Source organism: Nostoc sp. LEGE 06077 (assembly GCF_015207705.1).
Lineage (GTDB): Bacteria > Cyanobacteriota > Cyanobacteriia > Cyanobacteriales > Nostocaceae > Nostoc_B.
Genome location: NZ_JADEWI010000014.1, coordinates 1 through 57,671, shown reverse-complemented (window position 1 = coordinate 57,671; position 57,671 = coordinate 1). Strand labels below are relative to the sequence as shown.

The 57,671-nt window shown below is 41.1% G+C and carries 49 protein-coding genes and 3 pseudogenes (1 of these 52 running past the window's edge); 24 read left to right on the top strand and 28 right to left on the bottom strand.

Annotated features, from left to right (window positions below):
- Both IQ244_RS12175 and IQ244_RS12170 read left to right on the top strand, forming a co-directional pair.
- Positions 1-341, top strand: the 3' portion of a protein-coding gene (locus IQ244_RS12175; RefSeq protein WP_193894209.1) for a hypothetical protein. It extends 40 nt beyond the left edge of the window; the window shows 341 of its 381 coding nt (coding positions 41-381); its start codon lies off the left edge, out of view; it ends in the stop codon at positions 339-341.
- Positions 338-1,726 carry a hypothetical protein gene (locus IQ244_RS12170; RefSeq protein WP_193894206.1) on the top strand — a complete coding sequence of 463 codons (1,389 nt, stop codon included), beginning with the start codon at positions 338-340 and terminating at the stop codon, positions 1,724-1,726. The genes IQ244_RS12175 and IQ244_RS12170 overlap by 4 nt, the downstream gene beginning before the upstream one ends.
- An 18-nt stretch (positions 1,727-1,744) precedes the next feature.
- Here the strand turns inward: IQ244_RS12170 and IQ244_RS12165 are convergent, their stop codons facing one another.
- A complete protein-coding gene (locus IQ244_RS12165; protein ID WP_193894202.1) occupies positions 1,745-1,924 on the bottom strand; it encodes a hypothetical protein in 180 nt (59 codons plus the stop codon).
- A 202-nt stretch (positions 1,925-2,126) separates the two neighbouring features.
- On the opposite strand from IQ244_RS12165, the gene IQ244_RS12160 reads away from it, so the two are divergent.
- Positions 2,127-2,888: an ABC transporter ATP-binding protein gene (locus IQ244_RS12160; RefSeq protein WP_228058875.1), complete on the top strand. Its 762-nt coding sequence runs from the start codon at positions 2,127-2,129 to the stop codon at positions 2,886-2,888.
- 70 nt (positions 2,889-2,958) lie between these two features.
- On the opposite strand, the gene IQ244_RS12155 is transcribed toward IQ244_RS12160, so the two are convergent.
- A complete protein-coding gene (locus tag IQ244_RS12155) occupies positions 2,959-3,489 on the bottom strand; it encodes an orange carotenoid protein N-terminal domain-containing protein (RefSeq protein ID WP_193894199.1) in 531 nt (176 codons plus the stop codon).
- 215 nt (positions 3,490-3,704) lie between these two features.
- Between IQ244_RS12155 and IQ244_RS12150 the strand changes: the two genes are divergently transcribed.
- Positions 3,705-4,079 (top strand): hypothetical protein, encoded by a 375-nt coding sequence (locus IQ244_RS12150; RefSeq protein ID WP_193894196.1) that lies wholly within the window; start codon positions 3,705-3,707, stop codon positions 4,077-4,079.
- Between the two features lie 68 nt (positions 4,080-4,147).
- Here IQ244_RS12150 and IQ244_RS12145 read toward each other — a convergent pair whose 3' ends face one another.
- Together IQ244_RS12145 and queG are read right to left on the bottom strand one after the other, a co-directional pair.
- Positions 4,148-4,783, bottom strand: coding sequence for an HAD-IA family hydrolase (locus tag IQ244_RS12145; protein WP_193894193.1), 636 nt, complete (start codon positions 4,781-4,783; stop codon positions 4,148-4,150).
- Positions 4,758-5,732: a tRNA epoxyqueuosine(34) reductase QueG gene (gene queG, locus IQ244_RS12140; RefSeq protein WP_193894190.1), complete on the bottom strand. Its 975-nt coding sequence runs from the start codon at positions 5,730-5,732 to the stop codon at positions 4,758-4,760. Before queG ends, IQ244_RS12145 begins: the two co-directional genes overlap by 26 nt.
- Positions 5,733-6,184: 452 nt before the next feature.
- On the opposite strand from queG, the gene IQ244_RS12135 reads away from it, so the two are divergent.
- A complete protein-coding gene (locus IQ244_RS12135; RefSeq protein WP_193894188.1) occupies positions 6,185-6,598 on the top strand; it encodes a ketosteroid isomerase family protein in 414 nt (137 codons plus the stop codon).
- A gap of 214 nt (positions 6,599-6,812) precedes the next feature.
- On the opposite strand, the pseudogene IQ244_RS12130 reads toward IQ244_RS12135, so the two are convergent.
- The 4 genes and pseudogenes from IQ244_RS12130 to IQ244_RS12115 form a co-directional block, all read right to left on the bottom strand.
- A pseudogene (locus IQ244_RS12130) lies at positions 6,813-7,169 on the bottom strand (hypothetical protein); the annotation flags it as partial.
- A 299-nt stretch (positions 7,170-7,468) separates the two neighbouring features.
- A complete protein-coding gene (locus IQ244_RS12125; RefSeq protein ID WP_193894184.1) occupies positions 7,469-7,894 on the bottom strand; it encodes an ATP-binding protein in 426 nt (141 codons plus the stop codon).
- A 3-nt stretch (positions 7,895-7,897) separates the two neighbouring features.
- Complete coding sequence (locus tag IQ244_RS12120; RefSeq protein ID WP_193894181.1) at positions 7,898-9,568, bottom strand: SpoIIE family protein phosphatase; 1,671 nt, start codon at positions 9,566-9,568, stop codon at positions 7,898-7,900.
- A gap of 186 nt (positions 9,569-9,754) precedes the next feature.
- The gene (locus tag IQ244_RS12115) at positions 9,755-10,471 is read right to left on the bottom strand and encodes a response regulator transcription factor (RefSeq protein ID WP_193894179.1); all 717 of its coding nucleotides are present in this window, start codon (positions 10,469-10,471) and stop codon (positions 9,755-9,757) included.
- Positions 10,472-11,129: 658 nt separating this feature from the next.
- Between IQ244_RS12115 and IQ244_RS12110 the strand changes: the two genes are divergently transcribed.
- Both IQ244_RS12110 and ftsE read left to right on the top strand, forming a co-directional pair.
- Positions 11,130-11,885: a WecB/TagA/CpsF family glycosyltransferase gene (locus tag IQ244_RS12110; RefSeq protein WP_193894177.1), complete on the top strand. Its 756-nt coding sequence runs from the start codon at positions 11,130-11,132 to the stop codon at positions 11,883-11,885.
- A gap of 388 nt (positions 11,886-12,273) precedes the next feature.
- Positions 12,274-13,023 (top strand): cell division ATP-binding protein FtsE, encoded by a 750-nt coding sequence (gene ftsE, locus IQ244_RS12105; RefSeq protein ID WP_193894174.1) that lies wholly within the window; start codon positions 12,274-12,276, stop codon positions 13,021-13,023.
- A 26-nt stretch (positions 13,024-13,049) separates the two neighbouring features.
- On the opposite strand, the gene IQ244_RS12100 is transcribed toward ftsE, so the two are convergent.
- Both IQ244_RS12100 and IQ244_RS12095 read right to left on the bottom strand, forming a co-directional pair.
- Positions 13,050-13,829 (bottom strand): hypothetical protein, encoded by a 780-nt coding sequence (locus tag IQ244_RS12100; RefSeq protein WP_193894171.1) that lies wholly within the window; start codon positions 13,827-13,829, stop codon positions 13,050-13,052.
- A gap of 148 nt (positions 13,830-13,977) precedes the next feature.
- Positions 13,978-14,553, bottom strand: a complete 576-nt coding sequence (locus tag IQ244_RS12095) for a hypothetical protein (RefSeq protein ID WP_416209771.1) — start codon at positions 14,551-14,553, stop codon at positions 13,978-13,980.
- A gap of 610 nt (positions 14,554-15,163) precedes the next feature.
- On the opposite strand from IQ244_RS12095, the gene IQ244_RS12090 reads away from it, so the two are divergent.
- Positions 15,164-16,057 carry an alpha/beta fold hydrolase gene (locus tag IQ244_RS12090; RefSeq protein WP_193894165.1) on the top strand — a complete coding sequence of 298 codons (894 nt, stop codon included), beginning with the start codon at positions 15,164-15,166 and terminating at the stop codon, positions 16,055-16,057.
- Between the two features lie 46 nt (positions 16,058-16,103).
- On the opposite strand, the gene IQ244_RS12085 is transcribed toward IQ244_RS12090, so the two are convergent.
- Complete coding sequence (locus tag IQ244_RS12085; RefSeq protein ID WP_193894162.1) at positions 16,104-16,637, bottom strand: DUF4330 domain-containing protein; 534 nt, start codon at positions 16,635-16,637, stop codon at positions 16,104-16,106.
- Between the two features lie 328 nt (positions 16,638-16,965).
- Between IQ244_RS12085 and IQ244_RS12080 the strand changes: the two genes are divergently transcribed.
- A complete protein-coding gene (locus IQ244_RS12080) occupies positions 16,966-17,817 on the top strand; it encodes a M48 family metallopeptidase (protein ID WP_193894159.1) in 852 nt (283 codons plus the stop codon).
- Between the two features lie 31 nt (positions 17,818-17,848).
- Here the strand turns inward: IQ244_RS12080 and IQ244_RS12075 are convergent, their stop codons facing one another.
- A complete protein-coding gene (locus IQ244_RS12075; protein ID WP_193894156.1) occupies positions 17,849-18,607 on the bottom strand; it encodes a metallophosphoesterase family protein in 759 nt (252 codons plus the stop codon).
- A gap of 217 nt (positions 18,608-18,824) precedes the next feature.
- On the opposite strand from IQ244_RS12075, the gene IQ244_RS12070 reads away from it, so the two are divergent.
- Positions 18,825-19,109: a DUF2470 domain-containing protein gene (locus IQ244_RS12070; protein ID WP_193894153.1), complete on the top strand. Its 285-nt coding sequence runs from the start codon at positions 18,825-18,827 to the stop codon at positions 19,107-19,109.
- Between the two features lie 27 nt (positions 19,110-19,136).
- Here IQ244_RS12070 and IQ244_RS12065 read toward each other — a convergent pair whose 3' ends face one another.
- From IQ244_RS12065 to IQ244_RS12050, 5 genes are all read right to left on the bottom strand, one after another.
- Positions 19,137-19,934: a Tab2/Atab2 family RNA-binding protein gene (locus tag IQ244_RS12065; protein WP_193894150.1), complete on the bottom strand. Its 798-nt coding sequence runs from the start codon at positions 19,932-19,934 to the stop codon at positions 19,137-19,139.
- A gap of 10 nt (positions 19,935-19,944) precedes the next feature.
- Positions 19,945-20,067, bottom strand: coding sequence for a hypothetical protein (locus IQ244_RS32985; RefSeq protein ID WP_265578931.1), 123 nt, complete (start codon positions 20,065-20,067; stop codon positions 19,945-19,947).
- A 165-nt stretch (positions 20,068-20,232) separates the two neighbouring features.
- Positions 20,233-22,446: an alpha-glucan family phosphorylase gene (glgP, locus tag IQ244_RS12060; protein WP_193894147.1), complete on the bottom strand. Its 2,214-nt coding sequence runs from the start codon at positions 22,444-22,446 to the stop codon at positions 20,233-20,235.
- A 286-nt stretch (positions 22,447-22,732) separates the two neighbouring features.
- Complete coding sequence (locus tag IQ244_RS12055; protein WP_193894143.1) at positions 22,733-26,605, bottom strand: ATP-binding protein; 3,873 nt, start codon at positions 26,603-26,605, stop codon at positions 22,733-22,735.
- Between the two features lie 180 nt (positions 26,606-26,785).
- Positions 26,786-29,167: a glycoside hydrolase family 31 protein gene (locus tag IQ244_RS12050; protein ID WP_193894140.1), complete on the bottom strand. Its 2,382-nt coding sequence runs from the start codon at positions 29,165-29,167 to the stop codon at positions 26,786-26,788.
- Positions 29,168-30,154: 987 nt separating this feature from the next.
- On the opposite strand from IQ244_RS12050, the gene IQ244_RS12045 reads away from it, so the two are divergent.
- Complete coding sequence (locus IQ244_RS12045) at positions 30,155-30,397, top strand: hypothetical protein (protein WP_193894387.1); 243 nt, start codon at positions 30,155-30,157, stop codon at positions 30,395-30,397.
- A 40-nt stretch (positions 30,398-30,437) separates the two neighbouring features.
- On the opposite strand, the gene IQ244_RS12040 is transcribed toward IQ244_RS12045, so the two are convergent.
- Complete coding sequence (locus IQ244_RS12040; protein ID WP_193894137.1) at positions 30,438-34,157, bottom strand: hydantoinase B/oxoprolinase family protein; 3,720 nt, start codon at positions 34,155-34,157, stop codon at positions 30,438-30,440.
- Between the two features lie 101 nt (positions 34,158-34,258).
- Between IQ244_RS12040 and IQ244_RS12035 the strand changes: the two genes are divergently transcribed.
- A complete protein-coding gene (locus IQ244_RS12035; RefSeq protein ID WP_193894134.1) occupies positions 34,259-35,170 on the top strand; it encodes a bestrophin family protein in 912 nt (303 codons plus the stop codon).
- Here the strand turns inward: IQ244_RS12035 and IQ244_RS12030 are convergent.
- A complete protein-coding gene (locus IQ244_RS12030; protein WP_193894385.1) occupies positions 35,167-36,018 on the bottom strand; it encodes a M28 family peptidase in 852 nt (283 codons plus the stop codon). The genes IQ244_RS12035 and IQ244_RS12030 overlap by 4 nt on opposite strands.
- A 324-nt stretch (positions 36,019-36,342) precedes the next feature.
- On the opposite strand from IQ244_RS12030, the gene dnaK reads away from it, so the two are divergent.
- Together dnaK and IQ244_RS12020 are read left to right on the top strand one after the other, a co-directional pair.
- The gene (gene dnaK, locus IQ244_RS12025) at positions 36,343-38,430 is read left to right on the top strand and encodes a molecular chaperone DnaK (RefSeq protein ID WP_193894131.1); all 2,088 of its coding nucleotides are present in this window, start codon (positions 36,343-36,345) and stop codon (positions 38,428-38,430) included.
- A gap of 265 nt (positions 38,431-38,695) precedes the next feature.
- The gene (locus IQ244_RS12020; RefSeq protein WP_193894116.1) at positions 38,696-39,691 is read left to right on the top strand and encodes a DnaJ C-terminal domain-containing protein; all 996 of its coding nucleotides are present in this window, start codon (positions 38,696-38,698) and stop codon (positions 39,689-39,691) included.
- On the opposite strand, the pseudogene IQ244_RS12015 reads toward IQ244_RS12020, so the two are convergent.
- Together IQ244_RS12015 and IQ244_RS12010 are read right to left on the bottom strand one after the other, a co-directional pair.
- A pseudogene (locus IQ244_RS12015) lies at positions 39,683-39,973 on the bottom strand (transposase); the annotation flags it as partial. The gene IQ244_RS12020 and the pseudogene IQ244_RS12015 sit on opposite strands and share 9 nt — an antisense overlap.
- 51 nt (positions 39,974-40,024) lie before the next feature.
- Positions 40,025-40,906: an Rpn family recombination-promoting nuclease/putative transposase gene (locus IQ244_RS12010; protein ID WP_193894113.1), complete on the bottom strand. Its 882-nt coding sequence runs from the start codon at positions 40,904-40,906 to the stop codon at positions 40,025-40,027.
- Between the two features lie 138 nt (positions 40,907-41,044).
- Between IQ244_RS12010 and IQ244_RS12005 the strand changes: the two genes are divergently transcribed.
- Positions 41,045-41,590 carry a J domain-containing protein gene (locus tag IQ244_RS12005; RefSeq protein ID WP_193894110.1) on the top strand — a complete coding sequence of 182 codons (546 nt, stop codon included), beginning with the start codon at positions 41,045-41,047 and terminating at the stop codon, positions 41,588-41,590.
- A gap of 31 nt (positions 41,591-41,621) precedes the next feature.
- On the top strand, positions 41,622-41,894 hold the full coding sequence (locus tag IQ244_RS12000; RefSeq protein ID WP_193894108.1) for a DUF3143 domain-containing protein: 273 nt from the start codon (positions 41,622-41,624) through the stop codon (positions 41,892-41,894).
- Positions 41,895-42,030: 136 nt separating this feature from the next.
- Here the strand turns inward: IQ244_RS12000 and uppS are convergent, their stop codons facing one another.
- The 3 genes from uppS to lysA all read right to left on the bottom strand — a co-directional run bounded on the left by uppS (position 42,031) and on the right by lysA (position 45,196).
- Entirely contained in the window at positions 42,031-42,780 is a 750-nt protein-coding gene (uppS, locus tag IQ244_RS11995) for a polyprenyl diphosphate synthase (RefSeq protein ID WP_193894105.1), read from the bottom strand.
- Positions 42,777-43,700, bottom strand: a complete 924-nt coding sequence (cdaA, locus tag IQ244_RS11990; protein WP_193894103.1) for a diadenylate cyclase CdaA — start codon at positions 43,698-43,700, stop codon at positions 42,777-42,779. The genes uppS and cdaA overlap by 4 nt, the downstream gene beginning before the upstream one ends.
- A gap of 92 nt (positions 43,701-43,792) precedes the next feature.
- Positions 43,793-45,196: a diaminopimelate decarboxylase gene (gene lysA / locus IQ244_RS11985; protein WP_193894099.1), complete on the bottom strand. Its 1,404-nt coding sequence runs from the start codon at positions 45,194-45,196 to the stop codon at positions 43,793-43,795.
- Between the two features lie 260 nt (positions 45,197-45,456).
- Between lysA and rimI the strand changes: the two genes are divergently transcribed.
- The 4 genes from rimI (at position 45,457) to IQ244_RS11965 (ending at position 49,846) form a co-directional block, all read left to right on the top strand.
- Entirely contained in the window at positions 45,457-46,005 is a 549-nt protein-coding gene (gene rimI, locus IQ244_RS11980; protein WP_193894096.1) for a ribosomal protein S18-alanine N-acetyltransferase, read from the top strand.
- Positions 46,006-46,554: 549 nt separating this feature from the next.
- Positions 46,555-49,026, top strand: a complete 2,472-nt coding sequence (locus IQ244_RS11975) for an ATP-dependent Clp protease ATP-binding subunit (protein WP_193894093.1) — start codon at positions 46,555-46,557, stop codon at positions 49,024-49,026.
- 122 nt (positions 49,027-49,148) lie between these two features.
- On the top strand, positions 49,149-49,550 hold the full coding sequence (locus IQ244_RS11970; RefSeq protein WP_228058873.1) for a DUF1308 domain-containing protein: 402 nt from the start codon (positions 49,149-49,151) through the stop codon (positions 49,548-49,550).
- 2 nt (positions 49,551-49,552) lie between these two features.
- On the top strand, positions 49,553-49,846 hold the full coding sequence (locus IQ244_RS11965) for a DUF3349 domain-containing protein (RefSeq protein ID WP_193894090.1): 294 nt from the start codon (positions 49,553-49,555) through the stop codon (positions 49,844-49,846).
- Between the two features lie 177 nt (positions 49,847-50,023).
- Here the strand turns inward: IQ244_RS11965 and IQ244_RS11960 are convergent, their stop codons facing one another.
- Both IQ244_RS11960 and IQ244_RS11955 read right to left on the bottom strand, forming a co-directional pair.
- Positions 50,024-50,902, bottom strand: coding sequence for a hypothetical protein (locus IQ244_RS11960; RefSeq protein WP_193894087.1), 879 nt, complete (start codon positions 50,900-50,902; stop codon positions 50,024-50,026).
- Between the two features lie 37 nt (positions 50,903-50,939).
- Positions 50,940-52,007, bottom strand: coding sequence for a reverse transcriptase domain-containing protein (locus tag IQ244_RS11955; RefSeq protein ID WP_193894084.1), 1,068 nt, complete (start codon positions 52,005-52,007; stop codon positions 50,940-50,942).
- Between the two features lie 764 nt (positions 52,008-52,771).
- Between IQ244_RS11955 and IQ244_RS11950 the strand changes: the two genes are divergently transcribed.
- The 4 genes from IQ244_RS11950 (at position 52,772) to IQ244_RS11935 (ending at position 56,682) form a co-directional block, all read left to right on the top strand.
- Positions 52,772-53,797, top strand: a complete 1,026-nt coding sequence (locus IQ244_RS11950) for a multicopper oxidase domain-containing protein (protein WP_193894081.1) — start codon at positions 52,772-52,774, stop codon at positions 53,795-53,797.
- Between the two features lie 192 nt (positions 53,798-53,989).
- The gene (locus tag IQ244_RS11945) at positions 53,990-55,030 is read left to right on the top strand and encodes a ComEA family DNA-binding protein (RefSeq protein WP_193894062.1); all 1,041 of its coding nucleotides are present in this window, start codon (positions 53,990-53,992) and stop codon (positions 55,028-55,030) included.
- 152 nt (positions 55,031-55,182) lie between these two features.
- Positions 55,183-55,617, top strand: a complete 435-nt coding sequence (locus IQ244_RS11940; RefSeq protein ID WP_193894059.1) for a ferritin-like domain-containing protein — start codon at positions 55,183-55,185, stop codon at positions 55,615-55,617.
- A gap of 117 nt (positions 55,618-55,734) precedes the next feature.
- Complete coding sequence (locus IQ244_RS11935) at positions 55,735-56,682, top strand: FTR1 family iron permease (protein ID WP_193894056.1); 948 nt, start codon at positions 55,735-55,737, stop codon at positions 56,680-56,682.
- A gap of 112 nt (positions 56,683-56,794) precedes the next feature.
- Here IQ244_RS11935 and IQ244_RS11930 read toward each other — a convergent pair whose 3' ends face one another.
- The gene (locus IQ244_RS11930) at positions 56,795-57,433 is read right to left on the bottom strand and encodes an SMI1/KNR4 family protein (RefSeq protein WP_193894053.1); all 639 of its coding nucleotides are present in this window, start codon (positions 57,431-57,433) and stop codon (positions 56,795-56,797) included.
- A gap of 71 nt (positions 57,434-57,504) precedes the next feature.
- Positions 57,505-57,671, bottom strand: a pseudogene (locus IQ244_RS11925) (IS701 family transposase); the annotation flags it as partial.

The window sequence follows — 57,671 nt, the reverse complement described above, 5'->3', positions numbered from 1 at the left end:
TACTTTACTCACATTCCAAGGTAATTTCTTTGCCAGACTGGGAAGAATTACACCAAATGTTTAACACATTACCAAAAGATGATGATGAAGAAATTTCAGAAAGATTAGAAAATTGGTTACAACCAGAATCGCGCAGTCAGCTACTAGAAATTTATAAGCAAAATCTCAAATCAATTAGTGCTACATCTGCAATTGATTTAGGGGTAAACATAGGTATAGGTAACAGTAAATCACAAACTCCTGCCAATCAACCTAGTCCATCATCAAAGGAGTTATTAGATAACGCTATTAAAGAAAACTCTCCTTTATCTGACAAGCAAAAATCTCAACCAACACCGTGAAGAATTTCAGCCTCAGTCTCTACGCTTTTCATCTGCGTCATACCCTAACTCAACTTCCCGGCGAAGTTGTGACAAATGCTCATCTCTTATGGGAAAACCTGGTAAAAGTGGGAGAGAATTCCCTTTTCTTTATTGGGTTGAAAGATTTGCGCTTAAATTTAGTTTGCTATGAAAATAATGTATACAAACCTCAGAAAGAAGCAAACAGAAAAACCGAATGGTTAAGTGTTTCTGGCAAAGAATTAGATTTAGGGAGTCTCGCCACACGAGGAGGCTTTAAGATTAATGCTAATCTTCAGCCATTTTTACTTAACGATACCTATGCAATTGATTTAACTTTAGTTCCAGAATCACAAAACACCTCTATAGACATAGCAAAACTGCAAGATTTCCAACCAATTAGTTTACTCCCATCTAATATTGAAGCATCATTAGGACAAACATTATGGATTTACGGAGAAGTAGATCCAAATCAAGATTGTGATAAACTAGCGCAAGAATTTGCCACAGCTTTAGTAGCAGGAACAAGCTTAGATCCTGTGCTGATAAATAAAGGAGAACTCTTAGATAGTCTGTTATTTGAATATCAAGCACTTGACCCTAATACACCAGATAACCCTGCTAAAGAATGTCAGATTTTAATAGTCATCAATAATAATCAGTCATCAACAGTAAACCTTGCAGGACAAGCTTATGACTGGCTATTAAGGTTATTTTGGAGCTATCATAAAATACGTTATATTTATCAACTAGCTCGTCAACGTTATCAAGAAGCGAGAGAAGTTTACAGCGATTTAGAAAATAAAATCCAAGATTTTAACAGTCTAGTATCTGCAACTCAAACACAATTATCTGATTTAAAAAGCTTAATGGCAGAAATACCCCAAAAAAGCTTTGACTACATCAGATGCTTACAAGATTTACAAACGCACTACACAGCAGTTACTACTAATATTACTAATTACGAAATTTGCTTAAATAAAATTCAAACTATTGGTGGGGGAAATAGCCCCCAATCTTGGCAAGATTTTTTAAACAAAGAATGTCAGAAATGGCAAAAACAAATCGAAACAGATATTAACTATCTAACCCCTGGACAAGAATTATTTGGGCAATTTGTTGATACTATCCGAGGTATAGTAGAAACACAACAAGCAGAACGCGATCGCTCTCTAGAAAACAAAATTCAAATTTTAGGTATTGGCTTCGGTAGTGGTGCAATTGTATCTGGTATCATTACCCAACACATCGATAAAATAAATCGACCTATACCCTTCATTTCTCCCAATAACCCACCAAATCCCTTTTACGCATCTTTGCTTTTAAGTTTTTTTACTACCTTATTTTGTATGGCCTTGGGTTGGTGGATAACTAAACGAAAATAAAGATGCCTTACTAATTCCTTACATTCTGTTTATCCCCTTGAGATAATGGGTTTCAAAGCCTCTCTCCGTTTCAGGGCTAAGGTGTACACACAAGTCAAAAATTTTCATGTTCAACCACATCCCGCCTAGAACTAAAGTTCCAGGCTCATAGCCAAAGTCCACAAAGCGCGGACTGGAAGACATTTTTAGTTCAGCCATCTTCAGATGACTTGCGCTATGAGACTCGGAATTCATTCCGAGGCGGGACAGATGCACTCAACGAACATTTGTGTGTACACCGTAGCCGTTTCGGGGAGAGGTTTTGAGAGGGGTTTTTAGTATAATTATCGACTTCCCAAACAACTCCTAAACGCAAAGACTATCCTAGAAATAGCAGGTAAAAAATAATAACTAAATATTTATGACAACTATTTCAATGACCGATTCTCTAGTTCCTAATCCTGGAGCAAAATCGGCAATCATTCGTTTAGAAGATATCTTTAAAGTCTACGGTAGTGGCGAAACCGAAGTCAAAGCACTGAATAATGTCAACTTGACTATCAACGAAGGCGAATATTGTTCAATTATGGGGCCTTCAGGTTCAGGTAAATCTACAGCCATGAATATTATCGGCTGTTTAGATCGTCCCACAGATGGACATTATTATTTAGATAACCTTGATGTTGCCCAAATGAATGATCAAGCCTTAGCACATATCCGCAACAAAAAGCTGGGGTTTGTCTTCCAACAATTTCACCTCTTAGCTCAACTCACAGCCTTAGAAAATGTGATGTTACCAATGGCTTATGCTAATGTTAACCCGACAGAAAGACGCGATCGCGCCATCGAAGCTTTAATACGAGTTGGTTTAGAAAAACGCCTCAACAACAAGCCAAATCAACTCTCAGGCGGTCAACAACAAAGAGTAGCGATCGCTCGTGCAATTGTCAACCGTCCTGTCGTCCTCCTAGCTGATGAACCCACAGGCGCACTTGACTCGCGCACCACCCAAGAAGTATTAGACATTTTCACCGAATTAAACGCCAGTGGTATCACCGTAGTCATGGTAACTCACGAACCAGAAGTAGCCCGTCAAACGCAGCGCATCGTTTGGTTCCGTGATGGTGAAGTTATTCACTCTAACCTCACACCAGCAGATTTAACTCAAGTAGCTACATCATAAAATGAGTGGTGCGTTCTCCAACAACGCACCCTACTAGCTTTTTATCACTAGTCCCTAACCTCTTTAATGATTAAAGGCTGGAAGTTTTACCAGTTTCGGCTTGTGTTTCTATCGGTTGGACATCACTGTAGCCCATTTCACCGGCGATCGTTCTAAAAACTGACATTTGCGCTTCAAAATCTAAGCCTTCAATTTGAGAAATCAAATCATTAATTCCCTTACTGGGTTCATAATCGTCAGGAAAATCAACTACAGATTTACCCATAGCTACAGCCCAAACATACCAAACTAACAATTGGTTATTTTCTTTTATTGCACCATAGGCGCGAGAATATTCTGTGTCTTTGCGGTTAACTATATCCCGCATCGCATTTAGTTGTTCTTCTTCAGAAAGTTGCAAATAATCATTTAATAAAAGTGGTGCTAATTCAGGTTCCGCAGCAGCCGGAGCCGCAGGAGTAATAGAATCACCCATGTTTTCATAAACAAGATAAAACCATGCTAATTTAGCATCAGTATCTAACTTATTAAAGGCTTGAACAACATTTTGGGTTTGATTACTTAAGGCTTGAGGAGCGTTTTTTTCGTAACTTGCAGTCATAATTTATCACCGGGAAATTAACATAGCAAACTAAGAGTTAACAATTTTCGATAAATATTATCTCCCTCCTAGAGAAAGACTTATTTTAATTTGTAATTAAAACTTATATCTATCTTTTAATAGAGGTCATGATCTCTCCCTAGGTGGCAGTAATTTAACAATTTGTTTTGCTACAATCGCCCTAGCATTTAATAAAATTACACAAGTGTTAAATTATGGCTGATACAATAAAACCCAATCCTAATGAAGCTACTACCCATGATGCACAATTAGCCGCAGAAAACATGGCTAGTGGTGAAGAAAAAGTACAAAAAGTAGATTTTGATGCAGATTACGCAGCCGCCCAGCAATTTAGCGTCAGTGAAATAGACCGCACTCCCGAAGGCGCATCTGCTGCTGAAACAGCAACCGCACCTAAATTTGAAGTTCCAGAAGCAGAAGATAAAACATCTGAAGCACAATCTACAGGTAATCCGAGTGATTATTTAGAGTTAGCAAAAGAAGTTGGTGGTTCTCAGAACGAAGGTGTTTCAAATGTTAGTGATGATTTAGTCAAACAAGCTATAGAAAAGGGTCAACCCAAAAAATAGTCAATTGAAGTATGAATTATGACAATTCATACTTCATGCTTCCTTTTATTTGAACTATTAGCTGATGCTCAACAATTTTGCACAACATCTAGTAGTTCGCTGGGATGGTTAATTAAAAAGTCAGGATTTTGCTTTGATAATACTTCTGGGGAATTAAATCCCCAAGTCACGGCAACTACTTTAATATTAGCCTTCCTGGAAGCTTCTATATCTCTGGTTTCATCACCAACATAAATAACTGCTTGAGTTGAAAGTTGTTTTTGCTTTAATACGTTATTTATGATGGTTGTTTTCCCAAAAATAGTTACTCCTGAATAAATAAAATCAAAGAGGTTATCTAAATCGTGATTTTCTAGGAAAGCTGTAACATTTTCCTTAGAGTTAGATGTGATAATTCCTAACTTATAACCTTGATTTTTCAGTTCTGTGAGTGCTTCTTGAATTCCAGGAATTGGTTGAAATTCGTGAATTTTATTTTTTAGTTCTGATTTGACTTTCTTGAGTAGAAAAGGAATTTTTAACAGAGAAACACCTGAGTATTTAATAATTTCTCTAGAAGTTAAATTCCTTAAGTAAGCGAGTTGTTCAGGAGTGATTTGTTTATAGCCAAACTCTGTAGCTAAACGATTGGCAATAACGATAAGAGCATCTACTGTATCTGCAATTGTGCCATCAAAATCAAAAACAATTACTTTCTGAGTCATTATTTTGCTGGGATGCGTCAAGATTAGCACGGGCATTCCGTCTTAACATTTCTGGCTTAATCCGCCGCAACGCTGATGCCGGAAATTGTCTGTCCCACTCCTCATCTGAGATTTTCGCTAATTCTATCAGCTTGGGCGCAATATTCCCAGGATAAGGTTGAAAATCTGCCACGTCAGTTGTGTGAGCAAATCGCTGATTCCAAGGACAGACATCTTGGCAAATATCGCAGCCTGCAACCCACCCTTGCAAGTGTGGTGCGATCGCCTCTGGTAATTTTTCGCCGCGATTTTCAATTGTATGATAAGCAATGCAGCGATTAGCATCCACTACAAACGGTTGGGTAATAGCTCCAGTTGGACAAGCTGTTAAACAACGAGTACAGCTACCGCAATGTTGTGTATGGGGGCGATCGCATTCTAATTCTAAATTTGTCACAACTTCGCCTAAAAATACCCAAGAGCCATACTCTCTAGTAATCACATTCCCATTTTTGGCAATCCAACCAATTCCCGCTTTTTGCGCCCAGACTTTATCTTGTACGGGGCCAGTGTCTGCGTAGTACTTAGCTTTCACGCCTTCACCCAGTGATTCTAACCAGATAGTCAGCTGCTTGAGTTTTTTGTGCATTACCTTGTGGTAATCTCTCCCCCAACCATAGCGGGAGATTTTGGCGTATTCTTCCCCTTCTGGACGCTGATGTGGGGTGTAATAATTCAGAGCCACACACACAAGCGATCGCGCCTCTGGCATCACTAAACGAATATCTTGCCGCTTGGGGTTATTCATCCATTCCATATCAGCGTGATAACCCAGCGCTATCCATGCTTGCATTCTCTGAACTTCGGTATTATCTACCTCTTCTACAGCAGCAATTCCCACTTTGTGAAAGCCTAACTCTAAAGCTTTTTCTTTTACTACCCTGCTACTGGTTCCAGAACTTTGATTCATTTTTTTGAGCTAAATTCTGCCCACATTTGGGAATTTTAATTATACATTAAAAAGTAAAGTCTGCCATAAAAAATTTACTTATCAACATATTTGTAAATTTTATTTGCGCTTTGTAAACAAATAATGCAACATTGAAGAGTAAGAGGCAAAGCAATAAAAAGTAATGCAAACCTCTCACTGAATCATCAGCATACTTAACTAATCAACTGTAGTGCCATCATTTTTCGTAAAGTAGCCACTGACATGGGTGTTAACCCTTTACCTGACTAAATCAGTATTACGATATCCTCCCAACCTCAATGAATTGTCAAAATTTGTTCCCAGACAAAAATCTGGGAACAAATTCCTTCTTAAGAAATAGTCTAAATTAATAATTTCCCTCAACAGCTACTTTTTTTATATTGACTTTTATATTCAAATTAATTTTCAGTAAGCTTAATAATGGTAATTTTATGAAAACTGCTGAATCTATAGGTGAAATTAAGATTGCAGGAATTTCCGAACCTTGCATCTTAGATTATTTTGCAACTTTAAATGCAGGTCAATTTCAACAAACAGCATCACTGTTTGCCGAAGATGGTGTGATGTATGCGCCTTTTGAATCTGGTATTGTGGGTACAGATGCGATCGCAAATTATTTACAACAAGAAGCCCAAGGCCTGACAGCCTATCCCCAGCAAGGAATAATTGAGCATTTAGAAAATAACCAAATTCAAGTTCAGGTCACAGGCAAAGCCCAAACATCTTGGTGTGGTGTAAATGTTATGTGGCTATTTATCTTGAACCAACATCGAAAAATTACATACACCAAAATCAAACTCTTGGCTTCTCCCCAAGAGTTATTAGCCTTGCGGACAGAAAAGTAACTAACCGCAAATCAATCTAAATATCTGCTCAAAAATATCGATGTTAACGAGTTTGCTCTGCTCCCAATTATGCAGTTGGTATTGACTTTGCTCAACCAACTGTAATGATAAATTTATGGCTAGAATTCACCTAACTCTTGTTAGCTACTGCTCACGGCAAAGAGCGCATTAATAATCTTCTACCCAACTCAACATCTGCTGGAGCGCATACTCACTCAGGGTGTGCTGTCATAAGTAGGCTATCTAAAGTTTCTTGATCAAACAAATGCGAGACAGGAGCTTGATGGATTGCAGTTTCTATTGCATAGCAATTGAGGCTAACACAGTGAATTTTACAAGAGTTAGCCATTCTTGCCAAAGTCATTTCTTCTCCTGGTTGTAAAGAGCGAAATGGGCGGATAACCTGCTTCAATTCACTGATTGAATCAACCGCTAACCCCGAAATAGCTATAGTTAAATTCTTGTCTCCGTTTACTGCAATCCAGTAATGGCGACTAGGGTCAATCCCCTCTAGCCAAGGCAACTCATCATCAAGACCGTAACGCGGAGACAAACAAAATAAAGCTTCCATCGGCGGAATCATGACTTTGTTTGTAATTTAGGGGTAATCAAGACTAATTGTTACTAATGGTTGTTTTGGTAACTCTTCCTTTACCGGATTTGATAACTAGCCCCTATAAATCAAATAATTTTATTAAAAGTTAGTATTTTACTTAACTTTTCGTAATATCACTAGTTGCTCTGAATTAGCCGTCTACAATCCCAAGTCCCAGATAAACACCAAAGACCGTTGAATAAATGCACTACATTTGCCTTCTTTGCCGTTCCCCGTTACCCTTTATCAAACCGAATTTCTAGAGTAACTTCGGGTTATTTCACCAGTTCAGGAATAGTAGCTTCTAACTTTAAACAATTAGCACCATTCACTTGTAATTGGTACTCTACCTTATCCATTAAACGATTCATAATTAGCCATCCATAACCCCCTTCTTGTTTGTCTACTGGGTTGGGTGCTAAATAGGTAGACATATCGTAGCCTTCACCATAGTCCCAGATTTCTAGAGAAATATCTCGGTCTTTGAGTTCCAAGCGCAGTAATACTGGTAAATTCGGCTGCTCTTTGTGGGCATGACGTACCACATTAGAGTAGGCTTCTACCAAAGCCAGTCGTAAACGACTAGATTGCCGAGACCAATCAACAGATTCTCCTAGCTTGACTTTCAAGCATCCCAGCAACCAGCCTTCGACAATATTTAAATAATTCAAATCACTTGGTACATGAAGCTCACTTTTCATTACTTATAAAACCTCTAGTGAAAGTATAGTTTGATCGTCTTCTTGAACTTGGTTATTTGCTTGGATGCGAGCTAGTAAATGGTTTAGAGAAAGTGGTTGTGGCTCTGTTTGGAGGAGTTGCCAAAGGCCTTCTTGATTTAGCATAGAGTGAGTACCCGTCAAAGAATTATCATCTATGTTTTCGCATTTTAGTAATTCATTTGATACGGTTGCTTCAGTAATCCCATCACTAGCTAATAATAAAGTATCTCCCGAAGAGAGGAGCGCCCGTCCTGATGGTGCTTGCCAAGTAGGTAAAATACCCAGAGGAATACCGCGTACTTTGAGATAATTGGGTTGTTGACTGGAGGTAGCTTGGTGTGACCACAGCAAAGGATAAATATGCCCAGCATTAGCGTAGACTAATTCGCCTGTAGTAGGGGTATAACAAGCTAACACAAGAGTAATAAAACAATTGTTGCTAATTAAGTCATTACACAGAGCATGATTGAGATTCTGGACAATTGTATGGGGTTCGGCTGGTGTTTCTTGAGATAATTCGCGGCGCAATACAGAAATGGCGCTGGCCATGAATAAAGCCGCTGGTACACCTTTTCCAGAAACATCGCCCACAGCCAACCATAAATCCCCTTTAGGATGGACAAAGACTTCAAAAAAATCGCCTCCCACTTCTCGCGCTGGATAGCAGCAGGCTTGTAACTTTGCGTCTTTGATCTCAGGTAAACTTTGCCGGAGGAGATTATTTTGAATTTGGCGTGCTACCTCCAACTCTGCTCTAATTTGCTCTTGCTTTTCTTGCAGGCGTTGGTAGAGTTTTGCTTGAAAAAGGGCTAAAGCTGCTTGGTCAGCTACACCTGTAATTAATTTAATGTCTTCATCTGGCCAAAGTGCATCCCGTCCCACCTGATAAAGAGCAAGTACCGCCAATAGTTGCTGTTGATAGGTAAGAGGTACTACCAGATAATTACAAGGGTTGCCTTCAAAGGTTTCTTGATTCAGTTGGTAATGACGAGTTTCGACAACTTTCTCAAACAGACTATGCTCAAAAGCAAAGTTTAATATAGAAGAATTTGCATCTTGATAAGAGAATTTATCATTAGTCAAGCGATCGCCTTCTACCGGAATCAGCAGACAACAAGTTGCATCAAATGTTTGCCCAATAGTGGCTACAATTTTTTGTAACATATTGCCATAATCGAGAGACTCTCGAATTGCCGTCGTCACCTCATTAAATAAAGATTCTCGTCGCAGAGAACGACGCAACTCTTGAGTACGTTGTTTGACTAAGCGATATGTCTCAGTAGCTTGTTCAACTAGTAACTTTAGCCGTTCAGGATTCCAAGGTTTTGTGATGTATTTGAATACTTGACCGGAGTTAATTGCATCCACCAAATCTTCAACATCTGTAAAACCAGTCAGGAGAATCCTAATCGTATCGGGAAACCGTTCTACCGTGCGACTGAGAAATTCTGTGCCATTCATTTCTGGCATTCGTTGATCGGAGATGATCACGGCCATCTCACCTTCTTTTTCCAATATGTCCAGCGCACTTAGGGCATGATTGGCTTTAAATACTTGAAAATCTCGCCTAAAAGTGCGGTAGAGTAAATCCAAATTATCTAGCTCATCATCGACAATCATGAGCTTGAGTTTTTCTACCTCTGTCTCAGTCATATTTGACTTTAATTTCCGATACTTGTGTGGCGAGATAATACAATTTTTATCCCACCCGATGACAACCTACAAACAAATAAAAAGCTAGGCTTAATCTATAGAAATTGCCCACTTTGAAATGAGAAATTTACTCAAAGTTGACTGCTTCCTCAATTTATTTCAGGGTTGCTACACCCTAAAATAACCTCATCCAACCAACCCAGAACGCAAAGCTCTAACTGCTGCTTGGGTACGGTCATCAGCGCATAGCTTATTTAAAATATTACGGACATGTGTTTTTACAGTCCCAACGGTAATATAAAGTCGTTCAGCTATAACTGCGTTGCTACAACCTTCGACAATTAACTGTAACACTTCCAACTCTCGTTCTGTCAGGGTATAAGGGTCAATTATTTCCTCACTTTCCCCAGTGCCTTGATTTTGGGGGATATTTTTGTTGTCTGTTAGAGCCGGTTCCTGTTTAGAGGAATTTTGTTGTGCCTGTTGTAACACAATTCTGGCGATCGCTGGATCAATCCAAGCGTTGCCATTGTACGTAACTCGAACTGCTTCTAGCAAATTATCAAACTTGATATCTTTCATACAGTAAGAGTCTGCCCCAGCGGCAAAAGCTGCCAGCACGGCTTCTTTATTATCTCGAAGTGTTAAAATTAACACTTTTGTGGCATCTTCTCCTGTGGCAAGAGCTTTAATTTCTTTGGTAAGTGCGATACCATCTTTATCGGGTAAGCCAATATCGACGATCGCAATATCTGGTTGTAAGATTTTTAACAATTTTAAGCCTTCCGCAGCATTGCCTGCTTCGCCTAGCACTTCAATCTCTTCTTTTTGCTGTAGTGCTGTCCGAATACCAACACGGGTGAGGTCATGATCTTCGATCAAAACAATCCGAATTTTACTCATTGTCAACTTCCGCCCGTTAAACTAACTGAACTGTCAAACCGAGTTAATGCAAAAATCTTAGTAGATTGTCATTGAAAAACATTCGTAAAAAATAAATATAGAAGTTTCGCCTAGGTAAGCCTAGTATTTAGTAGTTTTACTAACTGAGTGAGTAATTAATTCCCCAAGAGCATTTCCCTAGAATATTAAAATTGCTCTGGTTATACCAGAGATACAAGTACTGTCCCCAATGAGTTATATTTTGTTAAATATTTTGACTGGTAAGCAAACTTACTTAGGTTATGTAAAAGCTAACCTCCTTTTTTATGAGTATACTGGTTGACTTACGATAGATTCATACTTGTCTACCACTCATTATTGATGAGCAGAATGCGATCGTTAGTAAAAATCCCATTCTAATCAAGGTTAATTATGAAACATCGCAAATCAATAGGATACCAGAAGGTCTAAACATTAGAAATTTTTATCCCCAAAAAATCTGGGTATATATCACAACTTTCTCATGTACTATCCTCTCAGCAAAAGGGCTGAAAGACTTTTATCTGTGTAATTTTCTCACTCATATTTGCCCGAAATTGCCTAGGCGACTTATTAAAATATTTGATAAACTATCGTTCGAGACAATCTGGTGTGATGTGAGGCTAATCAAGAATAGGCTATGTCAAAACCGCCTAAAGTATTTTCGGTACTAGGAATACCAGTTCATGTCATGAGTAACTATCCAGGCTGGTTGCTAGAATGCCTGCAACACAGCAGAGGTACTCATGTAGTAACGCTGAATGCAGAAATGACTATGCAAGCAGAGCGAAACAACGCACTAGCTAAGGTAATTCACGATGCTGAGTTAGTCATACCCGATGGCGCTGGTGTTGTTTTGTATTTGCAGTGGCTTTTTTGGCAAAAAGTTCAACGTTGTCCAGGAATTGAACTAGCAGAGACATTACTGCGAGAAATTGGACAAAAACAAAAAGGGACAAAAGTATTTTTTTATGGCGGCGCACCTGGGGTAGCCACAAAAGCCGCAGATTTCTGGGAGCAGCAAGCCCCAGATTTAAATATAGTTGGTACTCATTCTGGCTATCATTCTCCAGAAGAAGAAGCCCAACTACACCAAACTCTTACCCAATTACAGCCGCAAGTCATTTTGGTAGGTTTGGGAGTACCGCGTCAAGAATTATGGATTGCCCAAAACCGTCATTTATGTCCCCAAGCAATTTGGATTGGTGTTGGCGGTAGTCTTGACATTTGGTCAGGAAGCAAAACCCGCGCTCCTGCTTGGTTGGGCAATAATAATTTGGAATGGCTATATCGGTTATATCAAGAACCTTGGCGTTGGCGACGGATGTTAGCTTTACCAGAGTTTGCACTCAAAGCGTTTGTTTACCGCTTGACTACCAAAAGTGCAATTTCCTAGAGAGTCGAGAGTAGGAAGGAAAAAATCAAAATAAAACTAGCACCGCTGTGAAGTCAAAAAGCTTATAAGGCAACTTTTTTGACTTTGGATTTGATTGATACCTACTCTCTGATTAAGTAAGTCGGTGGGAAAAAGCAAAACTAAGTTAAAAAAAGTAAGCAAAGCTATAATCCTCTTCCCTTATGCCTTTTGCCTTATCATAACGATAATTTTTAACGCCAACCTACTTACGGCTCTTGTGGTTAGTACGGAAAACTTCAAAGAAATTTAATTTTTGCTCTTGAACTTGAGATTCCTAGATGTGTCCTGGGAATCCTTATTTTTAAGAGAATCTTAAAATTTACATTTTTTAGATGTTTCGTTCTAACTAGGTGCATACATTCTGCAAATGAGAACCGTTACAAAAACTCCAGTCAAAACTGATCAAAATCTTCCCGCAAAAGATAGTACTTCTCCACCGCCAAGCAGTAGTGATGCTCCCATTGTGCAGTTACGCTCTGTGTCAAAAACTTATAACAATGGCTGTCATGGATTATTGGATGTGAGTTTAGAGGTGAAACAGAAAGAATTTTTGTTTATTACCGGGCCAAGTGGTTCTGGTAAGTCAACACTGTTGAAGCTGTTATATGGTGAAGAATTACCTACTCAAGGAGAAGTAATTGTCAATGACTGCAATCTCACAGATTTGCGGGGCGATCGCTTATCACTGTTACGACGACGGATTGGCATTGTCTTTCAAGATTACAAACTCATTCCCCAAAGGACTGTGGCAGAGAATGTAACATTTGTACTGCAAGCACAAGGTTACACTCGCAAGGAAATTCAACGGCGTTTAGAACCAACATTAAAGCTGGTAGGTTTACTTTCTAAAGCCAACTGTTTTCCTGATCAGCTTTCGGGGGGAGAGCAACAAAGAGTGAGTGTAGCACGGGCGATCGTCGGGACACCACCATTACTATTAGCTGATGAACCCACAGGAAACCTAGATCCAGATAATTCTTGGCAAGTGATCCAAATTCTGCAAAAGTTAAATTCTTTTGGGGCTACAGTTATTGTGACCACCCACGATGAACAACTGGTGCGCCGGTGTAATCATCCTGTGGTGCAAGTTCGTAATGGCAGATTGTCTCGGAAATGAAGTCGGAAAATTATCGCAGAAGTTGGCTAATAGTTCAAAACTTGAGACTTTTGGGTTTGGACTTTTAACTTGACTGGTTTTAGAGGCATAGCTGTGCTGGAGGAAAGATTATTTAAGCACTCCAAGGTTTGTAAACTTTCAAAGGCTGCCTCTCGAATGATGGTTTCTCCCTCTTTAGTCAAAAGAAGTTGTAAACATTGGGCAACTTCTTGCTGTAGCGCCGCATTAACTGGCTGACGAGCAATAAATTTAGTCAATCGACGTACAGCTATCAACCGTTTTAAGGGGTCTTGTTCTGTTAAGTTGAGTAACAACTGCTCAAAGATATCTTGTTCTTGATTGGTATAACGACTGAGAATTTGCCAAAGCAGCAGAACTAAAGTTAATAAAGTTCCCAAGCCTTGCAAAATCGCCCCAGTAGCCATCCAAGGGCTGTGAGAGTCAACCCAGATAGTAGCTGCCATATAAGTGCTAATAGTCGCCAGGCCTCCACTACCGACAGCTAAGACTAACCGGCGATTTGGCCCTTTGAGAAATTTCTGAATTTCTCCCCAATGCAGTTGCCAGTTCCATTGCTGGTTTGAGTAGGTGATTAACATCACTCCAACACCAACAATCAGAGCTAATAGCAATTTCCAGTTCCATAAAAGCATCGCAACGACTATTGTCAGGGAGCTAAGAACACTTCCTGGACTGGAAAAAGGCTTGAAATTTTGCTGCTTTGGACTTCCTGGCTGCAACGCTGGAAGCGACCAGTTGGGTATCTGGTTGATGAGTTGCTGCAAAGAAAACGAAGCCTTTGCCACAGTATTTACCTAATTTGTTTACGAGATTTTCTAATATATCTTTTACCAGGGATTAGGCGCATGATGAAGACAAAATTACTGATTATTGTCAGTCTTTAGTTAAATGGCGTACCTGTAACTCATACATCAAGTAGGAACAGGGAACCAATTAGAGACAAAAACGAAAGTCGTCAATGGTGAATTGACCATCAAACGCACAAAAGGTAACAAAGTGAATGCTACCCGCTGTAACAGATAATAATGTGTTTGGAGGTACAGATGAGTCAGAATTGGCGAGATTGCCGCCAGGAAGTACTGTTTGGCTGAGGAGTTGACGATCGCTATCATAAGCAGACATTACTAGCCGTTGCGAACTAGTAACATAAGCACTAACATAGTTGACTGGATGTACAAAACTCGCTTCGAGAAATCCGCTTTTCGGTGAACCCATCAATACTATTTGACCAGAATGGGTGGGAAATGCTGGATTAGAAGGTTGGATGGCGATGGAATTTCGGAAAATTACACCCCAACGCTCATACTGAGTCTCTACAGATTCAAAACATTTTAAATCTTCTAAGTTTAAACACACACAAATAGGGATACCTACTTTGGCTGTTTCGAGAGTTTCTGCCAACTGTCCCCGCCACGCTGAAGCTATATGCACATCGCAGTTGTCCAGTACATCTTTGAAATCTGCCAACGTTGGTGCTTTATCCGATTGAAGAGTAGCCTGCTTTACCACAACGCCCCGCCTTACCATTACCTAGAGAACGATTTAGATAAGTAATTATATCTAAAGCTGTTTTTGTTGAACGCAGAATCGTTGTTAATCTTAGGTATTTCAACTATTCTGGACGCTCAAAACTTACGTGAGTTTTCTGATAGATTACCATAAAAAACTGATAACCCTTATATAACTAAAGTAATACAGGCTACTTGAGCAAAGCCTTTTGTGTGGGTATTTCCGAGCAAATACACGGCAAATCAGAGACAAAAAAATCACTAAATCTTTACACGTAAGCCAGTAATTTTACATCTGCTTAATCTGGCGAAGGCTAGAGGTGAAGAAATTCAGGATTTGCTAATAATAGCAATGGGCTATTTTACGGAAATCCTATGAAAGTACTGTGTGTTTGGGGTGAAGCGAGTGTTAGCGGGATGCACTTGCATCAGATACAGGATTGACGGCAAAATCCATCCCAGAAAAGATCTTCAACCTGGTTCCCGGTTATTGCTGTATTGATAAATGAACGGCAAATGTAGCCGTTCCCAATTGTATAAGGTACAACCTAACTAGCCTCTAACCCCTAACCTCAACGAAATATACCTCACTCAAACAAGAAACTATATATATGCTTCAGGCACAAGGATTTGAGCAACGCTCGATCATGACATCTCTAGGACGAATGGTATATTACACTGCTACTGGCACACTTTGGCAGGACGAAGCGATCGCCAAACCAGAAACACTCGTATTTCTACATGGCTTTGGTGGTGGTTCTTCTGCTTATGAGTGGTCGAAGGTTTACCCAGCTTTTGCTAGTGAATATCGCATTCTCGCCCCAGACTTAATTGGGTGGGGTAAATCAGAACATCCAGTGCGGAATTACCAGATTGATGATTATTTAACGACGATTCGGGAATTTTTGCAGCAAACTTGTATCGAACCAGTAACGGTGATCGCTTCTTCTCTGACCGCTGCCTTGACAATTCGAGTAGCGATCGCTCATCCTGAATTATTCAAGTCTTTAATTCTCACCACACCTGCTGGACTATCTGATTTTGGCACAGACTACTCCCAGAGTTTTTTTGCTCAGTTGGTCAGCGTACCGATTATTGACCGTTTACTCTACAGTACGGGTATTGCTACAGAAGCAGGAATTCGCAATTTTTTAGAGCAAAGACAATTTGCTCAAGCTAGTCGAGTCTATCAAGAAATTGTCGAGGCTTATCTCCAATCTGCCCAGCAGCCGAATGCTGAATATGCGGCACTATCTTTTGTGCGCGGTGACTTATGCTTTGATTTATCCGTTGACATTGAAAAGCTGACCACTCCCACGGCGATGATTTGGGGGCAAAAATCCCAATTTACTGGCCCCGAAATTGGTCGCCGTTTGGCAGAAAAGAACCCCCAAGCAATTCGCGTATTTCAAGAATTAGAAGATGTAGGATTAACACCCCAGTTGGAACTACCAGCCGTCACCATTGGATTAATTCGCCAGTTTTTACCTTTAGTCAATGGTTAATAGTTAATCAGTGCTGAGTACTTTTTACTTGACTCAGCACTCAGCACTATTTATTTTGCACACGCACATCAATCACAGTGGCATTAAAGTTGTAGTTATAGCCTTCTAACTCAAAAGGCATACCGATTTTAACTTTGCTGTTACCTAAAACTGGGCCACTTTCGGTGACTTGAGCTTTACCTTCCAAGGTTAACAGCATATCTGTACTGAAATTGTTAGTTCTAGGATCTGGCAATTCTTTCACAGAACCATCTGGTTGAGTCGCGGTTATCGTTCTTGGTAGCAGTTGCACCGATTTAATGCCAATTTGACCGTAAGGTTGATTACGGATAATAACGTTGGTTTTTCCGCCTTTTTTAAATCCATTATCAAACAAGCGTTCAGGGTCGCGCACATTCAAGCCTCGTACTGCTAAATCTACCTCAATGGGTACTGTTTTCGCACCCACTTGGGCAACAGAACCAGAGGTTCCGGGAAAAATGAAGATTCCAACTATGACTAGGAGAATTACGAGTGCAGCGCCTAAATCAAGAATATTGATTTTCCCGAACAGGCGACCTTTAGAATCAAAAATAGCCATAAAAACTTTTCCTATAGACAAACAAAGTATTTGATTGTAGCAACAAAATTGATCTGGGACACGGTAGATTTTCCGACTGAAAATAAGGCTGAAAATGGCTGGACGTTGCAGTCTTGCGACAGTGTATCACGAGTTGAAAAAATCGGCGTAAAGTTGCCAATCCTTTACACACGCGCTATCACCTCATTCAAATAAATACCTCTGGGGAGAATATGGGCGATCGCATCCGTAGTCATAAGATGAAAATGCAACTTCACAAGCTATAATTTCGTCTCATATTTTGTCTTAATTATTTTCGCTTGTCCTAAAACTATTATCAGAAGTGCTTATGATGACTTGGAAAAGTTTTTCGGCAAATTATCGTCAGTGGCGACGTAGTTGGTTATATCCGATAATGTCGGTGGTAGTTGCTCTGAGTTTGTGTCTGAGTACTCCCGCGCCTGGACGGGCTATAGATTTATTACCGTTGTTGTTCCAAGGAGCGCAAATACTTCAGCTGTCTAATATATCTGATCGCCAGGAGGTAGAACTTGGCAAACAGATGAACGATGAACTACGTAGTGAAATTCGTTTGTATCGAAATGAAGCGGTGAATCGTTATGTGCAAGAAATTGGTCAAAAATTAGCCGCCAATAGCGATCGCCCCAATCTTCCCTTTACCTTCCAAGTGGTAGAAGACAACGCTGTAAATGCTTTTGCTACTACAGGGGGTTTTGTTTATGTCAATACAGGTTTATTAAAAACAGCCGAAAATGAAGCGGAATTAGCCAGTGTGATAGCTCATGAAATTGGTCACATAGGCGGTAAACACTTAGTTAAACAAATGCGACAAAGAGCGCTCGCTAGTGGTGTAGCTACAGCCGCAGGTTTAGACCGGAATCAAGCGGTGGCTATTGGCGTAGACTTAGCGCTCAACCGTCCCCGCAGTCGTCAAGATGAGTTTGATGCTGATAAAAGAGGTTTAAGAACTTTAACAAGAGCAGGGTATGCCCAATCAGGGATGGTTTCCTTTATGCAAAAGCTGCTAAAAAGTGGTTCTGGCCCAACGTTCTTAAGTACACACCCGGCGACAAGCGATCGCATTACTAATCTTAAACGTGCAATTAACGCTCAACCTAGTAATAGGCGTGATGGCTTGGATAACGCTGCTTATCGAGCTAATATCCGACCGTTAGTTTAATTTTATTTATTGTGCAATCGACAAGCAAAAACTACGCTCGCTGTGGATGGCGGCGAGCTTTAATTTGGGAAGGCTCAACTGTCACCACCCCATCGTCTAAGGGCAAGGTACGTAGACTATTTTGAAAAACATTCACTTGATAAATTAGCTGATTGGTAATATCTAATCCAGTTAACCAACCACTGCGGGGATGATAGGCTCCGGTATCTATATCTAGCCATCCTCTACCTTCGGCTAGTTTACCAGGAGTAACGTTTGGTAAAGTAAAAGTTATGGTATGCCCAACAATAATTAACTTATCAGGAAAGTAAGGCTTTTCAATACTGTGAAATTCGTCTCTAATCCAGCAGAATTGCTCGGCAGTTTGTTCTGATAGAGGCATATTCGGGTCTAATCCGGCGTGAGTTAACCAAATGTCGCCCAAATCTAGATAGGTCGGCAGAGCCTGAAACCAGTCCAAATGGTCTTCGGGAATGGTAGACGTTTGGTAGCTACTGAGAGTAGCTTGTCCACCACTGTATAGCCAAGCTTGCATAGCTTGTGGAGGAATATTTTTTTGAGTGAGAATACTTAACAACATCTGCTCATGATTACCTAGCAGACAGGGATAATTATTCTGTCGGACAAAATTCACTACATGGTAGCTGTGAGGGCCTCGATCAATTAAGTCTCCGAGAAAATAAACTTGATCATCTGATGTTGGGGCGATCGCCTCTAACAGAGTCATCAAGCCTTCATAATGGCCATGCACATCCCCAATAACTATTCGCCGTTGCCTAGTTTCGCTCATCTGCTTTTAACTGGAATAAAATCAGTTTAATATTTTTGCTACAGTATAAGCGCTGGTTATTCCGTAAATAAAGATAAATATTACTTGAGTAAATTTAAATTTTATTTGAAGTCTTATCTGTACCAAACACGCTAAATCTGCAAACAACACATTAACACTAAAAATTGGCTTTACATTAGCTTAAAATTTAGGCTGTTATGTTTATTTAGTTTGCCCAATGTCTGAACAATTTTCTCCAGAAATTACCTCACGCATCTGCACTCACATGAACGAAGATCATGCTGAAGCGATACTACTCTATGCAAAAGCTTTTGCTAGTGTGACACAGGCCACAGCAGCCAAAATGCTGTCAATTGATGCCCAGGGTATGGATTTAACCGCACAAGTAAATGGAGAAGCGACACCAGTACGTATCCAATTTGATCATGTTTTAGCTGATGCTGAAGATGCCCATCAAACTTTGATTGCGATGGTCAAACAGGCGCGGGTACAAGGTCAGTAGGAAGAATTGCTGTCTAAAATTAGTTTCTCAATCACTTTCGGTTTGTAATAACCAAAAGCCACTGTAAGTCATGCCAGAATCATCGGGTTGGACTAATAAAAAGTGCAATCCTCGACTTTGTTGTTTACGCTGTTCATAAACTTTGGCAGCGGCGGTAACTTCAGCATCTTCAAAGGTGGCTAATACCCATCTATCAACTAAGCCAGCTTCTAAAATTAAACCATCGGGCGCACCTGCAATGTAATTCAAAGCGACGGGATGCGCTGCGACTAACCAACGTACCAAACGCATAGATTGTCTGCCACCATAAATTACGACACCAGGAACGGGTATGGTTGAGGCTAAACCCAGATTTATGGGTTTAAGGAATTCTGGCATAGATAAAATCGGAATGGGGCGATCGCTAAATTCTGTTTCTAAATCGCCCGCGGCTAAAGTTGCCAAGCGCCACTGTTCCCCCCAAAGGTTTTCTGGTAATGGTAAGGGTGCAGGTTTTTCTAAACTAAAAGCAGAATTTCTTTCCTCTAACCACTGTTTGAGGGCAAAAGTCCGGCGGGTAGGTTCCACCAAAATGCCTAAATTACGTCCTGCTGTCTCGATTAAACTCAACGACTGTGGCCGAAACACTTGAATCACATCTGGAAATTTTTCACCTGTTGCTTGCTGAATTTGAGTTGTCACCCAACTTGAATTTGCCTCTGACTGGGGACAGGTAGCTGTATATTCAAAGCTGCGATTTTTATCACAAATCAACAACTCCCACAATACTTTTCCCGATTCATCCTGTTGCGAACTCCGATAAAAATCAGCTTGCCAAATTTTCATAACTAACTCTTTATTTTAATTTGCGGTGTCTATTTACCCACTGTACAGCCTCAATAGCAGAGGTAATACGCATAGGTACTTGAGAAACACGCACTTCCCCGGTACTGGGATTTGTCGCTTTTAAGAATTGCATAGGCTGGACATTAATTTTCTTGACAACCCGTAACAAACCTCAATTGCTGAAAAATTTTTCTAAAAAGGCAATCTACTCGGAAAATTTCTATTATGAACTGACAAAAAAAGAGGTGGGTTAACCACCTCTTTATTGAACCAGGAAAATTACGATTCTTTTAAGACTCTATAGCAAAACCTTAGCCAAAATTGGTTCAACACGGGCAGAAATTTCTGGGACATACACCTGTGATACGTAGTCAGCAATCATTCTATCTGTATTGAACAGTGGTGCATTGGTCTTAATCGAGGTTTTCATCATCTGTATCCAGCGATGGGGAATACCTTGAGCATCTTGGTCATAGTAGAGGGGAACAATTTCTGACTCTAACAGCTGGTACAGTGATTGCGAATCGATGCGGTCTTGCAATTCTTGATCACTGGTGTGAGCATCTTCACCAATAGCCCAACCGTTAATGCCTTTGCCATCTGCACCCGTTTGATAACCTTCGCACCACCAACCATCTAAAACGCTGCAATTCAGTCCGCCGTTAAAGCAAACTTTTTGCCCACTTGTACCGGATGCTTCGAGGGGACGACGGGGGTTATTTAACCAAACATCAACACCTTGGACGAGTTTTTGACCGGTGTAAATGTCGTAATCTTCAATAAAGGCAACTCGGTTGATAATCCCCGAATTATGGCACCATTCCATCAAGCGTTGGATAATGCGTTTACCTTCTTCATCCGCTGGGTGCGCCTTTCCTGCAAAGATAATTTGCACTGGACGTTGGGCATTGCCAAAAATCTTCACAGCCCGTTCGGCATCCCGTAAAATTAAATCACCCCGTTTATAAGGGCTAAAGCGTCGGGCGAAGCCAATGGTGAGAATATTCGGGTCAAGTAAGTTATCAACGGCTTGAATACTTTGATAATCTTCACCCCGTTGTTCTCGTGATTTTTTGACTTTATAACGAGTGTAGGCAATGAGTCTTTCTTTGAGTATTTGATGTCTTGTCCAAAGTTCTGTGTCGGGAATGTCGTCAACTTTCGCCCACATCTGGGGATCAAGGGCATTATTTTTCCAGTCTTTACCTAAATACTCATCATATAAGTCTGCCAGTAAAGGTGCAGTCCAAGTGGGTGCATGAACACCATTGGTAATGTACCCAATGGGTACTGTGTCTTCTGTATGTTGTGGGTAGAGGACTGTCCACATTTTGCGGGAGACTTTGCCGTGTAGTTCACTTACACCGTTGCAAGCACGACACATCCGCAAGGCTAAAACGGTCATCCCAAAGGGTTCCCAAGGGTCGCCTAGTCGTCTAGCACCCAAGGCTAAAAATTGTTCGCGGGATAGTCGCAGTTGCGGCCAGTATTGGGCAAAGTATGAGTCGATTAAATCAGGGGAGAAAACATCGTGACCTGCGGGAACCGGTGTGTGGGTGGTGAATACGCAACTTTTCTTAACGCTGGCTTCAATATCGTAGAAGGATTTACCTGTACGTTCGATTTCTTGGCGGGCAATTTCTAGGGTACAAAAGGCGGCGTGTCCTTCGTTGAGGTGATGTACAGAGGGTTTAATTCCCAAGGCGGTTAACGCCCTAACGCCACCAATTCCTAAAACAACTTCTTGGGCGATGCGAGTTTCTAAATTACCGCCATATAAATGGCCTGTGAGCCAACGGTCGATGGGATCATTGTCTTGGCGATCGCTATCTAGTAAATATAAAGTTACTCGCCCGACTTGTACTTGCCAAATTTGAACTTTTACTTGTCGTTGACGAATTTCTATCTGGATGGTGATTGGTTCCCCTTGCTCGTTTTTAATTAACTCTAGGGGCATTCTCTGGAAGGGATTATCCAGATAATAATCTTCTTGCCAACCTTGACGGTTCAAACGTTGGCGAAAGTAACCTTGGCGATATAACAAGCCAACGCCAATCAACGGTACACCCAAATCTGAAGAGGATTTCAGGTGATCCCCGGCTAAAATACCCAACCCACCAGAGTAAACGGGTAGAGATTCATGGATGCCAAATTCAGCACAAAAATAAGCAATAGGGTGTTCAGCAGAAACTTGCGGTGCGACTCGACTCACCCAAGTATCTTGCTGTGCCATGTATTGGTCAAATTCTCGGACTAAGGCGGAAATCTGTTTAAGGTAAAGTGGATCTTCCGCTAGTTGCGTCAGGCGTTCGTAACTGGCTGACTCTAAAATTGCCACTGGGTTATGTCCACAACGTTCCCATTCTTGGGGATCGATGGTTTGAAATAAGGATATGCGATCGCTACTCCAACTCCACCAATAGTTATAAGCTAAATCTGCTAAACGCTTGAGGGGAAAAGGCATCTTTTCGCTTAAACGTATCGATGCGGTCATTACACTGCTGTTAGCCATACAAGTCTTAAATTCTCTCTTCACTTTTGCGATTTCACTGATCATCTGCTGCCATGTCATTCCCTTCAGGTTGATTGCGCCGGAGTCCTCATTTGTGAATTCTCCCCTGAAGACGAAGCAGCTTTTGTCATCAATACTTTGCCAATATTAATGATGCTTTTTTCTTTGACTTTTGTAGTATTATCCCTGGTTTACCGAATTTTTCTCATCAATTTGCATCACTTTTGGTTACAAAAATTTCAGTATTATTAATTTTTCTTGCAACGTTATTGCGGATAAATCACTTTCAAGTTCTACCGACAAGGCTGGCAACTACTGTAGCTAATTCCACAGGTTCAATCGGTTTAGGTAAATGGAGTTGAAAACCTTCTTGAATCGCACGCATTCGGTCTTCGGCTCTAGCGTAAGCGGTTAAAGCGGCGGCGGGAATTTTACCACCTTGTTCGGGAGATTGCGATCGCAATTGGCGAATTAATGAATAGCCATCTTCACCAGGCATACCGATATCACTGACTAATACATCGGGTTTCCACTGAGCAATTACTTGTAATGCTTCTTTAACTGAACCAACGGCTTGTACTTGGGCTTGGCATTGTTGCAATACTGTGGTCATATATTCGCGGGTGTCGGCTTCGTCGTCTACAACTAGTACTCGCACACCAGCTAGGGAGGGAGACCCAGGTACAATCTCACTGTCTGCTTCCGGTAGGCTCATTGGCGCAGAAACAACTTCTTTATTCGACACAAGTAAGGGTAATTTGGCGGTAAAAGTCGTACCTTGCCCTTCTCCTGGACTATCGACATCTACAGTCCCACCGTGCAATTCTACTAAGTGCCGGACGATTGCTAAACCTAATCCTAAACCACCGTGCGCCCTGGTGCTGGAACTGTCGGCTTGACGGAAGCGATCAAAGACATAAGGCAGAAACTCGCGCTGAATGCCTACACCTGTATCAATGATTTGAATTTGTGCGACTTCCGAAATCTGCCCCATAATCTGGGAAATTTGAATTTCTACTCTCCCGCCTTGGGGTGTAAACTTAATGGCATTGGAGAGCAAATTCCACATAATTTGCTGTAGGCGATCGCTATCACCAGAAATTAAAAATTGGCTGTCGTTGTGCGGTGCTTCCCCATGATGAATCTGCGAAAATTGCAACTCAATTTCTTTAGCTTGGGCGGCTAAAGTCACCGTTTCAATAGTTGATTCAATAATGTTGATCAGATTGCACGTAAAAACTTTGAGATTTAACTTACCCCTAATCATCCGGGAGATATCGAGTAAGTCTTCAATCATCTGAGTTTGCATTCTCGCATTGCGTTCAATGGTTTCTAGGGCTTTGGCAATTTGGTGATCACTCAGTTTTCGGCTGCGGAGTAGTTGCGCCCAACCGAGAATTGCATTGAGGGGCGATCGCAATTCGTGAGAAAGTATGGCTAAAAACTCATCTTTCATCCGGTTGGCTTGTTGCAACTGCTCAGTTTGCTGCTGCAAAGAAGTAATTAAACTTGCCCTTTCCATTGCGATCGCAATTTGGTCGCAAATCGCCTGCATCATCCCTCTTTGATTTTCGGTGAAGAAATGCCGCCGACAACTACCAAAGGAAAGGGTACCAAACAACTGACCTTGTGCAATTAATGGATAACTATAATAAGCATTCACCCCTAAAGAACGAATTAATTCTGTTTTGGGGTCAGTTGACTGCTGAACATTTTCGAGATATGTTGGTTGCCGACATTGGGCTGTAGTCCCGCAGACTGCTTGCCCAAATTCTAAAAACTCAATTTTTTTGGCTAGTTCTGCACCAAAGCCTCGATAAGAAGCTAAACGCATGACCTGAGAGTTATCCTCAACTAAATAGTTGAAGTAAACATCTAAACTAATTTGTTCTTGAAGATGAGAGAAAACACTGTTAATCAACGCCACAGGTTGCTGGCTAGATAAAAGGGCGCTGGCTGTACTAAATAGTAGTTGCAGTCTTTTATTTCCTAGGGATAATGCTTTTTCTACTTGCTTGAGTTGAGTAATATCTTGGAATACCAACACACAGGTTGCTGGATAACCGTGCATAGCCGGCAGTGTATCTGCAAATATCAATAAGGAATAAACCCTTTGGCTAGTATGCCAGTCCATTTCTACACCATGCAAACGCTCTCCACGGGCAACTCGTACCCCTGGCATTTGCTCGTTGGGGATGCGGTTGCCTGCGGCATCTGTGCAATAGTAGGCTGTGTGATAATCTTCGGCTGGGATATCTTGGGGAAATTCGCCTCCAGCTAATTCGTTGGCGGTGCGATTAGCAAATTTTACCCTTGCTGTTTCTGGTTCGATCAGTAGCAATGGTCTGGGCATAAGGTTTAACACATCTTCCAGCCATTTTTGTTGCTGCTGCTGTAATTCCTCGGCTTGTTTGCGACTGGTAATATCTAAGAATGCTCCAATACAGCCTCTACTGTTACCTTCTTCATCAAATAAAGGGGCAACATATTCTAACAACTTGGTGACTTGGCCATTGTTATGCACCACATCCAATTCAAAATCGAGAACTTCTACACCATGTGCAGCTGCATACTGCATGGGTAGTTCTTCTGGTAACAGTTCTCGACCTTCGTAGTAAACTTTAAATGTTGTGGGTCGTTCTTCGGTAGGTGCAGTGAGAGACGCATTGACATCGGTGGAGATACCCAGTTGCTTGGCTAAACAAGGGTTAACACGAATTCTTCTACATTCACGATCTTCTGCAATGCCAATGCCAATGGGAATCACATCCAATAAGGTTTGCAACTCCACAACTCGCCGTTGTAAATCTCGATTGAGTTGCAGAATTTGTTCTTGTGCTTGTTGGCGTTCGCTTAAGTCGAGAATAAAGGCTACCGATTCTTGATGTTGGTCTCCCACTAATACGTAGCCGACTAACACGAGGATGCGACTACCATCTTTGCGGAGATATTCTTTTTTATATGGTGTACAAGCGCCATTAGTACTCGCCTGGGCTTGGGCGATCGCTTGTTCATCTAAATGCTGATACTCTGGTAGTGTGAGTTTGTCCCGCTGTAATTGACCTGCGAGTAAATCTTCTCGTGTATAACCAACCATCCGCAGAAATTCATCATTGGCTTGGTGGATATTACCGTACACATCACCAAATAAGATCCCAATAACGTTAGCATCTACGAGACTTTTGAGTTTTTCTTCATAGGTTCTCAAGGCTGTTTGCGTGCGTTCGTTGTTGCACCAGAGGCGTTCCACAACTGCGGCACATTGCCAAATCAACAGGGCAAAGATAATAATCAGGATTAGTGCAAACACCGCTATGGCAAAAGCTGGGTCATAATATGCGGCTCGCTGACCTTGAATAATTAACCAGCCTAATAATAAAGGTACAGCGATCGCTGCTATTAATAAACGACGCGCTAGTAAACCCCCATAACTTTCGCTGGTAATGACGCGCATGAATCCTTGGTTTGTTTCTGACCAGAGAATTCCCACACACAGCACACTGAAGATTAATACTGTGTGTAATGCCATCGGAGTCCCGTTTGGGAAGAAACTGTAGAGAATTTTGATATCGTAGGTGTAGCCGATCAGCGCTTCTAAAGAAATCACGCCAGCCATGAGAGTGAGAATTTGGCTATACCAAAAGCGGCGATCGCTTTTTGGATCAGCCAAAAGTTCTAAAGCACAGCCCAAAAAGAAAAAGTTACACGCTGTGTTAAATCCCATCCTACCTGGATAAGATGTCAACAAAGAATTTTGTGTATCTCGAAATAGTAGCTGGTCAATTCCTAAATTCCCGCCAAATAAATATTGAATAATTGTGAGTAAGCCAATAATTATGGGAATTAAACTCAATCCTCTAGCCAAGCACAAATAAATAACTTGTCGTCTGCCCTTGAGTTTCTGTCTAAAATCAACATCAGCCTGCTTGTTTTTGGTGATTTGTGACAGCCACAGCGACAGACCTAATAAGATAAAAGCCAGCGCTGTGTTGGCCTTCATTCTGAACAGCCTGGGGTTGTTACCCATTTTAAAAAATTCAATGTCGAACATCCACCCAAATAGTACAAAACTACCGGCGAGGATGGCGATCGCGGCTGCAACCTTGACCAATATTGAATTTCGTATATCTTGCAGTTGCAAGCGGTTGATCTTTAACATTGATATTTTTGTAACCGCATCTTTAACTAGACTAGCGTGCGAATATTTTGATGTTTTGTAGGTTTACATCTTTTATTGTTCCTCTCTGAGATAAAGATAAATTAGCGATTTTTTCACCTATCTATAATAGAACTCTTATTTTATTTTTGCGAAGCTAGATCTACCTGAATCGCTTCTTTCCTATTTCCTGTTCTTTATTTCCTTCCCGCCTAAATAATTTCCTGAAAATGATAAATTTTTGGATTGACCATCATCTAAAAATTGCTGTTGACCTACACCTACAAGTTCCACAATTATTTGTCGCTGTGGCGGTAGCCATTTTCCCTCCCTGGTACTACTAATGTTGACTATTGTTTGATTTGTATCTGTCAAGACGTTAATGGTTCTGAGGGAAAAATTTTGATTGATGTACTCGAATGTTTGTCCATCATCTTCATAGAAATTATATTCACCATTACCAGGCCAAACCCGCAAGCGAATTTCATCAGGTGGTAATTCATCCACATATTGCATCACTGGTTGCATCGGAATTACCGCACCACTACGCACATAAAGGGGCATTTTTTCTAAGGGTGCATCAGCCAAAATATGAGTTGGGCCTTGATAACATTCGCCACTCCACCAGTCATACCAAGTACCTGCGGGTAAATAGACGGCTCGATGTTCCACACCAGGACGGTAAACGGGTGCAGCCATGAGTGCAGAGCCTAAAAGAACTTGATCATAAAGGGTGTAGGTTTGCGGATCATTGGGAAAATGGTAGAGTAATGGTCGGAGAATTGGTGCGCCAGTAGTGGCAGCTTCCCAAAATAAACTGTAAATATAAGGCAAAAGCTGATAACGCAGATTAATATATTCTCTACAGATATTTTCGGTGCGATCGCCAAATACCCAAGGCTCATGACGCGCTGTAGACATAGCAGAATGACCGCGGATCAAGGGGTAAAGCATTCCTAATTGCATCCACCGGGCAAATAATTCCGCCGTCGCATTTCCCGCAAATCCGCCAATATCGCAACCCACAAACCCCACACCCGAAAGTCCCATATTGCAAAGCATGGGTAAGGACATTTCCAAATGTTCCCACAAAGAATGGTTGTCCCCCATCCACACAGAAGACCAACGCTGTATACCAGCATAACCAGAACGAGTTAACACAAAGGAGCGTTCTTGTTGACGATGTTGTTGTAACCCTTGCGAACAAGCTTTGGCCATCATCAACCCATACAAATTATGCACCTCTTGATGAGTTGCCAAATTCTCCACTTCCCCCTGTGGTGCATCTAAAGGAAACCAAATTTTCTCCCCACCATCCCCAAAGGGACGAGTATCAATCGCCGGTTCATTCATATCATTCCAAATACCCGCAACACCAATATCTGTGAGGTTTTTGTGCAGATTTCCCCACCAATGACGCACATCAGCCCGCATAAAGTCAGGAAAGACGGCTTTTTCCGGCCAAACATAACCGTGAAACAGCCTTCCATCAACTTTTCGGACAAAATAATCGTTGGCTAATCCTTGGTCAAAAACGTGATAATTAGCTTCTGGTTCATACTTTACGCCAGGATCAATAATTGTGACTGTTTTAAAGCCATCTTTTGCTAAGTCAGCAATTAATTGTGCTGGGTTGGGAAAGCGGTTAGGACTCCAAGTAAAGACGCGATAACCGCGCATATAGTCGATATCTAGGTGAATCACATCACAGGGAATGCGCCGCTGACGAAATTCCTGTGCTAATTCCCGCACCACAATTTCTGATTCATAACTCCAACGACATTGGTGATATCCTAATGCCCATTTTGGCGGTAAAGGCATTCGCCCTGTTAACTGAGTATAGGTGCGGAGAATTTCCCCAGGTTCAGGGCCGTAGATAATGTAATAATCCAACTCACCGCCGCGAGTTTCCATTTTCCACACACTCGGTTGGGCTGCACCGAGATCAAATTGACTCCAGAAAGTTGTGTTGAAAAAAATGCCGTAGCCGACATAGGGACGCAACGCCAGAAAAAATGGAATTGCTTGGTACATTTCGTCGGTGATTGCATCGTAATCTAACGCATCAACTGTCCAGTTTGTTTTAACTTGACTGAGTTTATCTAAAAAGCCTGTGCGTTCACCAAAACCATAGAAATGTTCATCGGCGGCAATTTTTTTCCAACTAGCAACTCCACCTAAACGCCAACCAATACCCATATCTGCATCTTCGGCAAAAGGACGATCAGCTAAATCAAAACAGGTAAGATGACAATTTTGCTTTTGGATAGAGATGCGAATTTTTTCTGTTGTAATTTCTAAATTTTCCCCAGTTTCCTTGATCTCAAATGGTACTTGTTCCCAGTCTTTATCATCCACTGTTACCGCCCAAGAACGACGGGGTAAAAATTCGCCCGCGGGGGTAAAGCGCACTCTGATTAAATTTGCTGCTAGTATGCTAAGACTGAGGCGGGAATCACCAGCAGCAAAATTAATCGTACGTTCATTTTTGTTTACCAATTCCACTGCGCCAACTGTTTTCCAAGGTTGGTTTGTGGTGGGGAGTTTTCCAAAGTATTGCGGCATGATATATAAGTCTTTTAGCAACAGGAGTTTTGCAGTTTTTCAAAATTAATCGGATTTGTGAAATTTAAAATTGAAACTTTAATTAACAATTTTTGCTATAAAGCAAACTCATCCTTAATCATATTGATTATTTTAGCGATCGCATCCCCACAAAAGTAGACTTAGCATCTCTGCCATGTTATAGATACATCCAAGCAAGTTTCCGGTTTAAGGTAATAGCATAAGGAGTTCAGTAGAATGTAAATTTACATTCTAAAATCAAAGCAAAGGTTTGAAGACAAACTAAGGCAGAGAAAGAAAAGGAAACTTGTAATTGCAGCTTTCTTTTTCTTTCTCCCTTTTGTATATATACGAGACTCAGATTTATTTTTGGAAAAAACTGATGTATCTGTAATGTGGGCATTAAGCGAGATATCCGAGGATGATGGAGAATTTTACTAGAAACGCCCAGCCTACTGATAGTTATCAAATTGTATTGGTTATTTTTTGCATATTCAGCGATCGCCCAGATTAATCTCTCTCGAAAGTTAAGCAGGGCATAAAATTTTTTGTCTTCTCTCGCAGGGGAGAGGACTGATTTATGTCTGGTGTGAGAGGATGCGATCGCTTGCTCATAAAACAGCAACTTTTTTATTCAGATAATATTCAAACAAGGCTAAGTATCTTGAACCGACATAGATGCTTGGAGTCTTTGGATAAATTCTTATTCAGTGCATTGATATAATCCCGCCAGCAAAATAGTTACCGTATCTCTATTTTTGGTGTTGTTCTACCTTTCTCCCAGTTGCAAATTGAAGATAAAGCACAATGTAATTCGTAATCGTGTACGTTGTTGTATTTGATTGGGAATTATAACTAGTTGGCGCTAAAGTTTGACAATTGAAAACTGATGTAGTGTTAGGTTCACCTCTTATAAAAGAGGCGTTAGCATCCCCGCCAAGAGACTTGCTAACGCCCTTCATGAGACTGCGTATGGATAAATTAATCATGTCACAAAACAGCAATTACAAACATTTCGCCTTAGAAACTCAGACTCAGGCGATCGCCTACAAAGAACGTTTAAATTCTTGGATTGTTGCGCGTTTATTTCCAGATATGCAACGAGTAACAGTTGCGAGATTTCGCAGTCGTTCTGATGCAGATGGTTATGTGCAAAGTTTACGCCAACTCATACCCGATGCTAACTTTGTCGTGGTGTTTGATTGTCCACGTCAGACAGCGGTAATTTAAGGTAAAGGAGAGGCGATCGCTTGAATCGTCCTCTCATTCATTAATAATTAATATTATCAGCAAAACCATAACCACCACCGCCGGGTGTTTCAATCACAAACACATCACCAATATTCATCGCCACCACAGCTTTACTCCCTAAATCTTCAACAGTTCCATCACACCTTTTCACATAATTTCGCCCTAATTTCCCGTCTTCACCACCACATAAACCAAAAGGTGCAACTATGCGATGATTTGACAAAATTGCGGCTGTCATTGGTTCTAGAAAACGCAAGCGGCGAATGACACCATTTCCACCATGATGATGTCCTTTACCCCCACTATCTTTACGAATAGCAAAATTTTCTAAAAGTATAGGAAAACGCCATTCTAATACTTCTGGATCTGTGAGACGCGAATTTGTCATGTGTGTTTGAACTGCATCTGTACCAGCAAAATCTGCCCCAGCACCAGAACCACCGCAGATGGTTTCATAATATTGATAGCATTCATTCCCAAAAGTAAAATTATTCATTGTTCCTTGGGAAGCAGCTAAAACACACAACGCGCCATATAAAGCATCGGTAATTGCTTGGGAAGTTTCTACATTTCCCGCCACCACAGCCGCCGGGTAACGAGGATTTAACATACAACCTTCAGGTATGTTAATTTCTAAAGGTTTCAAACATCCGGCATTTAAAGGAATATCATCATTAACTAATGTGCGGAAAACATATAAAACTGCTGCTTTACAAACTGCTGATGGAGCATTAAAGTTATTATTTATTTGCTGATTTGAGGTGCCAGCAAAATCAATTTTTGCACTGCGTTTATCTCGGTTAATAGTAATTGCAACTTGAATAATACTACCATTGTCCAAAGTATAACTAAAATTGCCATCTTTTAAAACTTCAATTACACGGCGTACTGATTCTTCCGCATTATCTTGCACAAAAGCCATGTAAGCTTGTACAGTTTCTAAACTGTAGTGTTCTACCATCTTTAATAGTTCTTGTACGCCACGTTTATTTGCAGCAATTTGTGCTTGCAAATCTGCTAAATTTTGGGTAACATTTCTTGCAGGATAAGGTTCACAGGTAAGTAAGCTTACTAATTCTGGTTCACGGAATTGACCTGCCTTAACTAACTGGAAGTTATCGATTAATATGCCTTCCTCTACCACATTTGTACTATTGGGTGGCATTGAACCGGGGGTAATACCGCCAATATCTGCATGGTGTCCCCGTGAGGCAACGTAGAATAGTGGGCGTGGTTCGGCTTCGCTCACCAACCGAGAGTGGGGGAAGACTGGGGTGATAACGGTAATATCTGGTAGATGAGTCCCACCGTTATAGGGGTTATTTGAGACAAAGACATCACCGGGTTTGATAGTGTCGCCATAGTTGGTAATTAAAGCTTGCACACTTTCACTCATCGAACCCAAATGCACGGGAATGTGAGGCGCATTCGCTACCAATTCTCCAGCACCATCAAAAATTGCACAGGAGAAATCCAGCCGTTCTTTGATGTTGACAGAGGAACTCGTATTTTGTAAGGTTATACCCATTTGTTCCGCGATCGCCCGAAACAAATTATTGAAAATCTCCAGCATTACCGGATCTTTTTGAGTGCTGAGTGCTGTTAGCGGTAGCGGGGCGTTTAGCCCCTGCTGAGTGCTGAGTTTTGAGTTTTGAGTTTTGAGTTTTGAGTGTCTGCTTAAAACCAAGTGATTGCGTGTATTTAATTCCGCTTGCCAATTTGGTTCTATAACGTTTGTACCTGTCGCCTCTACAATAATTGCTGGCCCTGCAATACAATCTCCTGGTTGTAAATCTTGGCGTTGATAAACAGGTGTCGTTTGCCATACACCAGCAGTATACATTTGTACGGTCGCTACCGCTACAGGGTTTTGCTCATCTCTACGTGTAATTATCTTCTCTTCCGGCGCATCATGTTTCGCCACCACCTCAACCGCCACCGCTTCCACAATCAACCGCTTTTCAGCCGCAATAAACCCATATCGTTGACGATGCAACTCCTCAAACTGACACTGCATCATTGCCAGATCGCCAAAATTCACAATCAACGGCGCATCAGTCCCCTCATATCTGAGATGCACCTGGCGATAAACATCTAAAAAGGGTGTATCAGTCTCTCCTCTCTCTGCGTCCTCTGTGTCTCTGCGGTTCGTTTCCCTGATAGCCTCCGCCACCAACGCCCCCAACTCAGATGCCAACTCAGCCAGCAAACCCTCACTCAAAACCGCTTCTATCGACTTTTCCCGAATCCCTCTGACATCTGCCAAACCCATACCATAAGCAGACAACACCCCCGCGAATGGATGAATAAACACCTGCTTCATCCCCAAAGCATCAGCAATTAAACAAGCGTGTTGCCCACCAGCGCCACCAAAACAGCATAAAGTATACTCCGACACATCATAACCACGCTGAAGAGAGATTTTTTTGATAGCATTCGCCATCTTATCAACTGCGATCGCCAAAAAACCCGTAGCGACTTCTTCCGCTGTTCTCCCATCTCCAATTTCCGCAGTTAATTGCCCAAACTTCTGCTGCACTACCTCTACATCTAAGGCTAAATCCCCATTCACCCCAAACACCTTGGGGAAAAACTCTGGTTGCAACTTACCCACCATCACATTGCAATCAGTCACCGTCAACGGCCCACCTTTAGAATAAGCAGCCGGGCCAGGATTCGCCCCCGCAGATTCCGGCCCCACTCGATACCGCGAACCATCAAACTGGACAATTGAACCGCCACCAGCTGCAACGGTATGAATTGCCATCATCGGAGTTCGTAAACGCACTCCGGCGACTTCCGTTTCAAAGGTGCGTTCATACTCGCCATTGTAATGAGCCACATCGGTAGATGTACCGCCCATATCAAAGCTGATAATCTTGCCAAATCCAGCCATCCGGCTTGTTTGCACCGCCCCAACTATCCCACCCGCCGGTCCAGATAAAATACTGTCTTTACCTTGAAAGTTCTCTGCATCCGCTAGTCCGCCGTTGGATTGCATGAACATTAGTTTTGTGGTTTGTTCGTTATTGAGTTGATGGGAGACTTGATCAACATATCGCCGCAAAATCGGTGATAAATAAGCATCAACAACCGTCGTATCACCCCGACTAACTAATTTCATTAAAGGGCTGACTGTATGAGATACAGAAACTTGCGTAAATCCAATACTTTTTGCTAAAGTGGCAACTTGCTTTTCATGGGCGGTGTAGCGGTAGCCGTGCATGAAAACGATCGCACAACAACGAATCCCATCATTGTATGCCGCTTGTAATTGCGGACGCACAGCATCAAGATTCAACGGAATTAATTCCTCACCTTGGGCGCTGTAACGTTCGGCTACTTCAATCACCCGTTCGTACAGCATTTCCGGCAAAATTATCTGACGGGCAAAAATGTCGGGGCGGTTTTGATAACCGATGCGTAAAGCGTCCCGAAATCCTTGAGTAATTACAAGAACAGTGCGATCGCCTTTTCTCTCCAATAAGGCATTTGTCGCCACAGTTGTTCCCATTTTCACCGCCGCAATGCGATCGCCTGGAATTGGCGCATCAGCCGCAATTCCCAACAGTTCCCGAATTCCTTGCACTGCTGCATCGGTGTAGCGATCGGGATTTTCTGACAGCAGCTTGTGAATTACCAACTCCCCATCAGGACGCTTCGCCACAATATCCGTGAACGTCCCGCCTCTATCAATCCAGAATTCCCAACGCGCCGAAGATGGTGATGCCCCAGTCATAGTAAATTCCTTTATGCCGATTTTGCTACTGCCAAGGTTATGATTTTTAAGTTATCAGATAGTTACTTGCTTGGTTCGCTGAAGATTTTTAGGGTAATTGCATGGCAGTTGAAAAAATCAGTTGGTCTAAAATGGCTTTTCAGATGAAAGGCTCGGTGATATCTTCAATTTATCCACGAGTTTTTTGGTGTGGCTTTTTTGGTGTTGTAATTTCTCTTCTTTATTATTTTAAATTACCTGTATCTCAACCTATTTTAGGCAATGTTATTCCCAGTATTGTCTTAGGTTTATTATTGGTTTTTCGGACAAATACTGCTTATGATCGATTTTGGGAAGGGAGAAAAGCTTGGGGATCTATAGTCAACACTGTACGTAATTTAGCCCGACAAATTTGGGTATCTATTGATGAATTTTCTCCAGAAGATAGAGAACATAAAGTTGCTGCCTTACGTTTATTAGTAGCCTTTGCAGTTACAACTAAATTGCATTTAAGAGAAGAAAAAATTACCAGTGAACTAGAAGAATTAATTCCCACATCTAAGTATATAAAATTGCAGACGATGAACCATCCACCTTTAGAGGTTGCTTTTTGGATTGGTGACTATTTGCAACAACAGTATGACCGCAAATGCTTAAATAGCTACCAGTTAACTAGTCTGCAAGAACTATTAAATAATTTAGTGGATAATTTAGGGTCTTGCGAACGGATTTTAAGAACTCCTATGCCTTTAGCTTATGCCATCCATCTCAAGCAATTATTGTTATTGTATTGCTGCTTATTACCCTTTCAAATGGTAGAAACTTTAGGATGGTGGACAGGCTTAATTGTCTCTTTAATTAGTTTTACCTTGTTTGGGATTGAAGCTATCGGCTTGGAAATCGAAAATCCTTTTGGTTATGATGCTAATGACTTACCACTAGATGCGATTTGTAACACCATGAAACGCAACATTGATGATTTAATTAGTTTGCCGCCTAATGTGCGATCGCATCCAGACAACATCACAAATTAATTTAACCGTCTAATTCCCTGTTCCAAACCTTGGCAAACACTTGTGAGAAAATCTAAATCTAGACTGGCAATATTATCACTAGGCTTGTGGTAGTTGGGATTCCGTAAAAATGCCGTATCTGTCACCATAATTGCTGGATAGCCCAAATCCCAAAAAGGTGCATGATCACTAAGTCTGGTTTGAGGTACAATTAAGCCTCGGTTGGGTACTGGTAGCCATTGACTGGGTAAACCTGCTTTGCGAATATTCCGGCTGAGACTGATTAAATCCCGAATTGTCCGCAAATTACCAATGAAAGCAATAAAATCACCTTGATTGGGATAAAATTTCTCCAACGGACGGGGATAAGCCTGAGAACCTGGGGTAGAGTTGCAATAACCCAGCATTTCCAGCGAGATCATTAAGCGGAGTTGTTGCTGTTGTTGATGCAATAAACCTGCATATTCAGCACTACCTAGTAAGCCATATTCTTCCATATCAAAAGCTACTAGCCGCAGAGGATATTTAGCTGGTTCCGCCGCAAATTTTCGGGCTAATTCTAATAACACTGCTACACCTGTAGCATTATCATCTGCCCCTGGTGTTCCCGGCACAGCATCGTAGTGCGCCCCAATCAAAATTGGGGGTAAATCTTCATACTTTCCACCTGCTTGACCTGATAAATTTAAAACCAGATTGTTGCAACTTTTCCCCCTCACGACAAAGGTGTGGATTTCCACACTTCCCCATTGGGAAAATTGTTGCCGAATATATTGTTGGACAAAGAAATGTCCGGCTGTTGCTAAGAAAGGATCGCGTTCTCTGGCGATTTCATGCAAATGAATTCGTAATTGCTCTTGTAAATTCAAAGCTTGTAAGTATTCTGCAAATAAACTTGTGAGTGTCAAGAGTAAGTCAAAAACCAATTAAAAAAGGGTGGATTACCCAACTTAAAGCGCTGATCAAGTAGAGTTTTTCGACTATGGATATTTAGAGTTACTTAGACATACTCAGCATTGTGAATGCTATCCTAGTTTTGCAACTAGCTCCTTAACCTTAAATTTATTCACCTTTTGCCTTAATTGACTATTATACCATTGAGGTGTTTTTCACTAATAGCTTCGTGCTATTGGTAGTCCTGGCCAATCATAATAAATTAATAGATATAAGACACACTAGGAGAAGAGTAACGCATGGGCAAGGTAGTCGGCATCGACTTGGGTACAACCAACTCAGTAGTCGCCGTGATGGAGGGTGGCAAGCCGGTGGTGATTGCCAATGCAGAAGGAATGCGGACAACCCCCTCCGTAGTTGGTTTCAGTAAAGATGGCGAGAGAGTGGTTGGGCAAATGGCACGGCGGCAAACCGTTCTCAACCCGCAAAATACTTTTTTTGCAGTCAAACGCTTCATTGGGCGGAAGTATGGTGAAATAAGTCCAGATTCTAAGCGTGTACCATACACCATCCGCAAAGACGAAATTGGGAATATCAAAATTGCCTGTCCCCGCCTGAGTAAAGATTTTGCCCCCGAAGAAGTTTCGGCAATGGTACTGAAGAAATTAGCCGATGATGCCAGCCGTTATTTAGGGGAACCAGTTACAGGTGCAGTTCTGACAGTTCCTGCTTATTTTAACGATTCTCAAAGACAGGCAACCCGTGATGCGGGGAGAATTGCCGGCTTAGAAGTATTGCGAATTCTCAACGAACCCACCGCCGCATCTTTAGCCTATGGTTTAGATCGTGGTGACACCGAAACCATCTTAGTCTTTGATTTGGGTGGTGGGACTTTTGACGTATCGATTTTAGATGTTGGCGATGGGGTATTTGAAGTTAAAGCCACCAGTGGTGATACCCAACTGGGTGGGAATGACTTTGATAAAAAGATAGTTGATTGGTTAGCAGAGCAATTTTTAGAAACAGAAGGTGTAGACTTAAGACGCGATCGCCAAGCCTTGCAACGTTTAATGGAAGCAGCAGAAAAAGCTAAAATTGAATTATCTGCTGTGAGCATCACCGATATCAATTTGCCCTTCATCACCGCCACAGAAGACGGGCCAAAACATATCGAAACTCGCCTGACGCGTTCCCAATTTGAAGGTTTATGTAGTGATTTAGTCGGACGTGTCCGCACACCAGTCAAACGGGCATTAAAAGATGCTGGACTCAGGCCAGAAGATATCGAAGAAGTTGTGTTAGTTGGTGGTTCGACAAGAATGCCAATGGTGAAGCAACTAGTCCGCGACTTAATTGGTATTGAACCCAACGAAAATGTTAACCCTGATGAAGTCGTCGCAGTTGGTGCAGCCATTCAAGCAGGTATCTTGGCTGGGGAACTGAAAGATTTGCTGTTGTTGGATGTCACACCTTTATCTTTGGGATTAGAAACCATTGGTGGCGTGATGAAAAAACTCATTCCCCGTAATACAACCATCCCCGTTCGCCGTTCGGATATCTTCTCCACCTCGGAAAATAACCAAAACACCGTGGAAATTCACGTAGTTCAAGGTGAGAGGGAAATGGCCGGAGATAATAAATCTCTGGGGCGTTTCAAGCTATATGGCATTCCCCCAGCCCCGCGCGGCATTCCCCAAGTCCAGGTATCATTTGATATTGATGCTAACGGGATTTTACAAGTAACAGCCTTAGATAGAACAACAGGCAGGGAACAAAGTATCACCATTCAAGGTGCTTCCACATTAAGTGAATCAGAAATTAATCGGATGATTCAGGACGCGCAAAAATACGCCGATGTCGATCGCGAACGCAAAGAACGCGTCGAAAAACGCACCCGTTCAGAGGCATTGATTTTACAAGCAGAACGACAACTGCGGGAAGTAGCCCTAGAATTTGGTATGCAATTTGCCCGCAGTCGTCGCCAACGCATTGATAATATTAGCCGTGAACTCAAAGAGAGTTTACAAGCTAACGACGATCGCGGCATTGATCAAACCTACGCTGATCTGCAAGATGCCCTTTATGAACTAAACAGAGAAGTCCGTCAGTATTATGCTGAAGACGAAGACGACGACTTGTTCGGCACCATCAAAGAAATCTTCACCGGAGGCGGCGACAAAGAACGAGAACGAGAACGGGAACCTGATTACTACCGAGATAGCTACCGTGAACGCGATTCTTATAGCAGCAGAGACTACGGTAGAGACAATGGCAAAGATTACGGTAGAGACAGCCGTTCTTCTGCCTACGACAGTCGTCCTTCTCGCCGCACATCCCGTCCTAGTTATCAAGATAATTGGGATGAAAATGATGATGATTGGTTGTAATACTCCCCATAGATGGCAACAACCACCTTTACTGAGGTGAGAAAGTTAATTCAAAATACGGATTTAGTCATTGGTGATAAGTAATAAGTAATGAGTCAATAGTATTAAGTAGGTAGACATAATTAAATATAAAATGCGAACCTGTGAAACCCTATCACATACTAGCTTTTACCTCCTGCCTGCTGTCTCCTGCCTTCTACGTGCTGATTACTTAATAAGTATTACCAACATCTAAAATCTAAAATCTAAATTTAAATAACTGACTATGCAAAATTTGCAGAATTTCCGCGATTACTACGAGATTTTAGGAGTAGCGAAAGATGCCTCTAATGAAGAAATTAAAAAGAATTATCGGCGGTTAGCTAGACAATATCACCCTGACTTGAATCCAGGAAATAAAGCCGCCGAAGAAAAATTTAAAGATATTGGCGAAGCTTACGAAATTCTTTCCGACACAGCCAAAAGAGCGCAATATGACCAATTTAGCCGCTATTGGAAGCAACAAGGCTTTGCAGGAAAAAAAACGCCAAAACCCAAAGGTTGGGCAGAACGTCCAAGCGATCGCAGCAACGGCAATCAAACTGTAGACCCCAGTCAATTTGCCAATTTTGAAGACTTTATCAATCAAGTAGTTGGTGTAGGTAGTCGCCAAGACACCAGAAATGGCAATACCACTAAAACCGATCCATTTCGTTCGCCAAACACCAAAGTTCAATATACAGTCCCAAAAAATCCGCCAAAAGCAGCCCGTCGGGATATTGAAGCCAGATTAACCTTACCACTAGAAAAGGCTTATCAAGGTGGTAACGAGCGCATTCGATTAGAAGATGGGCGATCGCTAGAAGTAACAATGCCGCCAGCAATGGTTACAGGTCAAAGTATTCGCCTAAAAAACCAAGGTATCGGCGGCGGCGACTTATACCTCAAAATTACCGTAGAACCCCACCCCTTATTTAAACTAGAAGGCGCAAACATAGCCTGTCAAGTACCTGTGACTCCCAGTGAAGCAGTTCTCGGCGGATCTGTAGAAGCACCTACCCTTGATGGCCCTGTAAAAATGAGTATCCCCCCAGGTGTTAGATCTGGTCAAAGGTTCCGCTTGGCAAATAAAGGCTACCCGATCGACAACGGCAAACGCGGCGATCAATTGGTGGAGATTCAGATAGTTACGCCAAAAAATATTAGCCCTGAAGAAAAAGAACTTTATGAAAAAATTCGGCAAATTGAAACCTTTAAACCCCGTGCTGATTTACTAGGTTAAGGTTTTCCACGCACAACCCGATAAAAGTTGTTGCAGTTCCTCAACGGTGTTAACAGTTTTAATGGCTTGTTGAACAGCTTTTAATCCCTGTAAATCACTGATTTGGGAAATATTCGGCATCAATTCTAAACCAGTATTGCCAAATTTAATTTCCAATACGAGTTCTATACTTGAATATAATTCCTCTCTTCGTCCACGTTCTTTACCACGTGCTTCACCCCGCGCTTCGCCTTCGCGTAAAATTTCTTGATACCAGGGTGACTCACGTATGACAACCATATCCTATCTCGTAATTTCCTCAACTAATGCACATCATCTTCTAGCTTCCAGAACTTATAACAATTGCCTTAGATCCTCGATTGTATTTGAAATTGTAATAGCTTGTTGAATAGCTTTTAATCTTGTTACATCACTAATCTGAGAGATAATCGGCATCAATTCTAAACCTGAATTGCCGAATTTCATCTTCAATACGAGTTCGATACTTGAATATAATTCTTCCCGTCGACCACGTTCTTCACCCCGCGCCTCACCCCGCGCTTCGCCTCGCGCCTCGCCTTCGCGTAAAATTTCTTGATACCAAGGTGACTCACGTAGCACAGCCATATCCCACCTCATTATTTCTTGAACTAACGCACTTTCTAAAACAAACGTAGCAAAAAAAGCTAAGACTGTTTCTAATTGGTTTAATTTTTCATCAGCCCGGAGAATTTGTAATGCTTCTCGAATTATCGACTCATTCTCACCGCCTCTGAGAATCGGTACAAAGGGAAGTAGAGATGGGAGGGGTTGTTCCAAGACAATATTCACATCGACTTCCCACAAGTTAATCACGCGATAATCTTGTAATGCCCGCAATCCAGCAATGTTTGATTCAAAGCTAGTAGGTATTGGTTCATTAGTAGTCTTTAGAATATTAATTAAAACAGGATATGTTGGTAGATTATATTTTTCTTCGGCCAGGGCTGAATATGCACGCATCCGGCGTGGCATTTGCGGTTGATAGCGTAATTGTAATTCGTTGAGAACAAGAAATTCTCCGTATTCAGGACTGGTAGCACGGACTAAAACATCACTTTCGCGGCTGATCCATTGAAATTCAGAACTGAGAATTTCCCCTGCAACAACATCAGGTATTTTTGTTACCCATCTTACCCAGTTATCGGGTGCAAGGCTGATTAATCTTTTAGTACTCACATCTGCGCGTTTCGTCATTGAGGTGAAGAAGTACTTAGGCAATGAAATTTATCGTACTTTGTAGATGCCATCACGATAAAAGATTTACATGGAGTGGGAGTGAGAGGTTTACAATATTAGAAAAAACCTCAAACAGCCGTGAATCAAAATGGGGCAATGCCACAAAGTAGTGAAACCTCCTACTACTCGCTGCTAGGACTGCATCCCTCAGCATCGGTGATTGACATTCGTCGTGCTTATCGGGAACTCAGCAAGCGCTATCATCCTGACACCACAGAATTACCTGCTGTCCTTGCGACTGCTAAATTTCAGCAAATTAATGAAGCTTATGCCACTTTAAGCCATCCCGAACGGCGACTCAACTATGACTTAAAAATTGGTTATTCCCGCTTTGGTGTAATTCAAGCACCTGCTGACTTGCATCATCCTGTGCGTTATGCTTACGATTACTCTAAATCAGCATACCTGGATGCCAGCGATCGCCCTCTTTCTTCTGGCGAAATCTTCGCTTTATTTATCTTGGTAATGACTTTTGTGGGTTGTTTATTACTAGCACTTGCGATCGGGTTAGCCCGTGGTGAGGCTGCTTTTCAAACCCAATCACCGCTACTAACCCCCAAAGTCGAACAGCAGATTTCTTCCGTATCCCAATTAACTAGTCCTGGGGAATTTCCAAACTATAACTTTTCCATATTCAAATAAACAGTTTCCTACCTCAAAATCTCAAAATCTTATGTCTCTTCTGCCAGCAGATACCCCTTTATATAATCATTCTCTGCCACAAATTGAGCAATGGTTAAAAGACCAAGGTTGTCAACAAGATGCAACACAACGTCATTGTTGGCGTGTGGAAAGATCAGATTGGCAAGCTGAACTTTGGCTGGATATTGAGCAAGTTGTAGTCAGATATCTCGAAGTTGGAGACAACCAACAAGAAATCCAACGCTCATTCAAATATTCCCTTAGCCGAGAAGATATAGAACAAGCTGTGTTTTCTGGCCCTTAAAAAGTCTGAAATATGAAGTCTGAAGTCTGAAAGAAATCTCAAACCCTTAGACCCAAAGGGGCTTGTCACAGGCTAAGTTAAAAACCCAAGAACGAAATTTACATTTCAGACTTCAGGCTTGACACTTCATACTTCATCAGACTTTCCCAAATCTTCGCTCTCGTTGTTGGTAAGTACACAAAGCCCGGTGGAACTCAGTACGGTCAAAATCAGGCCAAAGAGTATCCGTAATATACATTTCCCCATAAGCCATTTGCCAGAGGAGGAAATTAGAAAGACGCATTTCCCCGCTAGTCCGAATTAACAAATCGGGGTCATCAATTCCTGCTGTATAAAGATGGCTTTCAAAGACCGCTTCATCAATTTCATCTGGTTTGAGGATACCTTGCTGGACTTTTTGGGCGATCGCGCGACAAGCTTGTAAAATTTCTTGCCGCCCACCATAATTAGTTGCCACAGAAAACCGAATACTGCGATTATTCTTAGTTGCTTCCATTGAACGGGTAATTTCTTCTTGTAGCGATCGCGGTAAAGCCTGCAAATTTCCCACAAACTGAATTTGCACATTTTCCTCGACCATTTCCCGCAGTTCTTGGCGTAAAACTACTTGGAATAAAGTCATCAAAAAATCTACTTCTTCCTGGGGTCTTTTCCAATTTTCTGTGGAAAAAGCATAAGCTGTCAGTGCCTGGATTCCCCAGTCTTTGCAACAACGCAGCAAATCCTTCAAAGCATCTACACCACGCTTATGACCCATAATGCGCGGTAAACCTTGACGTTTAGCCCATCGACCATTGCCATCCATAATCACCGCAACGTGTTTGGGCAGTAGTTCCCGTTTCAAGTCGGGGGGCAAATATTGCAGTTCCGTTTGTTGTAAAGTCATTTTTTATCTCGAGAAGCGGTCGATGGTAATCCAAGTAAACGTGAAACCAGTACCAGTGCTTTACTACCAATCTGACGCACCCAGCTTAACAGACCGGGAGCTACAGCTTCCCGATCTACAGTTGGAGATAATCGAGCCTCTAATGACTCTTTGAGTTTTCTAATGGTCAGTGGTCTATTTAGGGTTCCCCGTTCCGCTAAGGAAATAGAACCCGTTTCTTCTGATACAACTACACAAATACAATTTTCGACTCGCTCAGTAATTCCCATTGCAGCCCGATGGCGTGTACCCAACTGGCGCGAGGCTGTGCGTCCCGAAAGTGGTAAAATTATACCTGATGATACAATTCTTGAGCCGCGAATCAACGTTGCTCCGTCATGTAACAAAGTTTTCGGCTGAAAAATTGTTTGTATAAGCTCCTTAGAGACCTCAGCATTTAGCTTAACTCCAGGCACAGAAAAATCTCGCTCGTCAATTGGGCCAGTGGTTTCCAAAATTAGCAAAGCTCCGATTCGGTTTTTTGAAAGTTCTTTAACCGCATCCACAATTTCATCAATCACACTATCAGATTTGGGGATGGACAAACTGGATGTTTGAAACAACTGGCGTAATTCTCCACGGCCTAGTTGTTCCAAAAATCTCCGAAACTCTGATTGTAAGGCTACCGCCATCGCCACAGCACAACCAATTACTAATTTTTCTAGGACAAAATTTAGCAGTGGTAAGCCCAATCTACCGCTGATTGCCGATGCCAGCATTAAAATAATAAATCCCCGCACCATCCATAGTGTCCGGCGCTCGCTAATAATAACCAGTATCATGTACGTCAGCGCCAGCACTAATACAATATCCAGAGTCCCAAGTAGCAAGGACTGTGACCATCCTAGGTTTGTCAGCCAATGCTTTGACCAATCTTTCATGACATCTGGATTATCTTTCTGTCTCTAATACGGTTAGTCATTTGTCATTTGTCATTAGCCATTAGTTTTGATAAATGACTAATGACTAAAGACTAATGACTACTTTTTAGTCTTTCTGGTAGGCAATCTTGCCGGATTAAGTCTTGATAAGTTTCGCGTTGCAAAATCAAATTTGCTTCACCATTCGCCACTACTACTGCTGCTGGCCGGGGTAAGCGGTTGTAGTTAGAGGCCATACTGTAATTGTAAGCACCAGTTGCCATAACCACGAGAATATCGTCTGGTTCAGTTTTTGGTAGTTGGGCATTCTTAATTAGGATATCTCCTGATTCGCAATGTTTACCAGCTACTGTGACTGTTTCTGTCAGATTAGCAGACATTTTATTGGCAACTACTGCCCGATAAACTGACTGATAAGTAATTGGTCGGGGATTATCGGACATTCCCCCATCAACAGATACGTAGGTACGAATTTCTGGTACTACTTTGGTTGCGCCAATGGTGTAGGCAGTAACACAAGCTGTAGCAATCAGCGATCGCCCTGGTTCACATAATAGCTTTGGTAAAGGCAAATTTTCCGCTGCACAAGTTTCTTGAAGAACTTGACAAATTACCTTTACCCAATCTTCAATACTAGGGGGATCATCGGATTCTGTATAGCGAATACCTAATCCACCACCAATATTTAACTCGGTTAAATTTAAACCATACTTAGCAGTATCACGGAACCACTGCACCATCACCGCCGCTAAATCTCGATGGGGTTGCAGTTCAAAAATTTGGGAACCAATGTGAGCGTGCAATCCTACGCAATTCAAAGAAGGTTGCTTGCTAACAAAGGTAAATACTTCCTCTAAGTCGTTGGGATCGAAGCCAAACTTACTATCTAAGTGTCCTGTGCGAATATATTCGTGGGTGTGGCATTCAATACCTGGGGTTAACCGCAGCATGATGCGAATCGGTTGGGTATTTTCGGTTAATTTCACCAACGTGTGTAACTCATACCAGTTATCTACAACAATTGTCACACCAGATTCAATTGCTAAAACTAGCTCTGGCTGAGATTTATTATTCCCGTGGAGGTAAATTTTCTCAGGACTAACGCCAGCATTCAAGGCTGTGTAAAGTTCACCGCCAGAGACGACATCAATTCCTAAGCCTTCTGAGGCAGCGATCGCACAAACGGCTAAACAATTCCACGCTTTAGAAGCATATAATACTTGAGATTCACCTTGATAGTATTGCTTAAACGCATCTCGGTATTGGCGACAAGCTGAACGGAGAGTGTCTTCATCTAAAATATATAAAGGCGAACCAAACTGCTGAACCAGGGTGGTGACATCACACCCACCAATTTCCAGGCAGTCATCACTGTTAACTTTGGCCGTTAAGGGTAAAAGTTCCTGGTTGGGCGAAATAGTTTTGTTTAGGTTGTGTTTTTGAGGTAAATACTGACTACCAGTATTTTTAACCTCAGTGGCGTGAGTCGATACCATAACTATATAAGTTGTCCTTGTGCAAATTACAGGCGTGAGGAAGTATCCCGATTTTCAGTTTACCAACACAGTGCTGAGTCACCGAAGTTTGCCCAGAGGGAGAGACTTCTTGCAACTTCTCGCTGAGTGCTGAGTAAAAAGTACGAGATAACTTTCGCGCAGCCGGAAATCAGCCATTAAGTGAAGGTAGTTTAAACTCAGCACGCTGCTCAACTCTCGCTACCGCTTACAGCACTTTCAACTCAGCACTTTTAATCAATGTGATTTCATCAGATTTAATATTGCGATCGCTCACAATCGATGACCTCAGTGCCATCCTCGAACTCGATCAAGCTTGTTTTGGTGGTCTTTGGACAATGGAAGGATACCAACGCGAGTTAGATAGTCCTAACAGCGAATTACTTGGGTTATTTTCGCCATTATCTAGCATTAAACTTTTGGGTATGGGTTGCTTTTGGTCAATTGTCGACGAAGCTCACATTACCATTTTGGCGATTCATCCCCAATATCACCGTCAAGGTTTAGGACAGGCTTTATTGTACGCCCTCCTGAAAACATCTGGCGATCGCGGTTTAGAGAGAGCCACCCTTGAAGTTAGAGCTTCCAACCTGGCGGCCATATCCTTATATCAGAAATTTGGCTTTAAAACCGCTGGCCTGCGACGGCGTTATTACCAAGATAATGGTGAGGATGCCTTGATTCTTTGGCTATCTGAGTTGCAATATCCCCAGTTTCAAAAAACTTTAGATAGTTGGCACACCACCATTTGCAAACAGTTGAGTCAATTTTCTTGGCAGTTAGTTGATTAATTAGTCAAAAAGAGGGGATAGAGGCTAGTACCGCCGTGAAGTCACCGGGATCAGGGAAAGCACGGGAAGTAAAAAAACTAATGAAAAAAGACAAACGGTCAAGAATTCTTTGATGATACAAGCCCCTAGATTTATCCTTGGAGTCAATCTAAAAAATCCTCAATTGTTTGACAACCGAGAAACTATCAACTTTTACTATCTTTAAATTATTAGAATATTTAATCAATATATTGTTTTTGATTTAAATAAAAAATATATTGATTAAAATTTTGACTTTTAAAGCTAAAGTGTGCTAATAATTAATATTTGTGACTGGTAAAATTATATTTACAATACCAGCAACTAACTATTTACAATCTAAGCTCAAAAGCTAGTAAATTAAAGCTCCTCAATAAACTAGCCACAGCAAAACTATAAATAGTTGACAAAATCACTAATTAAATTGAGTAGTCTCCCTTGGATGTCGATTATCTGTGATACAGACACCCAAAACCTTAGCCTGTGCTAAAATCAGCGTACCGGCACGACGCAGGTGATGGGAAAAATGCCATGTTTGAACGCTTCACAGAAAAAGCCATTAAGGTAATCATGCTGGCCCAAGAAGAGGCCCGCCGTTTAGGTCACAACTTTGTGGGAACCGAGCAGATCCTCCTGGGTCTAATCGGGGAAGGCACAGGAGTTGCGGCCAAGGTGCTGAAATCAATGGGTGTCAATCTCAAAGATGCCCGTATTGAAGTAGAAAAAATCATAGGCCGGGGTTCAGGCTTTGTGGCCGTGGAAATTCCGTTTACGCCACGGGCAAAGCGGGTTCTGGAACTATCCCTAGAAGAAGCGCGCCAATTAGGGCATAACTACATTGGCACCGAGCATCTGCTGTTGGGCCTGATCCGGGAAGGGGAAGGTGTAGCAGCCAGGGTGCTAGAAAACCTTGGGGTGGATCTATCTAAGGTAAGAACCCAAGTCATCCGAATGCTGGGAGAAACAGCAGAGGTTTCGGCGACCGGGCAATCGGGACGCACTAAAACTCCTACCTTGGATGAATTTGGCTCGAACCTAACCCAGATGGCGACGGACAATAAACTTGATCCCGTTGTAGGACGCGCGAAAGAAATTGAACGCGTGATTCAAATCTTGGGTCGCCGGACAAAAAATAACCCAGTGCTGATTGGTGAACCAGGGGTTGGTAAAACAGCGATCGCCGAAGGTCTGGCGAGCCGCATTGCCAACAAAGATGTCCCCGACATCCTGGAAGACAAGCGCGTAGTCACACTAGATATTGGTTTGCTGGTAGCAGGAACCAAATACCGGGGTGAATTTGAAGAACGCCTGAAAAAAATCATGGACGAAATCCGTTCTGCGGGTAACGTCATTCTCGTGATTGACGAGGTACACACCCTAATTGGTGCAGGTGCAGCCGAAGGTGCGATCGACGCAGCAAATATCCTCAAGCCAGCCTTGGCCAGAGGTGAATTGCAGTGTATCGGTGCCACCACCCTCGACGAATACCGCAAACACATCGAGCGCGATGCAGCCTTAGAACGCCGCTTCCAGCCAGTAATGGTAGGTGAGCCATCAGTTGATGAAACTATAGAAATATTGCATGGACTACGCGATCGCTACGAGCAACATCACAAGTTGAAAATTTCTGATGAAGCTTTGATTGCAGCAGCGAAATTGTCTGACCGTTATATCAGCGATCGCTACTTGCCAGATAAAGCCATCGACTTGATTGATGAAGCAGGTTCGCGCGTGCGGTTAATCAACTCCCAACTGCCCCCCGCAGCCAAAGAGTTAGATAAAGAACTGCGCCAAATCTTAAAAGAAAAAGATGATGCAGTGCGTTCTCAAGACTTTGACAGAGCCGGGGAACTGCGCGATCGAGAAATGGAAATCAAAGCCGAAATCCGGGCGATCGCTCAAAGCAAGACCAACGGTGCTGGTGGCGACGGTGTAGAACCCGTTGTTACCGAAGAAGATATTGCTCACATCGTTGCTTCCTGGACAGGCGTACCAGTGAACAAGCTCACGGAGTCCGAATCCGAGAAGCTGCTGCACATGGAAGACACCTTGCATCAGCGCTTAATCGGTCAAGAAGACGCTGTGAAAGCAGTTTCACGGGCAATCCGTCGGGCGCGTGTCGGTTTGAAAAACCCTAACCGACCCATCGCCAGCTTTATCTTCTCCGGGCCGACTGGGGTAGGTAAAACTGAGTTGGCAAAATCCTTGGCTTCCTACTTCTTCGGTTCCGAAGAAGCAATGATCCGCCTGGATATGTCGGAATATATGGAACGCCACACCGTCAGCAAATTGATCGGTTCGCCTCCAGGTTATGTTGGTTATAACGAAGGCGGTCAATTAACCGAAGCTGTGCGCCGTCGTCCATATACCGTGGTGCTATTCGACGAAATCGAAAAAGCCCACCCCGATGTCTTTAATATGCTGCTGCAAATTTTAGAAGACGGTCGGTTAACTGATGCTAAAGGTCGCACCGTTGACTTCAAGAATACCTTGCTGATTTTGACATCCAACATCGGTTCCAAGGTAATTGAAAAAGGCGCTTCCACCATCGGCTTCGAGTTCACCGAAGATGCAGGCGAATCGCAGTATAACCGGATTAAAACTCTGGTCAACGAAGAACTCAAACAGTACTTCCGTCCAGAATTCCTCAACCGTTTGGATGAAATTATCGTCTTCCGTCAACTCAACCGGGAAGAAGTCACCCAAATCGCCGACATTATGCTCAAAGAAGTGTTTGGTCGCCTGACAGAAAAAGGTATCACCTTAGAAGTCACCGAACGCTTCAAAGACCGTCTCATTCAAGAAGGTTATAGCCCAAGCTACGGTGCAAGACCGTTACGCCGGGCAATTATGCGCTTGTTAGAAGATAGCCTCGCAGAAGAAATTCTGTCTGGTCGCATCAAAGATGGCGATACCGCCGTGGTTGATGTCGATGAAAACGGCACTGTCCAAGTTAGTTCTCAACAGCGCCGGGAATTGTTACCTCAAGGAATTGAGTCTTAGTTAAAGTTTGGGATTAAGTCTCAAATAAATATTAGTAAGCGGTAGAGGAGCAATTTCTCTACCGCTTTTGTTTTATTGTTGGTTATGGCTAGGCTGTTACTATGTTGATAGAGCCAGAAATTATGAATTTAGACACTGTAACGGCTGTAGCTTTTATCGCTGAAGGTTCTTCTGTTCGTTATTTATTGCGACAATATATAAATGATCAGGAAATGGTAATGACTCAAACTGCTTTTGGTGAGTTCACTAATATAGTGAAAACTATTGGTGGACTATCAGAACAGACTAGGGCTAGGAGATTTTTACAAAGAGTCACTATTATTCCAGATAACCCATCACATAGAGCATTAAACTTACAACCAACAAGAAGGTTAGGAATAAGCGATATTATTATTTTAGGTACAGGTGATCAATTAGGTATTGTCACCACAACAGCAGATGCAAAAGCTGTTCGAGCAGCTTCTGCTCAAGGTGTAGATTTTCTTGTATATATTCATCCACCTTTTCCGTTAACTGGTAATTAATTATGCAAATAACTATTCCACCTCATCTACAAAGCACCTATCAATTAATCAAATGTGCTTTTCCTGATGGGATTGAAGCAGAAAATTATGAACCACTTTTAGCAATACTAAGTGAGGAAATGTCAGACAGAAACGTAGCAGAAGTTATCGCCTATTACGTTGGTAAAGATTATAGTGTTATACTCAATGACGTATACAGAGTACAGTCAATTGATATTCCTAAAGCTGAAGCTATTAATAATTTAAAAACCCTTTTACTGAGTTGTGGTTATCAGAATTGGCTTGACGAATTGTAATAATAACCAATAAGTCCACCAATATCACATTATCCTCTTACTATGTCAAATAAAGAATAACTAGGAATTTGTATAAGTATGTATACATCCTATATTGTCTTCTCCATAAATTTTTTTATTGCTTGTTCATAAACAAAATTATGGGGAAAGTTATATTTTTTTATTTTCTAATCAATTTTAATTCAAAAAATCACCTACTATCTTAACAAACCAATTCATTGTCTGATTTATAGTTTGATAGTTTTTTTGATCAAAAAAATCCTTGAGTTCATTAGGAAACTGCTTTTTAGCTTTAACAACTTCCACATTATTTCCGAATTGATGTCGTAATGCTTTTAAAGTAGGTTTAATATCAGATACAATTTTATCACTAGTCAGAAAGTTATCTTTCAAATTAGTTAATTGAATACTTGCCCATCCTGTTTGATTATCTATTTTAATTTTGACAAAATTAGGGTTTTCATTAGCTACGTATTGAGTAAACAATTTTTGTATATTATTTTCAATAGTATTATTTTTTAGCTTTTTAAATTCGATTCTTATAGTTTTACCTTTAGCCTCAACTCTGTCTGATAATGATTTACCACTAGCATCTCCGTGACTAGCAAAATCTCTAATATCCATAATAAAAGCAATTATCTTGTATTCAGGATAATCATAAGGGTTAAAATCATCTGGATTATTATTAATGATCTTAAAAAAGTCATAAAGTTTGGATTTTTTATAATAATCTGGTTCTTGCGTTTTTACTGCACCAGATTGCTTTAATGTAAATTGATTTAGCAAAATTTCTATTTGCATATATACTTTTCTACAAAATTCAGGAAAATCATCATTAATCAGAGCATTTATTGATTGTTGATTATATTCTTCTAGTTGTTTTTTGATTCCATTATGTTTTGGTAGATTGAGCCAGAGATACTGTGAATAATCAATTATATATATTCTTGTTGAATCAATCTTAATTTCTTGCTTAGATAACTTGTCGAAAAATGAAGAAAGGTTTTTGAGATTACTATTAATATTTTCAAATAAGTCTTGAGTGGCTTTATCCATTACTGTTACACTCTTTAAAAAAAATAATTAATAATTATCAGCTACTAAATTTAGAAAGTATTTTATACTGCTCTATACATTTTTTGTACAGAACATTTTCTTTTCCTTTAACCATACCGATAAACTCTATTTTACCTAGTAAAACTTGCTTAAATATTGTTTTACCTTTCATTGTAAACTTACTTTGGCATTCATATTTTTCTTGATACTCATTCTCCGCAGCTTCAAGCCCAAATTTAGCCCAAGCGTGAAGCATAGCACGAACCTGACGTACATAATTACGGTCAACGTTAGGAAAGATATTTGTTGTTAATCCCGTGACCTCTTGATGATTTCCTTTAACTTGTAATCTAACTTTCTCCTCATTTAGCTCAAATCCATTGTCGCTGATGATGTTCAGTAAAGTATTACCAACAATTAATTCTTCTCTATCTTCATCATTGACTATATATGCTAAATCTCTAGGAAATTTAGGCAAAGTTGTCGAGAAAGTAATATCATCCGCATATCTTGTATAAGTAGCTTTACAATCTTTAGCTAATCTCTGCAATTGACTATCCATCTTGGCACAAATCATGTTAGTAATTATTGGTGAAGTTGGTGCGCCTTGAGGTAACTGGTTATTATGACAGCAAATTTGAGCTAAAACAGTAGCAACTTCTGGATGTAAACCATACGGGGTAGTCATGAACATACCCCGCACCCTACCAAAATTAATAGAAGGAAAAAAATCTTTTAAATCAATATTGAAAACATAACGTTTCTTCGCATGAGATTGAGCATTAGTTACAATGTTTTTTCCCTTAACAAACCCATGTACAGATGGCTTTATCTCATATACTGCTTGTAACACTTGATTAAGTTTTCTTTGGATAATTTTGAGCGCAGTCACAGGAGTTGATATTTGACGAACACCACCAGACTTCTTTGATATTTCAAAGGTTTTATAACGCTGGTTAGGGTCAACAACATATATATGATAAACAAGGCGAGAATAGGAAACGTTTAAAAGGTCAGCTAGATCCGATGGCTGCTTGAGAGAATAAAATTGTTCTCGCAAAGATTCGGGTTGGTCTGTGAGAATTAATTTAGAACTATCTTTCACTTTGTCAACGAAATTATCTTAACTAGCTATCTGTTAGAGAATAGTTATATTGTTGATATTGAATATTTGTAAATAATTAAAAAAATATCACTTGCGGATGTATTCTCGCCTATTCGGGAAAGGAAAAGGAGTCAATTCAGGAGAACAGAATCCTCGTAAAGCTGACCGTGAAATACACCGTCGCAGGATCAACAACGGAAATCAATACTTATTCCCGCAAGTGATATAAGTAATTTGTCTTGTGAATCATCGAAATTCAATGATTCAGAAATACTTGTAAGTTGTTTTAAACTTCAAGTAACTAAAGTCTCATTATACTCAACAAATATATCCTGTCAAATTTACATAAAGCCAATTTTTAGTAATAATTATGAAACTGCTCAGTCATAATTATTAAAAGATGAGCATAAATCAATTGAAGATAGATTATTGACTAATGAATTATTCTAAATGGAGCGATCGCCCTCAATAATCTCGTAAGCTAAGTTAAATGGCTCTCCTAAATATCTCCAAATTTCTATTCATTTTTTGTTCGCACATAATACTATCATCAGCACGATAATACAATTACGGACAATTACGGCGATCGCTCTTTTTTCCTCTACATCGCTGTGGTGCGATAAAAAATAGATTTCCTCCCAACGATAGATGCGATGGGTTTTTTCTAAATTATTGACAATAATTCTTACTTATTATATTATCTCAAATAATAGTTGCAAAATATTTGCAACTTTTTTTGTGCCATATTTTTGATTTTTAAGGTAATGCCCAACAACTTCGTTCTGGGTAAAGAGCAACTATTCAGTCGTCGTCAACTGCTGAAACTAGGAATATGTAGTGCGGGGTTTGCTGGTACTGCGGCGCTTTGGCATACCCTGAATTCACAAAGTAAGTCGATAGTTAAAGTACCACCGCTAGAGATAACAGCAACAAACCAAGTTGCTAATCCTATGCAGATGTTGCGAAACTTTGATTATGGAGTAGTCAAGCAGGAAAACGGACGGACTGTCAGAGAATTTCAGTTGACTGCGGGTACTTCTGTAATTCAACTCAACAGTGCTGTTTCCTACAACGTTTGGGATTTAAACGGTCGGATACCAGGGCCAACCCTACGGGCGAAACAAGGCGATCGCGTGCGGATATTATTTCTCAATAAGGCAGGACATTCTCACTCTCTACATTTTCATGGTGTTCATCCCGCAGAAATGGATGGGATTCGTCCTGTCAGCAATGGTAGCGCCACAATCTATGAATTTGATGCAGAACCTTATGGGGTTCATTTGTACCATTGCCATATCGAACCAGTTACCCGCCATATTGCTAAGGGTTTGTATGGGATGTTTATCATCGATCCTCCTACGCCGCGTCCCTCGGCTGATGAAATTGTCTTAGTGATGGCTGGGTATGACGTAAATGACGACAGCCACAATGAATATTATGCCTTTAATGGATTGCCCCACCACTTCATGGATAATCCCATCCCGATTTATCAAAATCAATTGATTCGCTTGTATGTTCTTAACATCATTGAATACGATACGGCGGTGACTTTTCACTTACACGCCAACTTTTTTGATGTTTATCGCAGTGGAATGACTATGACTCCCAGCGAGAAAACCGATGTCATCACAATGGGTGTAGCAGAACGGCACATTTTAGAATTTGCTTTCCGCTATCCAGGTAAATATATGTTTCATCCGCATCAAGATGCGATCGCAGAAAACGGTTGTATGGGTCAATTTGAAGTAATTGCTGATAATTCTTCTCAAAGTTCTCTGAAAAATTCTTAGCCGAATTAATCTAGCTAATTTATCTCAAAGATACTAATAAGTAGCTATTTTAATAGCTTTGAGTCGCAATTGTCTTGAAAAAAATATTAAAATATCCTCAAAAATTTTCCAAGTAGTTGCAAAAGTATTGCATTACCTGCAAAATGAGCATAGCGAACTCTACGACACTGAGTCATACCAACTGTTAAAAACATGAAAAAATTTAAATACTTTTGTTTAACTATTGCTACTGCTGCCATTGTTAGCCTCAGCGCCTGTAACAAAACACCAACCGCAGAAAAGCCATCCGCACCCAGTGCTAACTCAACATCCACAGCCCAAGTCACAGAAACGACAAGCCACAGCGGTCACGGTAGCAAAGCACAAATTAATATAAATACGGCTATATTGTCAGAGTTAGATAAATTTGAAGCTAAATTAGGTGTACCAGCCTTATCGAACAAAATTCAGGCCAGCCGTCCCTATGCTAGTCCCGAAGATTTAGTTAACAAAAAAGTAATTACCCAAGAACAGTTCGACCAAATTAAAGACCAAGTAACAGTTCAAGAAGTTGTCCTCACAGGTGAAGCCAAAGATGTTGATTACATGACAAAGTTAGGCTTGATGAAAGGACATCTTTTAGTAGCACAAGAACTGTTAGATAAGAATTTACCGAAACAAGCAGAACCGCATATTGGACACCCAGTAGAAGAAATCTACGTGGATGTAGAAGATCAGTTGAATGAACGCAAAGTTAAAGAATTCAAGACAACTTTGGTAGGTTTACAAGATTTAGTTAAATCGAATCCCAAAAACGCCAAAGTTAAAACAGATTTTACTGCTTCTGTGGAATCTGTAGATGGCGCGATCGCAGTTTTACCTGAAGCACAACGCACAAAACCGGGATTTGTGCTTCAGGTAATTAATGAATTGTTAGATTCAGCTAATTCTGAGTATGGGGCAGCGATCGCCGATGGGAAAATAACCGCAGCTATTGAATACCAAGACTCTCGTGGCTTTGTCCTTTATGCCAACGACTTATACAAAGGTATTTCTAGCCAAGTAGCACAAGATAATCCCGACGCAAACAAAGCAATTGAAACCAGTCTCAGTGAACTAATTAAAGTTTGGCCCAGCGCCATTCCTCCCGCTAAACCAGTTAAAACACCTGTAGAAGTCACCCAACTAATCAAAACCATTGAGCAAAATTCTCAAAAAGTTATTGATAAATCAAGTACACAAGCGCAACGATAGACTCTAAACTAACAGAAAAGTAGAGAAGCAAAAGTTTAAAATAAGTGAGCCGTGAGCAAATAATTAGAGATGAAACTTGAAACTCTTCTGTGCTTCATTCCTAATTAATGGCTCATCAGGCTCCATTTGTATATTGCTGAACTTAACAACTGATGCAAGAACTTGACCAAAAAAAGACTATCGAACTCCTCAATACCATCATGGAATTTGAGTTAGCAGGAGTAGTACGTTATACCCATTATTCCTTGATGGTGACTGGCCCAAATCGGATTCCTATTGTGGGTTTTTTTAAGGCACAAGCAAGTGAATCTTTACTTCATGCCCAACAAGTTGGAGAAATTCTCACTGGGTTAGATGGGCATCCCACCCTCAGAATTACACCAATGGAAGAAACTTTTAAGCATTCCGTCAAAGATATTTTGGCAGAAAGCTTATCTCATGAAAAGAAAGCCTTGGAATTGTACAAAAATCTCTTAGATACGGTGAGCAATGCTAGTGTCTATTTAGAAGAATTTGCCCGTGGCATGATTGGACAGGAAGAACTGCATAATCTCGAATTGAAAAAAATGCTGCGGGATTTTAGCTAATAGTTAATAGTCAATAGTTAACTGTCAATGGTCAAAAATATAGACTTTCAACTCTTGACTTTTAGACTATTGACTTTAGACTATTGACTTTAGACTATTGACTTTGGACTAAGAACAATGAATTTTAGTACTGCCTTACCTACTTTTGTAATTACACTCCGGGAAGGAGTGGAAGCCGCCTTAGTTGTAGGGATTGTTTTGGCTTTATTAAAAAAAGCCAAACAATCCCGACTGAATTCTTGGGTGTACGCTGGTGTTGGTGTTGGTATTGTTGTCAGTGCATTGATAGGTGTGCTGTTTAGTATTGTGATTCAAGCACTAGGAAAAATTAATCCGCAATACACATCTGTAGTTGAACCAGGACTAGAAGGTGCGTTTAGTGTGTTGGCGATCGCAATGCTCAGTTGGATGCTAATCTGGATGACGAAACAAGCCAGATTTATGAAAGCCCAGGTAGAAGGCGCTGTTACAGAAGCACTGACTCAAAATGGCAATGCTGGTTGGGGCGTTTTTACTCTAATTTTAATTGCTGTAGTCCGAGAAGGTTTTGAAACTGTCCTCTTCATTGCGGCTAACTTTCAGCAAGGTCTAATTCCGACAATTGGCGCTCTTGGTGGTTTATTAGTCGCAGCCACAATTGGTGTATTGTTATTTAAATTAGGTGTTAAAATCAACATTCGCCAGTTTTTTCAAGTCATGGGCGTTTTATTAGTGTTGATTGTGGCCGGGTTAGTCGTTTCTGCATTAAAACACTTTGACGATGCTGTTGCTAACTTAGCCCTCAGTAGTCGCGCCACAGAAAGCCTTTGTTTTTACTATGAACACTTTACCAAAGTTCACTCTTGTATTTTAGGGCCGATAGTTTGGAATACTTCTAGTATTTTGCCTGATGACCAATTCCCTGGGATTATTTTTAAATCTTTATTTGGCTATAGAGAAAATCTCTATTTTGTGCAAGCAGTAGGATATGTTATATTCTTGCTCACTGTTGGCGGGTTATATTTCCGCAGTCTAGGTGGCGAAACTCCAAAACCTACTAAAAATATTTCTCTTTTGCAGAAATAAACTGATAAATAAATAGTAGGGTGGGTATGACTATATCCACCCTACTATTTATTTGCGGTTAATTCTTCCTTACTTTACCCAATGAATATGGTAATTGCCATAACAATATTTTCTACAGATACTTACTTTTGACAATCACTTTTAAAGCATCTGATAAATGTGTGTTATCAAGGGCAAACATCTCTATCCCATTATCATTCACTTCATAGGTTACGTGAACATTCTCCTCCAATTTTGTATCTAGCAATTTCAACAATTCTCCCAATTTGGGAGCTAACACACATTTTTCATCTTCATCTCTGCCAAAGTTAATAATTTGCCCAATACATCCATTAACATCAGGCGCTAAATCAATACCGATGTGATTTCCTCCCCCATCGTGCATAAGAGGTATCCATTTTTCATGTGCATATACGCTTTGGATAACTCCTTCTGGATAAGATGTACAGAAATCATTGAAATCTTCTAAGCCATTGTCAATAATTTCCTTCCAACATAACCAATTTCGCTCCACTTCAGACAGCGAGAGAAATTGTAAGCCATAAAAAATGCCTCGTCCTTCTATGGATTCTCCATTATTGAGTCGATATAAAGTTTTCATCTCTGCTGGAATTTCATAACCAAGTACCGTTTGCAAATGTAAAATTTCATCTTCAGTTGCAGGTGGGTTGAGATACTTGTAATATTCAGGAAACCTATTTTTAATCTTTTCTCGATAGCTTAACCAGTATGTACTCACAAGATGATTCATCTGAGATTAATTTGCTGCGAATACCCCTCTTCTGTCACTTTCCGAAATAAGCAAGTAGTAAATAAATGAAATTATCCAGAAGAGAAAAAAGGTTTAAATTGGTTCATTGTAAAAATTAGGTGATTAAATCCAAGCAATAAATCGGAATTGGGAAAAACATTTAGCCAGGGATAAATCAACCAAAATAATAAAAGAGGTTGAACAATTAAACGAAGATTATTTAAAGTATTCTTCCATC

Excerpts from the sequence above, each read along its gene's own strand:
- IQ244_RS12055 (WP_193894143.1), bottom strand. The coding sequence starts at position 26,605 with ATGTTAAAGATCAACCGCTTGCAACTGCAAGATATACGAAATTCAATA.
- IQ244_RS12115 (WP_193894179.1), bottom strand. The coding sequence starts at position 10,471 with ATGAGTAAAATTCGGATTGTTTTGATCGAAGATCATGACCTCACCCGT.
- IQ244_RS12085 (WP_193894162.1), bottom strand. The coding sequence starts at position 16,637 with ATGGCTATTTTTGATTCTAAAGGTCGCCTGTTCGGGAAAATCAATATT.
- IQ244_RS11945 (WP_193894062.1), top strand. The coding sequence starts at position 53,990 with ATGAAAAAATTTAAATACTTTTGTTTAACTATTGCTACTGCTGCCATT.
- IQ244_RS12050 (WP_193894140.1), bottom strand. The coding sequence starts at position 29,167 with ATGCCGCAATACTTTGGAAAACTCCCCACCACAAACCAACCTTGGAAA.
- IQ244_RS12090 (WP_193894165.1), top strand. The coding sequence starts at position 15,164 with ATGCTTCAGGCACAAGGATTTGAGCAACGCTCGATCATGACATCTCTA.
- IQ244_RS12120 (WP_193894181.1), bottom strand. The coding sequence starts at position 9,568 with ATGACTGAGACAGAGGTAGAAAAACTCAAGCTCATGATTGTCGATGAT.
- IQ244_RS11940 (WP_193894059.1), top strand. The coding sequence starts at position 55,183 with ATGCAAGAACTTGACCAAAAAAAGACTATCGAACTCCTCAATACCATC.
- IQ244_RS11950 (WP_193894081.1), top strand. The coding sequence starts at position 52,772 with ATGCCCAACAACTTCGTTCTGGGTAAAGAGCAACTATTCAGTCGTCGT.
- IQ244_RS12110 (WP_193894177.1), top strand. The coding sequence starts at position 11,130 with ATGTCAAAACCGCCTAAAGTATTTTCGGTACTAGGAATACCAGTTCAT.
- IQ244_RS12045 (WP_193894387.1), top strand. The coding sequence starts at position 30,155 with ATGTCACAAAACAGCAATTACAAACATTTCGCCTTAGAAACTCAGACT.
- IQ244_RS12000 (WP_193894108.1), top strand. The coding sequence starts at position 41,622 with ATGTCTCTTCTGCCAGCAGATACCCCTTTATATAATCATTCTCTGCCA.
- IQ244_RS12035 (WP_193894134.1), top strand. The coding sequence starts at position 34,259 with ATGGCAGTTGAAAAAATCAGTTGGTCTAAAATGGCTTTTCAGATGAAA.
- IQ244_RS11970 (WP_228058873.1), top strand. The coding sequence starts at position 49,149 with ATGAATTTAGACACTGTAACGGCTGTAGCTTTTATCGCTGAAGGTTCT.
- IQ244_RS12070 (WP_193894153.1), top strand. The coding sequence starts at position 18,825 with ATGTCTGAACAATTTTCTCCAGAAATTACCTCACGCATCTGCACTCAC.
- IQ244_RS11935 (WP_193894056.1), top strand. The coding sequence starts at position 55,735 with ATGAATTTTAGTACTGCCTTACCTACTTTTGTAATTACACTCCGGGAA.
- IQ244_RS12150 (WP_193894196.1), top strand. The coding sequence starts at position 3,705 with ATGGCTGATACAATAAAACCCAATCCTAATGAAGCTACTACCCATGAT.
- IQ244_RS12145 (WP_193894193.1), bottom strand. The coding sequence starts at position 4,783 with ATGACTCAGAAAGTAATTGTTTTTGATTTTGATGGCACAATTGCAGAT.
- IQ244_RS11965 (WP_193894090.1), top strand. The coding sequence starts at position 49,553 with ATGCAAATAACTATTCCACCTCATCTACAAAGCACCTATCAATTAATC.
- uppS (WP_193894105.1), bottom strand. The coding sequence starts at position 42,780 with ATGACTTTACAACAAACGGAACTGCAATATTTGCCCCCCGACTTGAAA.
- queG (WP_193894190.1), bottom strand. The coding sequence starts at position 5,732 with ATGAATCAAAGTTCTGGAACCAGTAGCAGGGTAGTAAAAGAAAAAGCT.
- IQ244_RS32985 (WP_265578931.1), bottom strand. The coding sequence starts at position 20,067 with ATGCAATTCTTAAAAGCGACAAATCCCAGTACCGGGGAAGTGCGTGTT.
- IQ244_RS12005 (WP_193894110.1), top strand. The coding sequence starts at position 41,045 with ATGCCACAAAGTAGTGAAACCTCCTACTACTCGCTGCTAGGACTGCAT.
- IQ244_RS12020 (WP_193894116.1), top strand. The coding sequence starts at position 38,696 with ATGCAAAATTTGCAGAATTTCCGCGATTACTACGAGATTTTAGGAGTA.
- IQ244_RS12160 (WP_228058875.1), top strand. The coding sequence starts at position 2,127 with ATGACAACTATTTCAATGACCGATTCTCTAGTTCCTAATCCTGGAGCA.
- lysA (WP_193894099.1), bottom strand. The coding sequence starts at position 45,196 with ATGGTATCGACTCACGCCACTGAGGTTAAAAATACTGGTAGTCAGTAT.
- IQ244_RS12155 (WP_193894199.1), bottom strand. The coding sequence starts at position 3,489 with ATGACTGCAAGTTACGAAAAAAACGCTCCTCAAGCCTTAAGTAATCAA.
- IQ244_RS12010 (WP_193894113.1), bottom strand. The coding sequence starts at position 40,906 with ATGACGAAACGCGCAGATGTGAGTACTAAAAGATTAATCAGCCTTGCA.
- IQ244_RS11975 (WP_193894093.1), top strand. The coding sequence starts at position 46,555 with ATGTTTGAACGCTTCACAGAAAAAGCCATTAAGGTAATCATGCTGGCC.
- IQ244_RS12040 (WP_193894137.1), bottom strand. The coding sequence starts at position 34,157 with ATGACTGGGGCATCACCATCTTCGGCGCGTTGGGAATTCTGGATTGAT.
- IQ244_RS12080 (WP_193894159.1), top strand. The coding sequence starts at position 16,966 with ATGATGACTTGGAAAAGTTTTTCGGCAAATTATCGTCAGTGGCGACGT.
- cdaA (WP_193894103.1), bottom strand. The coding sequence starts at position 43,700 with ATGAAAGATTGGTCAAAGCATTGGCTGACAAACCTAGGATGGTCACAG.
- IQ244_RS12075 (WP_193894156.1), bottom strand. The coding sequence starts at position 18,607 with ATGAGCGAAACTAGGCAACGGCGAATAGTTATTGGGGATGTGCATGGC.
- ftsE (WP_193894174.1), top strand. The coding sequence starts at position 12,274 with ATGAGAACCGTTACAAAAACTCCAGTCAAAACTGATCAAAATCTTCCC.
- IQ244_RS12135 (WP_193894188.1), top strand. The coding sequence starts at position 6,185 with ATGAAAACTGCTGAATCTATAGGTGAAATTAAGATTGCAGGAATTTCC.
- dnaK (WP_193894131.1), top strand. The coding sequence starts at position 36,343 with ATGGGCAAGGTAGTCGGCATCGACTTGGGTACAACCAACTCAGTAGTC.
- IQ244_RS12165 (WP_193894202.1), bottom strand. The coding sequence starts at position 1,924 with ATGGCTGAACTAAAAATGTCTTCCAGTCCGCGCTTTGTGGACTTTGGC.
- IQ244_RS11930 (WP_193894053.1), bottom strand. The coding sequence starts at position 57,433 with ATGAATCATCTTGTGAGTACATACTGGTTAAGCTATCGAGAAAAGATT.
- IQ244_RS12065 (WP_193894150.1), bottom strand. The coding sequence starts at position 19,934 with ATGAAAATTTGGCAAGCTGATTTTTATCGGAGTTCGCAACAGGATGAA.
- IQ244_RS12125 (WP_193894184.1), bottom strand. The coding sequence starts at position 7,894 with ATGAAAAGTGAGCTTCATGTACCAAGTGATTTGAATTATTTAAATATT.
- glgP (WP_193894147.1), bottom strand. The coding sequence starts at position 22,446 with ATGGCTAACAGCAGTGTAATGACCGCATCGATACGTTTAAGCGAAAAG.
- IQ244_RS11960 (WP_193894087.1), bottom strand. The coding sequence starts at position 50,902 with ATGGATAAAGCCACTCAAGACTTATTTGAAAATATTAATAGTAATCTC.